The organism is Escherichia sp. MR, from assembly GCF_005280595.1.
GTDB lineage: Bacteria > Pseudomonadota > Gammaproteobacteria > Enterobacterales > Enterobacteriaceae > Escherichia > Escherichia ruysiae.
In genome coordinates this window covers 57672-115342 of sequence record NZ_SZVK01000006.1, presented here as the reverse complement: position 1 = coordinate 115342, position 57671 = coordinate 57672, and the positions used below count along the sequence as shown (strand labels likewise).

General features: G+C 48.8%; 52 protein-coding genes, 1 other RNA gene and 1 other annotated feature (2 of these 54 cut by a window edge). Of the genes, 19 read left to right on the top strand and 34 right to left on the bottom strand.

Going from position 1 to position 57671, the window contains the following annotated elements:
- The 8 genes from hemH to FC814_RS04560 all read right to left on the bottom strand — a co-directional run.
- Window positions 1-670: the 5' portion of a ferrochelatase gene (gene hemH / locus FC814_RS04600; protein ID WP_001250121.1), read on the bottom strand. It extends 293 nt beyond the left edge of the window; 670 of the gene's 963 nt are visible here — the first part of the coding sequence; its start codon is at window positions 668-670; its stop codon lies off the left edge, out of view.
- A gap of 227 nt (window positions 671-897) precedes the next feature.
- A complete protein-coding gene (gene adk / locus FC814_RS04595) occupies window positions 898-1542 on the bottom strand; it encodes an adenylate kinase (RefSeq protein ID WP_001313630.1) in 645 nt (214 codons plus the stop codon).
- A gap of 258 nt (window positions 1543-1800) precedes the next feature.
- Window positions 1801-3675 (bottom strand): molecular chaperone HtpG, encoded by a 1875-nt coding sequence (htpG, locus tag FC814_RS04585; RefSeq protein ID WP_000678208.1) that lies wholly within the window; start codon window positions 3673-3675, stop codon window positions 1801-1803.
- A 109-nt stretch (window positions 3676-3784) separates the two neighbouring features.
- Window positions 3785-4390 (bottom strand): recombination mediator RecR, encoded by a 606-nt coding sequence (gene recR, locus FC814_RS04580; RefSeq protein ID WP_105907832.1) that lies wholly within the window; start codon window positions 4388-4390, stop codon window positions 3785-3787.
- Window positions 4390-4719 carry a YbaB/EbfC family nucleoid-associated protein gene (locus tag FC814_RS04575; protein ID WP_001515903.1) on the bottom strand — a complete coding sequence of 110 codons (330 nt, stop codon included), beginning with the start codon at window positions 4717-4719 and terminating at the stop codon, window positions 4390-4392. The genes recR and FC814_RS04575 overlap by 1 nt, the downstream gene beginning before the upstream one ends.
- A 52-nt stretch (window positions 4720-4771) precedes the next feature.
- Complete coding sequence (gene dnaX, locus FC814_RS04570; protein ID WP_137325575.1) at window positions 4772-6703, bottom strand: DNA polymerase III subunit gamma/tau; 1932 nt, start codon at window positions 6701-6703, stop codon at window positions 4772-4774.
- Window positions 5375-5439 (bottom strand) — a sequence feature (DnaX frameshifting element). Its footprint overlaps the gene before it by 65 nt.
- A 118-nt stretch (window positions 6704-6821) precedes the next feature.
- Window positions 6822-7373 carry an adenine phosphoribosyltransferase gene (gene apt, locus FC814_RS04565; RefSeq protein WP_001515901.1) on the bottom strand — a complete coding sequence of 184 codons (552 nt, stop codon included), beginning with the start codon at window positions 7371-7373 and terminating at the stop codon, window positions 6822-6824.
- A gap of 152 nt (window positions 7374-7525) precedes the next feature.
- The gene (locus tag FC814_RS04560) at window positions 7526-7903 is read right to left on the bottom strand and encodes a DUF454 family protein (protein ID WP_001188910.1); all 378 of its coding nucleotides are present in this window, start codon (window positions 7901-7903) and stop codon (window positions 7526-7528) included.
- Between the two features lie 69 nt (window positions 7904-7972).
- On the opposite strand from FC814_RS04560, the gene priC reads away from it, so the two are divergent.
- Both priC and rsmS read left to right on the top strand, forming a co-directional pair.
- Complete coding sequence (gene priC / locus FC814_RS04555; protein WP_000858965.1) at window positions 7973-8500, top strand: primosomal replication protein N''; 528 nt, start codon at window positions 7973-7975, stop codon at window positions 8498-8500.
- Between the two features lie 13 nt (window positions 8501-8513).
- Window positions 8514-8681: a pleiotropic regulatory protein RsmS gene (rsmS, locus tag FC814_RS04550; protein WP_000051156.1), complete on the top strand. Its 168-nt coding sequence runs from the start codon at window positions 8514-8516 to the stop codon at window positions 8679-8681.
- Between the two features lie 239 nt (window positions 8682-8920).
- On the opposite strand, the gene mscK is transcribed toward rsmS, so the two are convergent.
- Both mscK and acrR read right to left on the bottom strand, forming a co-directional pair.
- Entirely contained in the window at window positions 8921-12283 is a 3363-nt protein-coding gene (gene mscK, locus FC814_RS04545; RefSeq protein ID WP_137325574.1) for a mechanosensitive channel MscK, read from the bottom strand.
- A 121-nt stretch (window positions 12284-12404) separates the two neighbouring features.
- Entirely contained in the window at window positions 12405-13058 is a 654-nt protein-coding gene (gene acrR, locus FC814_RS04540) for a multidrug efflux transporter transcriptional repressor AcrR (RefSeq protein ID WP_032224794.1), read from the bottom strand.
- 141 nt (window positions 13059-13199) lie between these two features.
- Here acrR and acrA point away from each other — a divergent pair, with 141 nt between their 5' ends.
- The 7 genes from acrA to pdeB all read left to right on the top strand — a co-directional run bounded on the left by acrA (window position 13200) and on the right by pdeB (window position 21761).
- On the top strand, window positions 13200-14393 hold the full coding sequence (acrA, locus tag FC814_RS04535; RefSeq protein WP_010347661.1) for a multidrug efflux RND transporter periplasmic adaptor subunit AcrA: 1194 nt from the start codon (window positions 13200-13202) through the stop codon (window positions 14391-14393).
- 22 nt (window positions 14394-14415) lie between these two features.
- Complete coding sequence (acrB, locus tag FC814_RS04530; protein WP_001132459.1) at window positions 14416-17565, top strand: efflux RND transporter permease AcrB; 3150 nt, start codon at window positions 14416-14418, stop codon at window positions 17563-17565.
- A gap of 555 nt (window positions 17566-18120) precedes the next feature.
- Window positions 18121-18516 (top strand): Hha toxicity modulator TomB, encoded by a 396-nt coding sequence (gene tomB, locus FC814_RS04525; protein ID WP_000344801.1) that lies wholly within the window; start codon window positions 18121-18123, stop codon window positions 18514-18516.
- 4 nt (window positions 18517-18520) lie between these two features.
- Window positions 18521-18739, top strand: a complete 219-nt coding sequence (locus tag FC814_RS04520) for an HHA domain-containing protein (protein ID WP_001280991.1) — start codon at window positions 18521-18523, stop codon at window positions 18737-18739.
- Between the two features lie 171 nt (window positions 18740-18910).
- On the top strand, window positions 18911-19462 hold the full coding sequence (gene maa, locus FC814_RS04515; RefSeq protein ID WP_137325573.1) for a maltose O-acetyltransferase: 552 nt from the start codon (window positions 18911-18913) through the stop codon (window positions 19460-19462).
- Between the two features lie 114 nt (window positions 19463-19576).
- Entirely contained in the window at window positions 19577-20047 is a 471-nt protein-coding gene (locus tag FC814_RS04510) for a YlaC family protein (protein ID WP_105289778.1), read from the top strand.
- Between the two features lie 163 nt (window positions 20048-20210).
- Window positions 20211-21761: a cyclic-guanylate-specific phosphodiesterase PdeB gene (pdeB, locus tag FC814_RS04505; protein WP_137325572.1), complete on the top strand. Its 1551-nt coding sequence runs from the start codon at window positions 20211-20213 to the stop codon at window positions 21759-21761.
- 38 nt (window positions 21762-21799) lie between these two features.
- Here pdeB and FC814_RS04500 read toward each other — a convergent pair whose 3' ends face one another.
- The 3 genes from FC814_RS04500 to FC814_RS04490 all read right to left on the bottom strand — a co-directional run bounded on the left by FC814_RS04500 (window position 21800) and on the right by FC814_RS04490 (window position 23561).
- Window positions 21800-22153, bottom strand: a complete 354-nt coding sequence (locus tag FC814_RS04500) for a DUF1428 domain-containing protein (protein WP_000878149.1) — start codon at window positions 22151-22153, stop codon at window positions 21800-21802.
- A 342-nt stretch (window positions 22154-22495) separates the two neighbouring features.
- Window positions 22496-22723, bottom strand: a complete 228-nt coding sequence (locus tag FC814_RS04495) for a DUF2188 domain-containing protein (protein WP_024183738.1) — start codon at window positions 22721-22723, stop codon at window positions 22496-22498.
- A 217-nt stretch (window positions 22724-22940) separates the two neighbouring features.
- Window positions 22941-23561 carry a recombinase family protein gene (locus FC814_RS04490; RefSeq protein WP_001267012.1) on the bottom strand — a complete coding sequence of 207 codons (621 nt, stop codon included), beginning with the start codon at window positions 23559-23561 and terminating at the stop codon, window positions 22941-22943.
- A 385-nt stretch (window positions 23562-23946) separates the two neighbouring features.
- On the opposite strand from FC814_RS04490, the gene FC814_RS04485 reads away from it, so the two are divergent.
- Both FC814_RS04485 and FC814_RS04480 read left to right on the top strand, forming a co-directional pair.
- Window positions 23947-24999: a nucleoid-associated protein gene (locus tag FC814_RS04485; RefSeq protein ID WP_032082908.1), complete on the top strand. Its 1053-nt coding sequence runs from the start codon at window positions 23947-23949 to the stop codon at window positions 24997-24999.
- On the top strand, window positions 24996-26612 hold the full coding sequence (locus FC814_RS04480; RefSeq protein ID WP_108451206.1) for a hypothetical protein: 1617 nt from the start codon (window positions 24996-24998) through the stop codon (window positions 26610-26612). Before FC814_RS04485 ends, FC814_RS04480 begins: the two co-directional genes overlap by 4 nt.
- A 187-nt stretch (window positions 26613-26799) precedes the next feature.
- On the opposite strand, the gene FC814_RS04475 is transcribed toward FC814_RS04480, so the two are convergent.
- Complete coding sequence (locus FC814_RS04475) at window positions 26800-27156, bottom strand: hypothetical protein (RefSeq protein WP_000816832.1); 357 nt, start codon at window positions 27154-27156, stop codon at window positions 26800-26802.
- 22 nt (window positions 27157-27178) lie between these two features.
- Complete coding sequence (locus FC814_RS04470; RefSeq protein ID WP_000559957.1) at window positions 27179-27775, bottom strand: hypothetical protein; 597 nt, start codon at window positions 27773-27775, stop codon at window positions 27179-27181.
- Window positions 27776-28308: 533 nt separating this feature from the next.
- Between FC814_RS04470 and FC814_RS04465 the strand changes: the two genes are divergently transcribed.
- Complete coding sequence (locus FC814_RS04465) at window positions 28309-28992, top strand: hypothetical protein (RefSeq protein WP_000344175.1); 684 nt, start codon at window positions 28309-28311, stop codon at window positions 28990-28992.
- 400 nt (window positions 28993-29392) lie between these two features.
- On the opposite strand, the gene FC814_RS04460 is transcribed toward FC814_RS04465, so the two are convergent.
- The 3 genes from FC814_RS04460 to ffs form a co-directional block, all read right to left on the bottom strand.
- Window positions 29393-29860: a hypothetical protein gene (locus tag FC814_RS04460; protein WP_137325571.1), complete on the bottom strand. Its 468-nt coding sequence runs from the start codon at window positions 29858-29860 to the stop codon at window positions 29393-29395.
- Between the two features lie 1021 nt (window positions 29861-30881).
- A complete protein-coding gene (locus tag FC814_RS04455; protein ID WP_000952466.1) occupies window positions 30882-31943 on the bottom strand; it encodes a site-specific integrase in 1062 nt (353 codons plus the stop codon).
- 118 nt (window positions 31944-32061) lie between these two features.
- An RNA gene (gene ffs / locus FC814_RS04450) (signal recognition particle sRNA small type) lies at window positions 32062-32158 on the bottom strand.
- 162 nt (window positions 32159-32320) lie between these two features.
- On the opposite strand from ffs, the gene FC814_RS04445 reads away from it, so the two are divergent.
- Complete coding sequence (locus FC814_RS04445; RefSeq protein ID WP_000409910.1) at window positions 32321-32632, top strand: MGMT family protein; 312 nt, start codon at window positions 32321-32323, stop codon at window positions 32630-32632.
- 29 nt (window positions 32633-32661) lie between these two features.
- Here FC814_RS04445 and FC814_RS04440 read toward each other — a convergent pair whose 3' ends face one another.
- The gene (locus FC814_RS04440) at window positions 32662-33234 is read right to left on the bottom strand and encodes a YbaY family lipoprotein (protein ID WP_000779815.1); all 573 of its coding nucleotides are present in this window, start codon (window positions 33232-33234) and stop codon (window positions 32662-32664) included.
- Between the two features lie 217 nt (window positions 33235-33451).
- On the opposite strand from FC814_RS04440, the gene tesB reads away from it, so the two are divergent.
- Window positions 33452-34312 carry an acyl-CoA thioesterase II gene (gene tesB / locus FC814_RS04435; RefSeq protein ID WP_010347651.1) on the top strand — a complete coding sequence of 287 codons (861 nt, stop codon included), beginning with the start codon at window positions 33452-33454 and terminating at the stop codon, window positions 34310-34312.
- Window positions 34313-34361: 49 nt separating this feature from the next.
- Here tesB and amtB read toward each other — a convergent pair whose 3' ends face one another.
- From amtB to cof, 6 genes are all read right to left on the bottom strand, one after another.
- Window positions 34362-35648 carry an ammonium transporter AmtB gene (gene amtB / locus FC814_RS04430; RefSeq protein ID WP_000685049.1) on the bottom strand — a complete coding sequence of 429 codons (1287 nt, stop codon included), beginning with the start codon at window positions 35646-35648 and terminating at the stop codon, window positions 34362-34364.
- Window positions 35649-35677: 29 nt separating this feature from the next.
- Window positions 35678-36016 (bottom strand): P-II family nitrogen regulator, encoded by a 339-nt coding sequence (gene glnK / locus FC814_RS04425; RefSeq protein WP_000780338.1) that lies wholly within the window; start codon window positions 36014-36016, stop codon window positions 35678-35680.
- Between the two features lie 180 nt (window positions 36017-36196).
- A complete protein-coding gene (locus tag FC814_RS04420) occupies window positions 36197-37978 on the bottom strand; it encodes a SmdB family multidrug efflux ABC transporter permease/ATP-binding protein (RefSeq protein ID WP_001256189.1) in 1782 nt (593 codons plus the stop codon).
- Window positions 37971-39743 carry a SmdA family multidrug ABC transporter permease/ATP-binding protein gene (locus FC814_RS04415; protein ID WP_032224778.1) on the bottom strand — a complete coding sequence of 591 codons (1773 nt, stop codon included), beginning with the start codon at window positions 39741-39743 and terminating at the stop codon, window positions 37971-37973. Before FC814_RS04415 ends, FC814_RS04420 begins: the two co-directional genes overlap by 8 nt.
- A 29-nt stretch (window positions 39744-39772) precedes the next feature.
- Complete coding sequence (decR, locus tag FC814_RS04410; protein WP_000884589.1) at window positions 39773-40231, bottom strand: DNA-binding transcriptional regulator DecR; 459 nt, start codon at window positions 40229-40231, stop codon at window positions 39773-39775.
- A 152-nt stretch (window positions 40232-40383) separates the two neighbouring features.
- Window positions 40384-41202, bottom strand: a complete 819-nt coding sequence (cof, locus tag FC814_RS04405; protein ID WP_024212548.1) for an HMP-PP phosphatase — start codon at window positions 41200-41202, stop codon at window positions 40384-40386.
- A gap of 99 nt (window positions 41203-41301) precedes the next feature.
- Between cof and FC814_RS04400 the strand changes: the two genes are divergently transcribed.
- Entirely contained in the window at window positions 41302-43002 is a 1701-nt protein-coding gene (locus FC814_RS04400) for an SgrR family transcriptional regulator (protein WP_137325570.1), read from the top strand.
- Between the two features lie 64 nt (window positions 43003-43066).
- The gene (gene queC / locus FC814_RS04395; protein ID WP_137325569.1) at window positions 43067-43762 is read left to right on the top strand and encodes a 7-cyano-7-deazaguanine synthase QueC; all 696 of its coding nucleotides are present in this window, start codon (window positions 43067-43069) and stop codon (window positions 43760-43762) included.
- Window positions 43763-43812: 50 nt separating this feature from the next.
- Here the strand turns inward: queC and fadM are convergent, their stop codons facing one another.
- The 9 genes from fadM to bolA form a co-directional block, all read right to left on the bottom strand.
- Window positions 43813-44211, bottom strand: a complete 399-nt coding sequence (gene fadM, locus FC814_RS04390; protein WP_105289773.1) for a long-chain acyl-CoA thioesterase FadM — start codon at window positions 44209-44211, stop codon at window positions 43813-43815.
- 93 nt (window positions 44212-44304) lie between these two features.
- The gene (locus FC814_RS04385; RefSeq protein WP_137325568.1) at window positions 44305-44676 is read right to left on the bottom strand and encodes a helix-hairpin-helix domain-containing protein; all 372 of its coding nucleotides are present in this window, start codon (window positions 44674-44676) and stop codon (window positions 44305-44307) included.
- A gap of 150 nt (window positions 44677-44826) precedes the next feature.
- Entirely contained in the window at window positions 44827-46698 is a 1872-nt protein-coding gene (ppiD, locus tag FC814_RS04380; protein WP_137325567.1) for a peptidylprolyl isomerase, read from the bottom strand.
- 191 nt (window positions 46699-46889) lie between these two features.
- Window positions 46890-47180 (bottom strand): nucleoid-associated protein HU-beta, encoded by a 291-nt coding sequence (gene hupB, locus FC814_RS04375; RefSeq protein ID WP_254892905.1) that lies wholly within the window; start codon window positions 47178-47180, stop codon window positions 46890-46892.
- 190 nt (window positions 47181-47370) lie between these two features.
- Window positions 47371-49725: an endopeptidase La gene (gene lon, locus FC814_RS04370; RefSeq protein ID WP_001295325.1), complete on the bottom strand. Its 2355-nt coding sequence runs from the start codon at window positions 49723-49725 to the stop codon at window positions 47371-47373.
- Between the two features lie 187 nt (window positions 49726-49912).
- Window positions 49913-51187, bottom strand: a complete 1275-nt coding sequence (gene clpX / locus FC814_RS04365; RefSeq protein ID WP_000130305.1) for an ATP-dependent protease ATP-binding subunit ClpX — start codon at window positions 51185-51187, stop codon at window positions 49913-49915.
- A 125-nt stretch (window positions 51188-51312) separates the two neighbouring features.
- Window positions 51313-51936, bottom strand: a complete 624-nt coding sequence (clpP, locus tag FC814_RS04360) for an ATP-dependent Clp endopeptidase proteolytic subunit ClpP (RefSeq protein ID WP_000122253.1) — start codon at window positions 51934-51936, stop codon at window positions 51313-51315.
- Window positions 51937-52181: 245 nt separating this feature from the next.
- Window positions 52182-53480 (bottom strand): trigger factor, encoded by a 1299-nt coding sequence (gene tig / locus FC814_RS04355; RefSeq protein ID WP_001198383.1) that lies wholly within the window; start codon window positions 53478-53480, stop codon window positions 52182-52184.
- 341 nt (window positions 53481-53821) lie between these two features.
- Window positions 53822-54139, bottom strand: a complete 318-nt coding sequence (bolA, locus tag FC814_RS04350) for a transcriptional regulator BolA (RefSeq protein ID WP_000973458.1) — start codon at window positions 54137-54139, stop codon at window positions 53822-53824.
- Between the two features lie 304 nt (window positions 54140-54443).
- On the opposite strand from bolA, the gene FC814_RS04345 reads away from it, so the two are divergent.
- From FC814_RS04345 to cyoA, 3 genes are all read left to right on the top strand, one after another.
- A complete protein-coding gene (locus FC814_RS04345) occupies window positions 54444-55022 on the top strand; it encodes a lipoprotein (protein WP_000473500.1) in 579 nt (192 codons plus the stop codon).
- A 43-nt stretch (window positions 55023-55065) separates the two neighbouring features.
- Window positions 55066-56541, top strand: coding sequence for a muropeptide MFS transporter AmpG (gene ampG, locus FC814_RS04340; protein ID WP_000098459.1), 1476 nt, complete (start codon window positions 55066-55068; stop codon window positions 56539-56541).
- Between the two features lie 459 nt (window positions 56542-57000).
- Window positions 57001-57671 carry the 5' portion of a cytochrome o ubiquinol oxidase subunit II gene (cyoA, locus tag FC814_RS04335; RefSeq protein WP_137325566.1) on the top strand. The gene runs 277 nt beyond the window's last position, so only the first 671 of its 948 coding nucleotides appear in the window; the start codon lies at window positions 57001-57003; the stop codon falls past the right edge of the window.

Sequence of the window (57671 nt, the reverse complement as noted above, 5' to 3'; positions counted from 1 at the left end):
TCCCCAGTGCGGAAGCCAGTTCACGAGTCGTTGTGCGACAACGTTGCGGATAATCATCGCCTTCATCCGCATAACGTTGCGGAATGCCATGATAAGAAAGCAACAGCAGATCCGGTTCGCCATGTTTGGCAAAAGAAGCGCGAACGCTATTCGCCAGCGCATTAATGTAATCGTGGTTATCGGCGTAATCGCGAATAAACGATATCCCCGGAATGCTACGTTTGCGCGCCAGAATGCGAGCCAGTTCATCCCACACCGCACCGACCGTTGAACAGGAGTATTGCGGGTAGAGCGGCAGTACCACGATATGATCAACATGTTCAGCCAGTAGTTCATCTACGGCGCTTTCCAGCGATGGCGTGCCGTAGCTCATTCCCAGCGCCACGGGCGTCTCCGGTAAACGTTGTGCCAGCGCCTGTTGTTGCTGGCGGCTGTAAACCATCAGCGGCGAGCCACCTTCCATCCAGACAGAGGCATACAGCTTCGCCACACGCGGCGAGCGCAGCGGCAAAATCACGCCGCGCAGCAATGGCCACCACAACAGCCGTGAAGTATCGACTACGCGTCTGTCGCTTAAAAATTGTTTCAGGTAGCGTTTTACCGCTTCAGGTGTGGGGGCATCGGGTGTGCCCAGGTTTGCCAGCAGGATACCGGTTTTTGTCTGACGCATTACCGCCTCTTATCGATTCAACTTGTTGATAATTGTAGCGGAAAAGTGAGGAAGAAGAACTAATTGCTGTGAGAGGTCAAATCAGAAAAAGGAATAACGCAGATTGAGGTTTTTGTAAAAGGCCGAATGAAAATCCGGCCTGAGATTGCTGATAAGTTTGCTTGTGCAAGCCTGTTCCCCTCACCCTCTCCCCGAGGGCAAGGGGACTATCCGTGCGCGCTTTCGAATTAACCGAGGATTTTTTCCAGAGCCGCGCGAACTTCAGCAACCGGTTTGGTGCCGTCGACTTTTGCGTATTTGGTGTTGCCCGCTTCCGCTTCTTTAGAGTAGTAGCCAATCAGCGGCGCAGTCATCTGATGGTATTCAACCAGACGTTTACGCACGGTTTCTTCCTGATCGTCTTTACGAGTAGTCAGTTCTTCACCGGTAACGTCGTCTTTGCCTTCTACTTTCGGCGGATTGAATTTAACGTGATAAACACGACCAGACGGCGCATGAACGCGGCGACCGACAATACGGTCAACGATCAGTTCGTCCGGTACGTCGAATTCCAGAACGTAATCAACATTGATGCCCGCTTCTTTCATCGCGTCTGCCTGCGGAATGGTACGCGGGAAGCCGTCCAACAGGAAACCATTACGGCAGTCTTCCTGAGCAATGCGCTCTTTAACCAGCGCGATCACCAGTTCGTCGGTGACCAGTTTGCCAGCATCCATAATGTCTTTTGCTTGTTTACCCAGCTCGGAGCCAGATTTGACCGCAGCACGCAGCATATCGCCAGTGGAGATTTGCGGAATACCATATTTCTCCATGATGAACTGAGCCTGAGTCCCTTTCCCCGCGCCCGGAGCGCCAAGCAGAATGATACGCATTGCGAAAATCCCCTTAAAATGTGTCGAATTTTTTGAAAAAGCGATAAACGATACCACCAACAGGCAATTGCCTCAAGAAAGGCACATGGGGCTGAAACGGTTAAGGGGAGAAAGTTTGGGGGAAAGTGCGGTTGATGCCCCTCACCCCGGCCCTCTCCCCAAAGGGGCGAGGGTGAAAACCAGCGCAGTTCTTTAATATCTGCACGATCGATCCCCTCTCCCCTTTGAGGAGAGGGTTAGGGTAAGGGGGTAAAAGGCTTACGACACCAGCAGCTGGTTCATACGACGAATAAACAGGTTCGGATCTTCCAGCGTACCGCGTTCTGCCAGCAGCGCCTGATCCAGCAGCAGTTCTACCCACTCGCTGAACTTCGCTTCATCTTCAGTATCTGCCGCACGTTTCACCAGTACGTGATCCGGGTTCAGTTCGAAGATATATTTCACTTCTGGCACTTTCTGGCCCGCCGCAGCGAACAGTTTCGCCATCTGAGTGCTCATTTCGTCCGCGTCAGTAGACACAATCGCTGGCGTATCGGTCAGACGGTGAGTCAGACGGACATCTTTCACACGCTCGCCGAGCAGGGCTTTCACACGGTCGATAAACGGAGTCAGTGCTTTCTCCGCTTCTTTCGCGCTCTCATCAACTTCGTCAGCCAGTTTTTCCAGCGACTCGTCAACTTTGGACACAGACTGGAACGGTTTACCGTCGAACTCAGTCAGATAGTTCATCATCCACTCATCGATGCGGTCAGAAAGGAGCAGAACTTCGATGCCTTTCTTACGCAGCAGTTCCAGGTGCGGGCTGCTCTTCGCTGCCGCATAGCTGTCTGCGGTGATGTAGTAGATTTTCTCCTGCCCTTCTTTCATGCGGGAAACATAGTCTTCCAGAGACACGGTCTGCGCAGAAGAGTCGGTATAAGTAGAAGCAAAACGCAGCAGTTTGGCGATCGCTTCCTGGTTAGCGAAATCTTCCGCCGGCCCCTCTTTCAGTACCAGGCCAAACTGTTGCCAGAAGGTCTGATATTTTTCCGCGTCGTCTTTCGCCAGTTTTTCCAGCATTTGCAGCACACGCTTGGTCAGCGCATTGCGCAGGTTACGCGTTACCGTGCTGTCCTGGAGGATTTCACGGGAAACGTTCAGCGGCAGATCGCTGGAGTCAATCAGACCACGCACGAAGCGCAGATAGTTCGGCATGAACTGTTCTGCGTCGTCCATGATGAACACACGCTGAACATACAGTTTCAGGCCGTGTTTATGATCGCGGTTCCACATATCCCACGGAGCCTGGGACGGGATGTACAGCAGGCTGGTGTACTCCTGCTTACCTTCAACGCGGTTGTGGCTCCAGGTCAGCGGATCGTTAAAGTCGTGGGCGATGTGTTTGTAGAACTCTTTGTACTCTTCATCGGTGATTTCCGACTTGTTACGCGTCCACAGCGCCTGCGCTTTGTTGATTTTCTCCCAGGAAATAACGGTTTCGCCGTCTTTCTCTTCGCGTTTTTCGATCTCTACCGGCAGCGCGATATGGTCGGAGTATTTGCTGATGATGGAGCGAACGCGCCAGTCATCGAGGAATTCATCTTCGCCTTCACGCAGATGCAGGGTGATTTCAGTACCGCGATCTTCTTTGGTGATGTCGGCAACGGTGTATTCACCTTCGCCAGCCGATTCCCAGAAGACGCCGTTTTCTGGTTTTTCGCCTGCCGCGCGAGTACGCACGGTCACTTTATCGGCCACGATAAATGCGGAGTAGAAACCAACACCAAACTGACCGATCAGCTGGCTGTCTTTCGCCTGATCAGACCCCAGAGATTCGAGGAACGATTTGGTGCCGGATTTAGCGATAGTCCCCAGGTGGTCGATCACTTCGTCGCGGGTCATCCCCACGCCGTTGTCGGAAATAGTCAGCGTGCGCTTGTCTTTATCGAAAGAGACACGAACGCGCAGTTCGCCATCACCTTCGTACAGATCCGGATTAGAGAGCGCGCGGAAACGCAGCTTGTCCGCCGCATCGGAGGCGTTAGAGATAAGCTCACGCAGGAAGATTTCTTTATTGGAATAGAGAGAATGGATCATCAGATGCAGAAGCTGCTTCACTTCTGACTGAAAACCACGAGTTTCTTGTCCTTTCATGTAGGTCTACCTCAATGATGCCATTTTAAGGTTAAAAACAGGATGAGGGAGAGATGGGGACAAGGGGGGGTAATTTCAAGCGAGAGCAGGTGATCCTGCTCTCGTTTGCTTAAAAACGAATCTTATGACGCCCGGCGAGTGAGTGCGACAGCGTGGTGCCATCGACCATTTCCAGTTCGCCGCCAACCGGTACGCCGTGGGCAATACGGCTGGCTTCCACGTCATACTGCGCGCAAAGCTCGGCAATGTAGTTAGCGGTGGCTTCACCTTCGACCGTTGGGTTGGTGGCGAGGATCACTTCGGTGATTTTTTCCTCCACCAGACGCTGTTCCAGACGATCAAGTCCGATATCATCCGGGCCAATGCCGTCCAGCGGTGACAGGTGCCCCATCAACACAAAATAACGACCGGAAAACTGCCCCGTCTGCTCAATGGCGTAGATATCCGCAGGACTCTCTACCACGCAAATCTGACCGTTTTCCTGACGACGCGGGTTTGAACAGATGTTACAGACTTCCTGTTCAGTGAAGGTGCGGCAATCGGCGCAGTGACCGATTTCCGACATCGCCCGGGTGAGCGCCTGCGCCAGACGCATCCCGCCGCTACGATCGCGCTGAAGCAGCGTGAACGCCATACGCTGCGCTGACTTCGGGCCAACGCCCGGCAGACAGCGCAGTGCTTCCATAAGCTGTGTTAACAGCGGGCTGGTTTGCATCAGAACGGCATCTTAAAGCCTGGCGGCAACTGCATTCCGGAGGAAACAGAGGCCATTTTTTCTTTCTGAGTTTCTTCGATACGACGCGCCGCATCGTTGAATGCCGCTGCAACCAGATCTTCCAGCATCTCTTTGTCATCTTCCAGCAGGCTTGGGTCGATCTCAACGCGACGGCAGTTGTGTGCGCCGTTGATGGTCACTTTCACCAGACCTGCGCCGGATTCGCCGGTCACTTCCAGCTTCGCGATTTCTTCCTGCATCTGCTGCATTTTTTCTTGCATCTGCTGGGCCTGCTTCATCAGGTTGCCCAGACCGCCTTTACCAAACATAGGTTTCTCTCTCAATCACGTTAAGGATGACGATCGTAAGCTGTGCTTACGATCAAATGGGGCGGATACTTTCTTCATCCAGCTCCGCATCGAAGAATCGACGCAGGGTCTGAATATTATTATCCGCAATAATGGACTCGCGCGCCTGCGCAAGTTTTTCTTCGTATATCGCCTGACGCCACTCCAGCGGCGTACGCACCGCTGGATTATCATCTTCAACGATAGTCAGTTCAACCGTTGAGCCATTTAACGTACTCAACGCTTCAGCCAGTTTTTGTTGTGCACCGCTGTTATTCAAATGACGCTGAGAGGAGCGCAAATGCAGACACACCGTGTTGCCGTTCTCCTCTTTCCAGGCATTTAACGCCACCTGTTCGACCAGTTTTGGTAGCGAAAGTTGGCTCACCTGTGCTGCCCACGGATCGCGCTCAATGGCTTCTGCCGCCAGCTTCGCCGCCAGCTCTGGCGTTTTTTCATGTTCCAGCGCCTTTTTCAGCGCCTTCGGCGTGGCGACGACTTCTTTTTGTTGCATCACTGGGGTGGTTGCCTTCCAGCGATACGCTTCTTTTTTGGCTGGCGCTTTTTCCAGCGCCGATGGTGCCGGACGCGACTGAACGCGATCGGTGACCGAAGCCAGTCTTTCCAGCGCAGCGTTATTCACCGGCCGCGCGCGGGTAGCGGCTGCCGGTTCACTCTTTTTTGCTTTGGTTGCTCCCTGTGCGCGCTGTAGTTGCTGGCGCGCCGCCAGCACCTGGCTGGTGGTTTCTGAGAGCGGTACGGTCGGTGCCTGCTGCGGCGCTGATTGCGGCTGTGGCGGCACCTGCATTGGCGTCATTACCGCCGTCGGCGCGACTGGCGCAAAGGACTGGCGCGGCACTTCCGGTTCGGGTAGAGGCATACGCGGATGGAACGCCAGCGCGCGCAATAGCGTCATTTCAACGCCCATGCGTCTGTCTGGCGCATACGGTAATTCTTTGCGACCAATCAATAGCGTCTGGTAGTAAAGCTGAATATCTGTTGGCGGCACGGTACGTGCCAGTTCACGCATCCGCAGCTCAATGGCAGCCATGTCATTGCCAAGCGCAGCAGGCGAAAGCTGTACCATCGCAATGCGGTGCAGCAGGCCGAGCATTTCCACCAGCAACGCTTCCCACTCAATACCACGAGCAGCGGCTTCGTTAATCAGCGCCATTACGCGCTCGCCGTTGGCTTCGACCATCGCTTCTACCAGCGACAGCGCCTGATCGTCGTCGAGCGTACCGAGCATCGAACTGACCGCCTGGGTCGAAACCTGACCATCACTGCTGGCAATCGCCTGGTCAGTCAGACTTAACGCGTCTCGCAGGCTGCCTTCAGCGGCGCGCGCCAGCAGTTGCAGCGCCCGAGGCTCGTGGGCGATATGTTCTTCGTTGAGAACATGCTCAAGCTGATGACGAATTTGCTCGACATCCAGCGCCTTGAGATGAAATTGCAGACAGCGCGACAAAATCGTCACCGGCAATTTCTGCGGATCGGTGGTTGCCAGCAGGAACTTCACATGCTCTGGTGGCTCTTCAAGGGTTTTTAACAGTGCGTTGAAGCTGTGGCGCGACAGCATATGCACTTCGTCGATCAGATAGACTTTAAAGCGACCGCGCGCTGGCGCGTACTGAACGTTATCCAGCAGGTCGCGGGTATCTTCGACTTTGGTGCGCGAGGCGGCATCGATCTCAATCAGATCAACAAAGCGTCCCTGTTCGATTTCGCGGCAGTTATCGCATACGCCGCACGGCGTCGCGGTAATGCCTGTTTCGCAGTTTAGCCCCTTCGCCAGCAGTCGGGCGATAGAGGTTTTTCCGACGCCACGGGTGCCGGAAAAAAGATAAGCATGATGAATACGCCCTAACGACAAGCCGTTCGCCAGTGCGGTCAGCACATGTTCCTGGCCGACGACGTCAGCAAAGGTTTGTGGGCGCCATTTTCGGGCTAAGACCTGATAACTCATTGGCAGGCTCTGAAACGCTGGAAGGTGGATTCACGAAGGGGTAATGCTAACACAGCCCCGTCAGAACGGCGAGGCTGAATGTACATCTTGTGCTGCCCATGGCGCGGGCTGTCGAAAATTAGTGGCCCGGGAACGGGACAAGGCTATAACAGGTAATGCCTTGATTTTCGAGACGCTGTTCACCGCCGAGGTCGAACAAATTAATGATGAATGCAGCGTCAGTGACTTCACCGCCCAGACGACGGATCAATTTCACTGTCGCCTCAATGGTGCCCCCAGTTGCCAGCAAATCGTCGACTACCAATACTTTGTCACCTGGTTTAATGGCATCAACGTGGATTTCCAGCTTATCGGTGCCGTATTCCAGTTCGTAAGTTTCGCTGATGGTTTCGCGCGGCAGTTTGCCCGGTTTACGTACCGGTACAAAACCTACGCCCAGACCCAATGCTACCGGAGCACCAAACAAGAAGCCACGTGCTTCGGTGCCGACAACTTTGGTAATACCCGCATTTTTGTAACGCTCAACCAGCAGGTCGATGCTGAGAGCGTAAGCTTTCGGGTCTTCCAGTAAGCTGGTGACATCACGGAACAGAATGCCGGGTTTTGGGTAGTCCTGAATGCTTTTGATGCTATTTTTGAGATACTCAAGCTGCTGTGCAGTCGCGGTCATAAGTGTATGCCTGCTTGTTACGGTGGTACTCACGGCGCGTTTTAAACGTATCAAAAGTAACTTTTGTTTAACCTTTGACCGCCTGCGCCTGTGCTCGAAAACGCCAGAATGTACTGGCTGTGCGCGATAATTGCAACAGCGATTGTTGTGCTTCAGTGCTTTTCTTGCTTTTCATCAATCACCGGGATTCGCCACATAAAAATCAGCAAACAAGTGAGGATCACCAGCAACAAAATGCGTACCCACACCATATGCACAAACCATAGTGAAATAGCAAAAGTCACGAGTATCAATAAAATCGCCCGTGGTTTTGCGCCACGCGGCATTGCATGGTATTTCTGCCAGAAACGTAAATAGCTGCCAAACCATGAGCGGTACAACAGCCAGGCGTGAAAACGCGGGGAAGAGCGCGCAAAGCACCAGGCCGCCAACAGGATAAACGGCGTAGTCGGCAATACCGGTAATACCACGCCCAGCGTACCCAACACTACCGCCAGCCAGCCAATGATGATTAAAATGATTCGTTGCATATTGAGTGTTGTCAGCTTACAGAGTGGCTACTTTAGCATAACAATTATCATTTTCATTGAGGTCTTATCGTGAAAACTACCTTGCTGCTGGAAAAACTGGAAAGTCAGCTCGCCACGCTGCGCCAGCGTTGTGTCCCGGTGGCGCAGTTCAGCACGTTAAGCGCCCGTTTCGACAGGCATCTTTTTCAGACTCGCGCGACAACGTTACAGGCTTGTCTTGATGAGGCGGGCGATAACATGGCTGCGCTTCGTCACGCAGTCGAACAGCAGCAGCTGCCGCAAGTAGCCTGGCTGGCAGAACACCTGGTCGCCCAACTGGAAGCGATTGCCCGTGAAGCGGCATCCTGGTCACTGCGCGAGTGGGACAGCGCGCCACCCAAAATTGCCCGCTGGCAACGAAAAAGGATTCAACATCAGGATTTTGAACGGCGATTACGTGAGATGGTAGCGGAACGTAAATCCCGTCTGGCGCAGGCAACCGATCTCGTAGAGCAGCAAACGCTGCATCGTGAAGTAGAAGCCTATGAAGCGCGTCTGGCGCGGTGTCGCCATGCGCTGGAAAAAATCGAAAACAGGTTAGCGCGTTTAACCCGCTAACAATGGAGAGAGTATGTCACTGGAAAATGCCCCTGACGATGTCAAACTGGCCGTCGATTTGATTGTGCTGCTGGAGGAAAATCAGATCCCTGCCAGTACCGTGCTGCGCGCCCTTGATATTGTAAAACGTGATTATGAAAAGAAATTAACGCGCGATGATGAGGCGCAAAGCGAAAAATAAATGGGGTGGCTAGATGCCGTCCCTGCGATTGCTGACAAACTCGCTTACGGGTCAAAACGGGCACGGCTTTCCCCCTCGCCCTTTTAGAGAGAGGGTCGGGGTGAGGGTATTATTCGCACAGGCGCTGGCCTGCCCCCCTCACCCTAGCCCTCTCCCCGATGGGGCGAGGGGATTGTCCGTGCATATGCCGGGCTTTGTCAGCAATCTCGGGGGCGGATAAATGTCGCCCCCTTTCGTTATTACCCTACCGCTGGCGTCGGATCGTCGCCTTTGTAGTCGCGTTTTACTTCCGTCACCTCATCGCCCTTCTCGTTGTGCAGATGCACTTCAAGCTGGTTAAAGGCAATGTTGATGTCGTTTTCACGGCACAGCTGATCAATGGTACGGTTCAGTTCATCGACAGTACGGCTACGGTCGCGCAGTTCACGAACGTACAGGCGCAGCTCGTGATCCAGGGTGCTGGCGCCAAACGCAGTAAAGAAGACTTCCGGCATCGGTTCGTGCATCACCCTTGGATGCTCAGTCGCTGCCTGAAGCAGGACTCTGCGTACTTTTTCCAGATCAGAACCGTAAGCCACACCCAGGCGGATCACCAGACGAGTGGTGGTATCGGTTAACGACCAGTTGATCAGACGCTCGGTTACGAACGCTTTGTTCGGGATGATCACTTCTTTGCGATCGAAGTCCGTAATAGTCGTTGCACGAATACGAATCTTACTGACTGTTCCGGAGAAAGTACCGATGGTTACCGTATCGCCAATGCGCACCGGACGTTCGAACAGGATGATCAAACCAGAAACGAAGTTACCGAAGATCTCTTGTAAACCAAAACCCAGACCTACAGATAATGCCGCTGCCAGCCACTGGAGTTTATCCCACGACACACCAAGCGACCCAAACACTGTCATCGCACCAACGGCAATAATGATGTAGTTAAGGATGGTAGTAATGGCATACGACGCGCCCTGGCGCATATTCAGTCGCGAGAGCACCAGCACTTCCAGCAAACCAGGCAGGTTGCGGATCAGCGCCCAGGCAACCATCGATGCGATAATCGCAAACAACAGACTGCCCATAGTGACGCTTTTCACCACCGCAACCCCGGCTTCAGTGCCGTTGTAATGCCAGAGCGTGATGCTGTCGAGATAGCTGAACACGGTGATCAAATCGGACCAAATTGCCCAGAACATGACACCGAACAGCGCAAACATCAGCAACATGGTAATACGCAGCGTCTGCTGGTTAACCTGCTCCAGTGCAATGGTGGGCTCTTCCGGCGGTTCGGCACCTTCTGCGCCCTCTTTCACCAGATTCTGCCGACGCGCCAGCGCACGACGCCAGGCGATACGCCGCGCCGCTACGCTTAAGCCGCGCAATACCGTCTGGTACAGCAGGTTCCAGATGATCACCAAATAAACAGTTTCAATCCAACGCCCGGAGAGGCGCAGCGTGGTGTAGAAATAACCTGTGGCGGTCAGCACCATCAACGCAATCGGGATAATCGACAGCACGGTAATGGTGACCAGTCGCATGGTGTGCGACTCTTTATCGCGCCAGCTTTCGCGGCACATCGGCCATACTAGGAAGGCAATCAGCAGCAGGTTGAAGAAAATCATCGCCTGCCCCAGCACATCATCCATCAGATGCAGCGGGGAAAGTTCTGCCACCACAGACCAGAAATGGATTGGCAGCAACGCGAGACTGATGCGGACAATTTGCCGACGCCAGTGGCTGGTCTGCTGTTCCGGCATACCAAAGTGACGCACGGCAACGCCGTTTTTCTCCAGTACCTTCCAGCACAGGCCAAACACCAGCCAGAAAATCGCCAGTTTTTTGCTGAACGACCACAGTAATTCACTGATGTTGAGCTGCATGGTGAGCAGAATCAAACCGACGGCGAGAATAATCAGACACACCGGCAGCGCGCGGATCAGATCGATAAGGATCGCTTTTGGTGTGTTGAGCTGGCTGTCGTTACGCAGGGAACCTACGGCGGAAGCCAGTTTTTGTTGATACGCTTTCAGCCATCCCAGACGCCAGTGAATCAACCCGGCGATGAGCAGCAGCGGCAAACCTGCGAGGAAAGCGATAAAGACGGCAGGCCAGGCTTTTTCCCAGTTCACCGTAATTTTCATCGACTTGAATTCATCCTGCAGCGTTTGTGGGAACGCTTTAATCCAGTCCCAGTCCATCGGGCGGTTACTGTTCACCCAGAAAATCTGCTGGGTCAGGATGGATTTCAGGTTTTTCGATACGCTCATTAACTGTTGCTGGTTGATTTGCAGGTTAATGGCCATCATGAGTTGGTTGCCCAACTGTTTGTTAAGCTGATCCAGCAATTCGCGACGCATATCAACTACTTGCAACAATGCGTCACGGACTTCGTCGTTGACTTCATTCGCATGACCCTCTTCCAGTTTGGCGACATAAGCATCACTCTGGAAGAGTGCGTCACGCTGCTGGTTCACTTCGAACTGTTCGAGACGCAAATCCGCAATGCGGTTGGTCATATTTTCCAGTTCGTCCGCCGAGGGCAGCGTTTGTTGTTGCTGATAAAGAATACGTGACAGCAGCAGACTGCCCTTCAGGACAGAAATCTGCTCTTTGATATTGCGTTCCGATTGCAGCGCCCGCTCCAGCCAGTTTTTGACTTTTATGTTTTGCTGCATCAGCAAATTGCCGTTTTCAGTGGCGCTAATCAGACGCTGACTTAACTGCTGGTTAATTTCCAGCTCTTGTTTCACCAGCGGATTAGCCTGAATACGCGCAGCTTCGTCCGGCGTTACCGCTTCCTGCGCCGTTTTTTCAGTTAATGTCAGACGCTTGCTGTTAACCGCCTCCTGCAATAGTTGCAGCTCATGTTCCAGACGAGTGCTGTTCGCCGTCACATAATCGCGTTGCTTTTGCAGGGTATCCTGTAAGACGGTGTTCCCTTCCAGGCTTTTACGTTGCTGGTCAATCTCGGCATTCAACAAAGCCTGCTGCGCCTGCATCAGCACTTTCTGGCTGGGACGTAAGGCTGTCTCACCGACTTCCGTGCCATCCAGGCGGCTGCGAATTTGTTGCAGCTGCTGTGAGGCGGTATACATCGCATTTTGCACGCGTTCAGGCTGCGTCTGTAAAGAAACTAACTGGCTGTTATAAGACGCCAGATCGTTTTGTGCGTTTTGCAAATCGTCCAGCGCCTGGGCAACGCGAGTTTCCAGTTGGCGCAACGAAAGCGTGCTCAGAATTTTGCGCGTTTCGTCGTCGTTGTCCACATCGCTAAGTGCGGTTAACGCTACGGTCGCCTGGCGCATTTTTTCTGGCGCTTCAGCCACTTTTTGTCGTAACTGAACCGTCTCTTCTTTTACGCGATCGATTTTATCGAGAGTGGCTAATGTGTCTGTCAGATCCTGCTGAACCAGTTTGTCCTGAGCAGAAAGATCTTTTTGTTTATTAAGCGAGTCAAGCTGTGCCTGTAGATCCGCTTTCGTCGGTAAGTCACCATTTGATGACGCCCGCGCAAAGGCCGTGTTCTGGCATAACAAGACCAAAACGAAAGCAATAAATGCTGAAAAAACAAAATGCCGTGATCGTTTGTAATACTGGAACATAGTCATGATGAATGAAGGTTTCTGAACCTGAAGGACGACCTGAAATAGTCAAGCGGCTAGAATAGCACGCCGTAGAGAGCCAGAATAGCAACAGAGAAAATGTCCAGGAAAAATCCTGGAGTCTGATTCAGGATTTTTCGTTGGTGACAGGTGTACGAAGCGTAGGGCAAAGAAGATACATTTCCAACAATATGGCAACGTAATCGCGGGCTTCTTTTTTGAGGTCAAAAGATTGCGGGGCAAAGAGCCAATTTTCCATTAAGCCGGAAATATAGCCGCGCATAATAATGGCTGCGCGACGCGTCATTAAATCTGCGGGCAGCATTTTCGCTTCAATACAATGTCTTAACGTTTGTTCTATACGGTCATAACTTTCCAGACAGAGATTACGTTGTGCCTGTTGAACAACAGCCATTTCTCCGACAAATTCGCATTTGTGGAAAATAATCTCCATCAATAATCGCCGCCGCTCTTCAGTCACCGTCGATTCAAGAACATGAATTAGTATTTCTCTTAATACTGAGAGTGGATCGTCAGGGAATTTTGCCTGATACTCAAGCTCTAGTTCACCAATATTGGATTCTGACAGCTCCCAGATCTCACTGAACAAATCCGACTTATCTTTAAAATGCCAGTAGATTGCACCACGCGTAACGCCTGCTGCTTTTGCAATCTCTCCCAGTGAGGTGGATGATACCCCCTGCTGTGAGAAAAGACGTAAAGCCACATCGAGGATGTGTTGACGCGTTTCTTGCGCTTCTTGTTTGGTTTTTCGTGCCATATGTTCGTGAATTTACAGGCGTTAGATTTACATACATTTATGAATGTATGTACCATAGCACGACGATAATATAAACGCAGCAATGGGTTTATCGACTTTTGACCATTGACCAATTTGAAATCGGACACTCGAGGTTTACATATGAACAAAAACAGAGGGTTTACGCCTCTGGCGATCGTTCTGATGCTCTCAGGCAGCTTAGCGCTTACAGGATGTGACGACAAACAGGCCCAACAAGGTGGCCAGCAGATGCCCGCTGTTGGGGTAGTAACAGTCAAAACTGAACCTCTGCAGATCACAACCGAGCTTCCGGGTCGCACCAGTGCCTACCGGATCGCAGAAGTTCGTCCTCAAGTTAGCGGGATTATCCTGAAGCGTAATTTCAAAGAAGGTAGCGACATCGAAGCAGGTGTCTCTCTCTATCAGATTGATCCTGCGACCTATCAGGCAGCGTACGACAGTGCAAAAGGCGATCTGGCTAAAGCGCAGGCAGCAGCCAATATCGCGCAGTTGACTGTTAATCGTTACCAGAAGCTGCTGGGTACTCAGTACATCAGTAAGCAAGAGTACGATCAGGCGCTGGCTGATGCGCAACAGGCAAATGCGGCTGTTACTGCGGCGAAAGCGGCTGTTGAAACCGCGCGCATCAATCTGGCTTACACCAAAGTCACCTCTCCGATTACCGGCCGTATTGGTAAATCGAACGTGACGGAAGGCGCATTGGTGCAAAACGGCCAGGCGACTGCGCTGGCGACCGTGCAGCAACTTGATCCGATCTACGTTGATGTTACTCAGTCCAGTAACGATTTCCTGCGTCTGAAACAAGAACTCGCCAACGGCACACTGAAGCAAGAGAACGGTAAAGCCAAAGTCTCGCTAATCACCAGTGACGGTATTAAGTTCCCGCAGGACGGTACGCTGGAGTTCTCTGACGTTACCGTTGATCAGACCACCGGTTCTATCACTTTACGCGCTATCTTCCCGAACCCGGATCACACCCTGCTGCCGGGTATGTTCGTGCGCGCACGTCTGGAAGAAGGGCTTAATCCAACCGCCATTTTAGTTCCGCAACAAGGTGTAACTCGTACACCACGCGGCGAAGCTACCGTTCTGGTAGTTGGCGCGGATGACAAAGTGGAAACTCGTCCGATCGTCGCAAGCCAGGCCATTGGCGATAAGTGGCTGGTGACTGAGGGTCTGAAAGCAGGCGAACGAGTAGTAGTAAGTGGGCTGCAGAAAGTGCGTCCTGGTGTCCAGGTGAAAGCACAAGAGATAACCGCTGATAACAACCAGCAAGACGCAAGCGGTGCTCAGCCTGAACAGTCCAAGTCTTAACTTAAACAGGAGCCGTTAAGACATGCCTAATTTCTTTATTGATCGCCCGATTTTTGCGTGGGTGATCGCCATCATCATCATGTTGGCAGGGGGGCTGGCGATCCTCAAACTGCCGGTGGCGCAATATCCTACGATTGCACCGCCGGCAGTAACGATCTCCGCTTCCTATCCTGGCGCTGATGCAAAAACGGTGCAGGACACTGTTACACAGGTTATCGAACAGAATATGAACGGTATTGATAACCTGATGTACATGTCCTCCAACAGTGACTCCACGGGTACTGTGCAGATCACCCTGACCTTTGAGTCTGGTACTGATGCGGATATTGCGCAGGTTCAGGTGCAGAACAAACTGCAACTGGCGATGCCATTACTGCCGCAGGAAGTACAGCAGCAAGGGGTGAGCGTTGAGAAATCCTCCAGTAGCTTCCTGATGGTTGTCGGCGTTATCAACACCGATGGCTCCATGACGCAGGAGGATATATCCGACTATGTAGCGGCGAATATGAAAGATGCCATCAGCCGTACATCAGGCGTCGGTGACGTTCAGCTGTTCGGTTCACAGTATGCGATGCGTATCTGGATGAACCCGAATGAGCTGAACAAATACCAGTTAACGCCGGTTGATGTCATTACCGCTATCAAAGCACAAAACGCCCAGGTCGCGGCCGGTCAGCTCGGTGGTACGCCGCCGGTGAAAGGCCAGCAGCTTAACGCCTCTATTATTGCTCAGACGCGTCTGACCTCCACTGAAGAGTTCGGCAAAATTCTGCTGAAAGTGAATCAGGATGGTTCCCGCGTACTGCTGCGTGATGTGGCGAAAATTGAGCTGGGTGGTGAGAACTACGACATCATCGCAGAGTTTAACGGACAACCCGCTTCTGGTCTGGGTATCAAACTGGCGACCGGTGCGAACGCGCTGGATACGGCTGCGGCAATCCGTGCTGAACTGGCGAAGATGGAGCCGTTCTTCCCATCGGGTCTGAAAATCGTTTATCCATACGACACTACGCCGTTCGTGAAAATCTCCATTCACGAAGTGGTTAAAACGCTGGTTGAAGCGATCATCCTCGTGTTCCTGGTCATGTATCTGTTCTTGCAGAACTTCCGCGCGACGTTGATTCCGACCATTGCCGTACCGGTGGTATTGCTGGGAACCTTTGCGGTTCTTGCTGCCTTTGGCTTCTCGATAAACACGCTAACGATGTTCGGGATGGTGCTCGCTATCGGCCTGTTGGTGGATGACGCCATCGTTGTAGTAGAAAACGTGGAACGTGTGATGGCGGAAGAAGGTTTGCCGCCGAAAGAAGCTACACGTAAATCGATGGGGCAGATTCAGGGCGCACTGGTGGGTATCGCGATGGTGCTGTCTGCGGTATTCGTACCAATGGCCTTCTTCGGCGGTTCGACTGGTGCAATCTATCGTCAGTTCTCCATTACCATTGTTTCGGCAATGGCACTGTCGGTACTGGTGGCATTGATCCTGACTCCGGCGCTTTGTGCGACCATGCTGAAACCGATTGCCAAAGGCGATCACGGGGAAGGCAAGAAAGGCTTCTTCGGCTGGTTTAACCGCATGTTCGAGAAGAGCACGCACCACTACACCGACAGCGTAGGCGGAATTCTGCGCAGTACGGGGCGTTATCTGGTGCTGTATCTGATCATCGTGGTCGGCATGGCCTATCTGTTCGTGCGTCTGCCAAGCTCCTTCTTGCCAGATGAAGACCAGGGCGTATTTATGACCATGGTTCAGCTGCCTGCAGGTGCAACGCAGGAACGCACGCAGAAAGTGCTCAACGAAGTGACGAATTACTATCTGACCAAAGAAAAGAACAACGTTGAATCGGTGTTCGCCGTTAACGGCTTCGGTTTTGCAGGACGTGGTCAGAACACGGGTATTGCGTTCGTTTCGTTGAAGGACTGGGCTGACCGTCCGGGTGATGAAAACAAAGTTGAAGCAATTACCACGCGTGCAACGCGCGCTTTCTCGCAGATTAAAGATGCGATGGTGTTCGCCTTTAACCTGCCAGCGATTGTAGAACTGGGTACGGCAACCGGTTTTGACTTTGAGTTGATTGACCAGGCCGGCCTCGGTCACGAAAAACTGACTCAGGCACGTAACCAGTTGCTGGGCGAAGCGGCGAAGCATCCTGATATGCTGACCAGCGTGCGTCCGAACGGTCTGGAAGACACGCCGCAGTTTAAAATTGATATCGACCAGGAAAAAGCTCAGGCGCTGGGTGTTTCTATCAACGACATTAACACCACTCTGGGTGCTGCATGGGGCGGCAGCTACGTGAACGACTTTATCGACCGTGGTCGCGTGAAGAAAGTTTATGTGATGTCAGAAGCGAAATACCGCATGTTGCCAGAAGATATCGGTAACTGGTATGTCCGCGCGGCTAATGGTCAGATGGTGCCATTCTCGGCGTTCTCCTCTTCCCGTTGGGAATACGGTTCGCCGCGTCTGGAACGTTACAACGGTCTGCCATCCATGGAGATCTTAGGCCAGGCAGCACCAGGCAAGAGTACCGGTGAAGCGATGGCGTTGATGGAGCAACTGGCGAGCAAACTGCCTACGGGGGTTGGCTACGACTGGACGGGGATGTCCTATCAGGAACGTCTCTCCGGCAACCAGGCGCCTTCGCTGTACGCAATTTCGTTGATTGTGGTGTTCCTGTGTCTGGCGGCGCTGTATGAGAGCTGGTCGATTCCGTTCTCCGTTATGCTGGTTGTTCCGCTAGGGGTTATCGGTGCGTTGCTGGCAGCCACCTTCCGTGGCTTAACCAATGACGTATACTTCCAGGTGGGCCTGCTTACAACCATTGGGTTGTCGGCGAAGAACGCGATACTTATCGTCGAATTCGCCAAAGACTTGATGGATAAAGAAGGTAAAGGTCTGATTGAAGCAACTCTGGACGCGGTGCGTATGCGTTTACGCCCAATCCTGATGACCTCACTAGCGTTTATCCTCGGTGTTATGCCGTTGGTTATCAGCACTGGTGCTGGCTCTGGCGCACAAAATGCGGTAGGTACTGGCGTAATGGGCGGGATGGTGACGGCAACAGTACTGGCAATCTTCTTCGTTCCGGTGTTCTTTGTGGTGGTTCGCCGCCGCTTTAGTCGCAAGAATGAAGATATCGAACATAACCATACTGTCGATCATCATTGATAGATCTCGTAATCACTAAGGCCGCGCAAGCGGCCTTTTTAATACGTATAATCTTAAAATAACAATGTTTACAGCTAAGCTCGCAAACGGAAGTTAGTTTTAACGCTACATAAAATTCATAAAAAATGCTTATTGTTAGTTAATTTATATTAAGTGGTAGTAATAGGTATAATAACCCATAGACATCTAGAGGCTATTCTTAATTATTTGCGGCAATCCTTTATTTATTCATATCAATTACATCATAATCAGAGTAATCCTGGGTATTAGTGTGACAAATTCCCGTCTCATTTTATCACCCTCGACGCAAGGATCCTGATTACGTTATGAATAGCATCAAACAAACTGCTTTAGCCTATACGTGGTTGATGTAGGGTGAAAAAGTAAGCCTTTTCCCTCTCCTCCCCCTAATTGTAATTTTTCGTAATAATGCGATGAAAACCTTCAAAGAGTGGATTATAGTTAATCTAACAACTGTGAGGGCAAGTCCAGGTCAGTAAGTTTTCCCACCCCGAAAGGTGTCCGTTAGTTCAACCACTAAGAAGGGGACGCGTTATGGATGAATACTCACCAAAAAGACATGATATTGCACAGCTTAAATTTCTCTGCGAAACCCTGTATCATGACTGTCTTGCAAACCTTGAAGAAAGCAATCATGGTTGGGTTAACGACCCTACCTCGGCTATCAATCTGCAGCTTAATGAACTCATTGAGCATATTGCGACCTTCGCACTTAATTACAAAATTAAGTATAATGAAGACAATAAGCTCATTGAGCAGATAGATGAATATCTGGACGACACCTTTATGTTGTTCAGTAGTTATGGTATTAATATGCAGGATCTCCAGAAATGGCGGAAGTCAGGTAACCGACTGTTCCGTTGTTTTGTGAACGCCACTAAAGAGAATCCTGCGAGTTTATCTTGTTCTAATTATTACAACCATGGGTAGAAGTATGTCCGATAAGCCTTTAACGAAAACCGATTATTTGATGCGTTTGCGTCGTTGTCAGACAATTGACACGCTGGAACGTGTTATCGAGAAAAATAAATACGAATTATCAGATAATGAACTGGCGGTATTTTACTCAGCCGCAGATCACCGTCTTGCAGAATTGACCATGAATAAGCTTTACGACAAGATCCCTTCCTCGGTGTGGAAATTTATTCGATAATTAAACAGTATAAGCACTGGACTATAACCATCTGTTTATTAGATATATTTTATTTTTACTCTGACGACATGCCGCGTGTGACTTCTGTCACACAGAGGTGACGGGAACGTTCTCATCACTGACATTTCGTATTACTGTGTTGCCCCATTTCCAGCAACCGGGTCGTCAGTAATGAGCACAGAAAAAGAAAAGATGATTGCTGGTGAGTTGTATCGATCGGCAGATGAGACTTTATCTCGCGATCGCCTGCGCGCTCGTCAGCTTATTCACCAATACAATCCTTCCTCGCCGGAAGATCAATCCTTACGCCAAAAAATCCTCGCCGATTTACTCGGTCAGGTTGCGGATGCGTATATTGAGCCCTCCTTTCGCTGCGACTATGGCTATAACATTTTTCTCGGTAAAGGGTTTTACGCGAACTTCGATTGCGTGATGCTTGATGTCTGCCCTATTCATATCGGCGATAATTGTATGCTGGCGCCTGGTGTCCATATCTACACGGCAACACATCCCATCGACCCTGTAGCACGTAATAGCGGTGTTGAACTGGGGAAACCGGTGACTATCGGTAACAACGTCTGGATTGGTGGTCGTGCCATCATTAACCCGGGCGTTACCATTGGCGATAACGTCGTAGTGGCATCAGGTGCCGTCGTCACCAAAGATGTCCCTGATAATGTTGTCGTAGGCGGTAACCCAGCCAGAGTCATTAAAAAACTGTAACTACAAATTGCAACTGTTATGCAAAATTGTAGTTAATCTGTTACTTTTCTCATGTCATTCCCACGTTAAAATAAGGTGTTCCCTGGAGAGTTGCAGATACCACGAAGGCAAAAGATGACCGAAATACAACGCCTGCTGACCGAAACAATTGAATCTCTGAATACGCGCGAAAAACGCGACAACAAGCCCCGCTTTAGTATCAGTTTTATCCGCAAACATCCGGGGCTGTTTATTGGCATGTATGTTGCCTTTTTTGCTACGCTGGCAGTGATGTTGCAGTCCGAAACGCTATCAGGTTCAGTCTGGCTCCTTGTCGTGCTATTCATCCTGCTCAACGGTTTCTTCTTTTTCGATGTCTACCCACGCTACCGCTACGAAGACATCGACGTGCTGGATTTTCGAGTTTGCTATAACGGCGAATGGTATAACACGCGCTTTGTCCCTGCCGCGCTGGTTGAAACCATACTGAACTCGCCGCGTGTCGCAGATGTTCATAAAGAACAACTGCAAAAAATGATCACCCGTAAAGGCGAGCTGTCTTTTTACGATATTTTCACTCTCGCTCGCGCCGAATCAACAACTTAAGTCAGACTTTCACACCAGGCGTAAGCTCTGCGCCTGGTCAATTGACAATGATCGTTGCCCCCCCATCATTTCATGAAATACTGACCTTACCCACTTATCTCCTGCCAGCCTTTTTCCACAATCAGATATACTTTCCCTACATTGTGTTGATAAGGACATGTTGGTGAGAACACGACATCTGGTCGGCCTGATTTCGGGAGTGCTTATACTTTCAGTACTACTGCCTGTCGGCTTAAGCATCTGGCTGGCTCATCAGCAGGTAGAAGCGTCGTTTGTTGAAGAGCTGAATACCTATTCCTCCCGCGTCGCTATTCGAGCCAATAAAGTGGCGACGCAAGGGAAAGATGCACTACAAGAGCTGGAAAGATGGCAAGGCGGAGCCTGTAGTGAAGAGCATCTCATGGAAATGCGGCGGGTTTCATACAGCTATCGCTATATTCAGGAAGTGGTTTATATCGATAACAACGTTCCCCAATGCTCTTCTCTGGAACACGAAAGCCCACCGGATACCTTTCCGGAGCCGGGGAAGATTTCAAAAGATGGTTATCGGGTCTGGTTAACCTCACACAATGACTTAGGTATTACCCGTTACATGGTTGCTATGGGAACCGCACATTACGTAGTGATGATCGACCCCGCCTCCTTTATCGACGTGATTCCTTATAGCTCATGGCAAATTGATGCCGCTATTATTGGCAATGCCCGTAATATAGTCATAACCAGCAGCGACGAAATTGCCCGGGGTATTATTACCCAATTGCAAAAAACACCCGGTGAGCACATCGAAAATAATGGGATCATTTACGACATTCTGCCCTTACCAGAGATGAATATTTCCATCATCACCTGGGCTTCAACGAAAACGTTGCAAAAAGGCTGGCATCGGCAGGTCTTTATCTGGTTACCTGTAGGGTTGTTAATTGGCCTGCTGGCAGCCATGTTTGTGCTGCGTATTTTGCGTCGTATCCAGTCTCCGCATCATCGCTTGCAGGATGCCATCGAAAATCGTGATATTTGTGTGCACTATCAGCCGATTATCTCCTTAGCCAATGGCAAAATTGTCGGTGCTGAAGCACTGGCGCGCTGGCCGCAGACAGACGGTAGTTGGTTGTCGCCAGATAGTTTTATTCCGCTGGCACAGCAAACGGGTCTTTCTGAGCCTCTGACGCTGCTGATTATAAGAAACGTGTTTGAAGATATGGGCGACTGGCTGCGACAACACCCGGAACAACATATTTCCATCAATCTTGAATCCACCGTGCTCGCCTCGGAAAAAATTCCGCAACTGCTGCGAGACATGATCAATCACTACCAGGTTAACCCCAAACAGATCGCTCTTGAACTTACAGAGCGCGAATTTGCCGATCCGAAAACCAGCGCCCCGATAATTTCGCGCTACCGGGAAGCGGGTCATGATATTTACCTGGATGATTTTGGTACGGGGTATTCAAGTTTAAGTTATTTACAGGATCTGGATGTCGACATTCTGAAGATCGATAAATCCTTCGTTGATGCGTTGGAATATAAAAATGTCACACCGCATATCATCGAAATGGCAAAAACGTTGAAACTGAAAATGGTGGCGGAAGGGATCGAAACGGGTAAACAGGAAGAGTGGCTACGTCAGCATGGCGTGCATTACGGTCAGGGCTGGCTGTACAGCAAAGCGTTGCCAAAAGAAGATTTCATACGCTGGGCAGAATACCATCTGTAAATTTTGGGGGCTGGCGGCACGCCGCACAGCCCGTCACGCTACTCGTCGATGATTGACTCAAACCCGCCGTAAATCATCCGTTTGCCATCAAACGGCATTGATTCGCCGAACTCTTTCATTCGTGGGTCAGACATCATTTTTTGATTGGCAGCGTCGCGGACCTCTTTTGAAGGGTATTCAATCCAGCTAAACACCACTTCCTCATTCTCTTCCGCTTTCACTGCCATGCGAAAATCGGTCACTTTGCCGTTTGGCACATCGCTGGCCCAACATTCAACAATACGAAGCGCGCCGAACTCTTTAAACAATGGCGCGGCCTTTGCGGCCATTTCTCGATAGGCATCTTTATTTTCGGCAGGAACAGCAACCACAAAACCATCAACATACTTCATCAGAAATACCTCCGAAGCGTACTGCGCAGCCAGACAATTCTTGCGGCGTCAGTCGTGGTTAAAGTTTAGCCACATTGGGATTTTTTGACGAAACGGCAGGAGCAGAAATGGGTGGGGGCCCTGCCATCAGCCATTAGTACTAAATTGTGTTGGTTAATCAATTGGTTATAGTGGTAGTACTACAACAGTACTGTACCACTCTAGATAGTACCGTCCAGCACAAAATCTTGCAAGGTAACGTGCCGTCATGGTTGGGGACATGACATGCACTTTTCGAAATTTATAGTGTCGGAAGTGCCTACCCGATGTACATAAAAAAGGGGCGACAAGCCCCTTATTCAATTACTTCTTATCCTTTGGTGGACAAGGATCGTTACCATGCGAATCTTTTTTTGCGATCCTGCCATCCTTGTTATGGATCACAAGCTCACTTTTTTGGTTTGTAGCAATCCCTCTTGCAGCGTCCACCGCAGATTGCTTTGTTGAGTGAACGGAGGTCGCTTTACTGTTTCCTGCCCCCTTAACGGCCCAACCTCCATCATGAGGAACAACATGCTGATCTTTACCCATTATCGAACCCTCTATTTCCATGGAAACATCAGCATATAGCGACAAAACCAACCACTCAATACCACATATTGTGTTTAAATTGATTTTAATCACAAAACGTGGATAGATATCGAAAGGATTCTTTCACTACGAAACTGTAAGTACCCTTCCTTAACCCTATACCGCTATATTCGTTAACAATCTGGCAGTGCTGGCCTACTCTGCCCTTTGTTACCCACTATTCTGCTGTAAGAGATGAGTTTTTAGCCACCTTTGCGATAGTAGCCCTTGAACAACCGATCAAAGCCTGAATTTTGCTCCAGCTTTTACCGTCAGACAGTAATTCTTGTACTTTATGATGCAGGCTCTCATCAACTGGGCGACCACGATATTTTTTCTCTCTCTTGGCCTTTTCAATACCCTGCTTTTGTCGTCTGCGGCGATCTTCGTAGTCCTTGCGACTGATTGCCGCCAGCATATCGAGCATCATAGAATTCATTGCTTCAAACATACGAACGGTGAACTCATCCTGAACATGTAAAAGCTGATGGCTCGTAGGCAAATCTAACGATACAACCCTGATCCCTTTAGATTCGATGAGTCCTCGTAAGGTTTTCCAGTCCTCTGCGGTAAGTCGGCTTATACGATCTATTTGCTCACAGAGCAGAATATCGCCACGTTCCGCGATATCTAAGAGTAAAAATAATTGAGGCCGCTGTAGGCTTGCACCTGATTCATTTTCTTTAAAGTACTTTGATATTTTCAGATCATGCGAATGAGCAAATGCCTCCAACTCTTTCAATGCCCTATCCGCATCTTGCTCTTTCGTCGAAGCTCTTAGATATGCCCATACACGCATGATAGTCACCATCAGTCTGTTTTATGTGGTTCATTATATATGGTCTGTTTTAGGTTGTAAAATCCATTTAATGAACCATTTTGAATTAGATATGTGTAGGTCTGCTAGAGGTATACATATGATGCACTAGGAATACTGCACATCAATAACAATAAGTTACTATTTCCAATGAAATAATATCCATTTACGCATAGACAAATCGAGCTAACTGTCTGGCTTATAGAGAATTTTTCATGTTTAATTAGATGTATCGCAGTCGGCAGTGTTTATGTTAGTGACAACCTCTTCTAATTTTTTGTAAAGGTGCTGGTAGATAGATTCATTCGGAATATACTGTATGAATAACCAGTGCTGTGATTTGATTTCTTATAAGGACTTATCAGCAATGAGTGAACTTAAAGTTATATCACACGCAATGTTTAACATATCCGTAGAACAGGCAGAAGCAAGTAGGGTAGACCTTGAACACGGTGAGGGCGATTTTCAGAAGTATTGCGGCCAATTGTTAGATGAGTTACTGGAAAATACTCGCAGCAAATCCTTTAAATTCAGAGCAATAGAAGAATTTGTCCCTGCTCATCTTAACGTGCTTGTTAATGATCAAAACGAGTGGGACAAGAGAACACTTGGAATTGCTGAAAAACTTTTGTCCGTGGAAATAGATGCTCAAGATAAAATTAAGGCTATGAAGAAAAAAATTAAAAAAGGAGCCTTATTAATTTTACTACTTTCTCGTGACAATAATTTCAATTTCGTAATACTTAAAATTGAACATAGCGATTTTTTTGATGAGATAGAGTCAAAAATCAAAAAAGGACTTCCTCTTAATCGTCAAAGGCTCCAAAAATCATGTTTAGTTAGCTTCAGCAACACATATGATGTTGAAGAGATTCTTATATCGGATAGCGGAGCTTCAATTAGTGAATATTGGTGGAAAAACTTCCTCAGTACTGTAGAACTTCAAAGTTCTGAACTTAATACAAAAAATGCGTTTGGTTCAATTGAAAACTTTCTTAAAAGGGAAGTAGAAAAGCACTCTTCCGTGGATTATTGGTATATGCGTAATGACATTATTGCTTACTTTAGAAACAATGAGCAATTTGCATACGATGAATTAGTAGAGAAAGTACGTTCACATAAGCCAGAAAGCCCAGCTATTGATGAACGTTTCGACCAAATAATCGAGAAATTTAAAGCATTACCAGATCATAAAAACTCGAAATTTGATAGGCAATTTCAATTAGAACCAAATGTAATTCGTGCTAGAATAAAGAAAACAATAGCTTTGTCAGACAACATTGAATTAAGAATCAACGGGGAAGTTGCTGATTTCCGTAAAAAAATAGTTCCCGAATCAGATGCGTTAGGTAAATATCTGAAAATCTACTCAGATACTGGTTACGAAGAATTTAGTGCAGGAAAAGAAGATAACGTATGAATATAGTATCTAAAATAGCCGATTTATTCATGCCATCGCAAGAAGTTTCTTCTTGCGACAACTTTCATTTATTTAAGGCTGAATATCGTATTTTAGAAACTACTATCCATCAAGATTATTCTCAACGGGTGGAAGAATTAACAAATGAAGTCATAGCTAACAATCTAGATATTGAAATTGACTTTAAGTTTGAGACTTGTGATTCATTCACCCTTCTTATTTCCCCAGAATATTGTAGTGATCTTCAACAAGTTAAAGATAAAATTGACAATGCTATTCAATTTTCAGAAACTGATGATACCATTATTATTTGCATTTCTATTGATAAAAAAATCGCCTTAGATAAAGACAATAAAATACATATATTTAACTTTGATAATTTCATCAAAAATGTCTTTGGGGCGAATGTATCCAGTATTCTGACATATCTTAACTGCTTTGATCTACATAAGGAGTTGCTTTTTAATGTCTGGGACGACATTAACTCCTTTGGTAGTGAAACAATCAAATTTGTTAGCCAAAAAGATTTGGTTGGTTCTAATACTCTCAGCATAGCCCGGGATTCCATCATCTCAAAAAGAAATAAAAGCTGCCATTTCATAAATGATTCACAATATAAATTCATTCCCGATGATTTTTTCCTGTCCCCTTCAGGGTCTTGTCATTCTGATATAAAAAACACATTTGATTCTCTATTAACAACTTTTCTCATTGTTTATCTCGCTGATACATCTGAAATTTCAGTTGAGAGTGATAGTAATGATTTATATATTGATTATAAATTCAAAGGTTATAGACTAATCAGTGAAGTTATTGCAATAAAAGACATGAGCAATAACAGTACAAGTGAGCTTTTCGATATTTACAAGTGGGTCTATAATAGCGGCAACTTCATAGATAAAATTGGTCTTGCTCGAAATATAATATCCATTCATATGGTGGATAAGAGTATGACATCGATAAATCATGGCACATTAAAGTCCATAGAATCGGGCTATGACATTTACCTTAAGGATAATGTAAAGCAATACATTGAAATAAAAAATAAAATTTCTGAGTTTCTCGTTGGGCAATCAGACAAAGCATCTGACATTACTAAAAACATGTTTTCCACCTTCAAAACTAGTTTTTGGAGTATTATAACATTCTTTATTTCGGTATTTCTCATTAAGATAATCACATCCAATAGTTATAGAGGAACTGTAACCTTAGAAACTCTAGTTGTAACTCTGGTGTTTATTTTATTCTCTGTTGTCTATTGGTATTTTACAAATAAAGAAGTATTGGAAGAAAAAGATAGATTACTCAGCCGTTATGACACAATCAAAAACAGATATAAAGATCTTCTTAATGAAGACGATTTAAATAACATAATTAATACAGAAAAATTAAAAGCAGATGACACTGCATATATAGAGTCCCGACGGAAAAGATTTTCAATTATTTGGAATAGTTTTAATGCTGTTATTGCAATAGTGGTATTGGGGTTGTTTTGCTTAGATAATAATATGTCACCGAGTAATAAATTAGAAGAAGAGGTAAAAGCACAGCCACAGCCACAGCCACAAAATACAAAGCAGAAATTGCAAAATCAAGATCTAAATACAAATTAAGTGATATTTTAATTCGTGTAGAAAAAAATAGCCTTTATTTTTATTTGCGTAAATGATTCCTTTACTTTTAGCACTAAAAGCAAGAAAACTATAATTTTATAATTTTCTTTGTTTAAGGCCAGTAATGTTTTCGGCGTTTCAATTGTCCTCGACGAAGGCCGCTTCCGCGACCTTATCTAGCCCGTGCTCATTGAGAACGATCAACTACCATGTATGTTGGTTGACACAGGCTGCCGCGTTCCTGTAACCAGTAGTAATCAAGATCCGCAACACGCATATCCAACCCCGAATCCACACGATTGATCTGTAACCGCAGCCCTACAGTATCTTTGTACGATAAACCAGATTTAACATTGTACTTGTACTTAACCCCGCTTTCTTCTTCAAAAGATTTGAGATAAGGGGGGATTTGCTTCTGAATTTCTTTCAAACAAATAACTTCCCCATCAATTACGAACGGCTTTTCAGTTTTACCGTCAGGAATAGTAGCCGCAATTGTGGTTAATGGAACTATCGACAACAGTACTGATAATGCTCTTTTCATCTGTTCTTCCCCTTGAATATAATCATTGTTTAGAACAAATTTGTGTAATGGTTGCATTATGGTTAAATTCAACATCAATTACTTTTATAGTATTATCATTAAGTACAGATACAAAATAATTACTTGACGAATTTCCGTACTTCCTTGAACCATCTGCTGCAATCTTGTTGAATTTAGCAGTATACACACTATCTTTATCGCCGGGAATTGGCATTCGACTGATTAATTCATTATCGGAAATAGTATAATAAATTAAAATTCCTTTATCTGAATAGTAACCTGAATCGCTTTTTGTTCCCTGTCGAGTTTGTATTATTGCATCGAACTTATCGCATTTATAAACATTGGTTTTGGCCTTTTCAGTACTGGTAGACGTTGAAGCCTTTACATCAGTACTTTTATCTTGTGAAACAACCCCGGAACCGATACCTACCGAAACGACAAAGACAATAAAACTCATGCCTAACGACGTAATCAAAGTACGGAACTTTCCCCGACCTTTATTTCTGGAATAGTTTGAAACTTTCCTGAAAGTAAGTACTGCAAGGATCACACAAATGATGAAAACGACAAGCCCGGCCATAAAATCCCTCAAACGTTGTGTATCAAAGGCAATCATAGTATCACTTCGCAATACACTGATCGATTAAAGCGATCAATTTTTGATTTTCGATCGGTTAAATCTATCAATATCTATTAATTGAAGACAAATCAATAGGTAAAAACGATCAGACGTTGGTCAGTACTTCGGAAACACCAGAAGTATGGTTTGGGTCTGCCGTTTAAACGCCCTCAGAAAACCGCTAAGGTCTCTTTATCGCATATGGCTTGAGATTTCAGCCTTTGGCTAAAATCGCTTTCAGGGGGGCTTCTTGTGCGTTTTGTCGGGAACACCATCATGGAGGGGGATAAATCGGATCGAAGTCGCTTCGCTCTGGTCAGTACTGGAAGGGTTAGCTTATCTGGCGAGGGAAGATGAATTGCCAGGCTTCATGAAGATGGTTGGTTTTGTGGACAAGAAGAACTGCCGTTTTGAGTATTCCCCCTCACACCCAACAAACCTACCCATTAGCAAGGGGGAGTACTTTCTCGTAGTATACAGAACGAATAAATTCTTTGTATACTTCCGTTTTATCCTAAAGCGATTTGATTATGGACGAGAATAATAAAGAAGTTATTGAAATAAGACCAGAAGATAAGGACTTTTTCGCAGAATTTATTGATTGTGAAGGTCCAATTATCCAAGATTCAATTGATCATAAAAAAATCACCCTCGCACTTGATAAAGCCCACGACATAAGAAAGTTTGAAATAGATCTCTATTGGAAGCGTGCTACATACTTCTTCGCATTCTTCACTGTAATAACAGCTGCATTTGGTTATTTGTTCACCCATGACAACTATACTTTCTTAGCCCCTGCACTTGCGATCATTGGTTCTGTTTTTGCTTTATGTTTTTGTTATGTGAATATCGGTAGTAAGTATTGGCAAGAAAACTGGGAGTTTATAATTGATAAAATTGAATATTATGTCACAGGAAACCTTTATAAACTTTTCTTCTTCGAAAACCATAGAACCAAACGCCCATCAGTCACTAAGATTAATATATTTCTAAGCAAGCTAATTATAGCTACATGGTACGCTTGCTTTATACTTTCCATGCACCAGATATGGAATCAAAGCATGGTATTAAATGTCTCTTATATTATCCTTATCATATATAGCACTGGAACGACATTATATTACTGCGATAAAACTGTTGCAGACATATCGAACAATGATAAAGAATCACCACGATTCTTTAGATTCAGAAATCCTAATTACATAAAATCATAAACATGGGGGCATTTGATGCCCCTTGTAAATTGATAATCCGACCTAAAAACACTTTGAGTACTTCATTTGTCAGTACTGTTATCTGTTTGAGCGAAAGCGAGTAACGGCTTTGGCGTGCTTTCGAGTACTGCGAGAAAAACGCAAAGTTACGATCTGATATTTGGTTTTTATAGAGACTAACAAGCAAAGCGAAGTTAGGCTCTTTAGATACTGAATATCAGTAAGGCTAATACATTCAAAATATCAGGTGAAAGGCAATATTATATTAAGTTACGGTTATTCACCCCACTGCATAAAACAAGAATAACCTACTGATTTTACGGACTTTTATTTGAAAAATAATTCACTAATAATCATGATAACCGTATTTCTTAGTTTTAAGTTACGGTTATAGGTACGATTAAACAATGGTTCGTAGATATGCAATCAGATCTTTCGCTGAGGCATTACTGTTCAATAGTTCCTGTACTGCGTTCTTCTGTTCGTCGGTTAATGGCTTACCAGGAAATGCTTTCTTTAGTCCACATAGCGTACCACCTTCTTCTACAAACTTATCCAATGCTTTAGCAACTGCGGTACAGGCTAATTTGTACTTCTCGATAGATGATTCACTTGCTGCAAATTTCTTCATCTGATCTGAACGGGTTAAGGTAAGATAATACTTAACCTGTACTTTTGAAAGCTCTGTAGCGTGTTTGACGATGTAGAAGACATCTTTAACAGGTAACTTGTACTTTCCCAATGATTTACACTCTTGAATCGTCTGGTTAATTATTAGAGTTGCTTCTGATGTTAGGCCACTGTAAGTAACACGTTTTAGTGCTTCTTCTAACTTTTTATTGTTATAAATCCTTTCTTTTTTTGCCATGATAAATACCCCTATGGAAGATGTTAATTAATATTGGCCTGATGTATTCCTAATACTCAGGCTTTTTATTTAAGAAGAAAATGGGTGGGGTTATACTCCACGTACCTTCTTGAACCATTCACGATACTCTGGCACTTTATTTTTGCGTAAATTGCTAATGAAATCTTGATCGCAATTAACTTTAAGTAAATTACAAATCCTAGCACTTGTCATATCACTTAGTAGGATATTCTCGTACTGAGAGAATGTTAGTTGAATGAAATTAACCTTTTCTTTCTTTCGAACTGATTTGTTCAATGACTTCCTATTAGTCCTGATTTTATTTTTTGTTTTTATTTTACCGTTTTTCTTTGACATTTTGTCACTCCTCTAAATTAAAATTCATCTCATGGTTAACCTCCTACGGCTGTTGTTTATGTTCGATTGGCTATATGTTAACGGGCAAAATTGCCCCAATCAAGGAATAGTTGCAACTTTTTCTTGACAATATCATTACTATTCAAGTCAAAGAATCATATATCATTTAGGCACTATCTTTGTACTTTTTAACTGGTACATTATTAGATGATTTAGCGAGTATCTTTGTACTTTCTTACTGATACATTCGTAAATTGTTTTAGAAGTATTCATGTACTTTCTAAGTGGTGCATAAATTTATGCGACCTTGCGGTCAGGCAGGATATAAAAAAGAAAAATCAATAAACATAATAACAAATCTATTGAAACACGTTACCTTGCAAGATTTTGTGCTGGACGGTACTATCTAGAGTGGTACAGTACTGTTGTAGTACTACCACTATAACCAATTGATTAACCAACACAATTTAGTACTAATGGCTGATGGCAGGGCCCCCACCCATTTCAGGGTAAGTACTTGATAGATAATGTCTAAAGTACTGAAATCTCTCCCCCATAGCCTTAGTGGTACAAAAACTGTGTATCACCAGTAGGCTGCACGATGTCCCTTATGCTCTCCCGTCTCACTAAGCAGGCTCTCAGCGAAGAGGCTGCTTAGTACGAATCAAATATGTTCTAATAGATCATATAGTTGAGATACCGCGACTGACTTACCATATCTTCTGTATGTAATTGAATTATCTGCATGTCCTAAGAATGCAGCAGCATAATGCTCCACTACACCAGCATTTTTTAACTTAGTGGCAATGTAATGTCGCAGTGAATGAAACTCTGGAACCCCTAATTTTTTGCGGTAACCGCTGAACCAGCGGGTGAAGTAGTGGCTGTATGACCCTTTATAAAAAGTTAACTGCGGAAACAGTCTGCCTTTCTGTTTCTGTACATAGTCCAAAAATCCAATATCTATCAATTTATTATGAATTGGTATTGTACGTTTACTGTTCTCCGTTTTGACCACCTGTCCATCATGACGATCATCAATCCTGATGCACCATCTTCCCTCATTTTTTAATATATCACCATGATATAGTTGACAAATTTCATTAGCCCTCATCCCCGTAAATCGACCAAGCAAAATAATCCATATCTTCCAGTCAGGTAATGTACTGATTCCATTCTCTAGGCATCTGATCTGAGCAGAGGTATATGCCTCTCGCTTTTGGGAAACTGGCTCGCGATCCTTTTGGAGCAATCCCTCAAAGGGATTTTGAAAATCATAGTCAGTACGGTGTTTCAGCCATCGAAAAAACCCACTGATTTTCTTAACATATTTGTTCTTTGTAGGAATCGCGACATCCAGCCCGCTAATGAATTCAGCAGCCCTACTACGCTTAAACACCTGCTCAGTGAAGCTAAAGTACTTATCAATACAGCGTTTGATAGAAGAAACTTCCCTTTCACAAACTTCACGGCTTTTAAACTCAACGTACTGCTCAGCATGTAGTTTTAGCTCGCTAAGCGACAAGTCTGAATTAGGGGATTGGATCAAATCGATTGTAGTCGTGGACGTCTCAGTAATCAGCCAAGGGCGATCTGCAAAGCGTAAAGATCGCTTTGTCGCTTCAGTCTTTGAACGAGTACCTAACGAACGACGAAACTCACGGCGTTTACCACAGGGTAAGACGTTAACTTTCCGGTAGTACCAGATCCCATGACGGGAGAGCATAAGGGACATCGTGCAGCCTACTGGTGATACACAGTTTTTGTACCACTAAGGCTATGGGGGAGAGATTTCAGTACTTTAGACATTATCTATCAAGTACTTACCCTGAAATGGGTGGGGGCCCTGCCAGCTACATCCCGGCACACGCGTCATCTGCCTTGGCTGCTTCCTTCCGGACCTGACCTGGTAAACAGAGTAGCGTTGCGGGAGAACCAACAGAGCCCCCATTGAGAGCGTTGAGAACCAACGCGCAGGCGCATTATCACTGCTGCCCCGGCTAATTGCAACCCATTGCGTGCCGGATGCTGGTTTCTTGCGCAATGCGGCTTCACTCAGAGGTGTTTCCAGATTATGCTGAAAAATTACCTCAGGAAGAAAAGATGGAAAAAGAAGATTCATTTCCCCAACGCGTCTGGCAAATCGTAGCCGCTATTCCCGAAGGCTACGTCACCACTTACGGCGACGTCGCAAAACTGGCAGGATCACCCCGTGCTGCGCGCCAGGTGGGCGGTGTGTTAAAGCGTCTACCCGAAGGCAGCACCCTCCCCTGGCATCGGGTGGTTAATCGCCACGGCACAATCTCGTTAACCGGCCCGGATTTGCAGCGTCAACGGCAGGCATTACTGGCAGAAGGAGTGATGGTGTCGGGAAGCGGGCAAATCGACTTACAGCGTTATCGCTGGATTTACTAACCCTCTCCAGCGGAGAGGGTTAGTGGCGCTTAGTATTGCGTAGGGGCTGGAACTGCCGAAGACGGATTCACCTGGGTTGGTGAAGTCGAAGGTACGGTGGTCGTTGCGCCACCGCTGGCCTGAACCGGTACAGCGGTTTGCTGAACCGGCACTAATGTCAGGTCAGCTTTGGTTCCGCCCTGATTGATCACCGGTTGAACGGTATCGGTGATAAACACCAATTTGTCGTTCACGGTAACCGCCGCACTCAACAGGATACGTGCGTTCGGCTGAACGTCTGCCGGGTTAAATGGCAGAACAAAACTGAACGGTGACTGTTTACCTTCGGTACGTACTGCTTTCTGCGCCAGAACTTTAGAAGGCGCATCGGCTAACGACGCGTCAGAAAGTGTCACGGTCAGCACAGCATCAGGCGGCAGTGCGACTTTCTGACGGATCCAGACCGTACCGGAAACATTCGGTTGTTGTATAGCAGGTTGCTGTGTCGCTGCAATAGACGTATTTGCAGCCGGTGCTGGCGTCTGGATATCCGCGCTTTTATCCGCGCAAGCTGCCAACGCAATTGCAACCGCTAAACCACTGGCCATGTGCACGAGTTTCATTCACTTCTCCTTATTATCAATGCACCAGCGGGCTAACTTTCCTCGCCGGAAGAGTGGTTAACAAAATAGTAACGTCAATAAGTGTGGCACATGTCACGTATTAACGCCTGCATTTGGCCCGTAATTCAGACCATTGCACCCATCGGACCAGTACCAAAATTGCGTTATACTCAACTCACTTTGGCTTGCTGCGGCAGCTTTGTTACTGGAGAGTTATATGAGTCAGGCGCTAAAAAATTTACTGACATTGTTAAATCTGGAAAAAATTGAGGAAGGACTCTTTCGCGGCCAGAGTGAGGATTTAGGTTTACGCCAGGTCTTTGGCGGCCAGGTTGTTGGTCAGGCGCTATATGCAGCAAAAGAGACGGTCCCGGAAGAGCGTCTGGTGCATTCGTTTCATAGCTACTTTCTTCGCCCTGGCGATAGCAAAAAACCCATTATTTATGATGTAGAAACGCTACGCGACGGCAACAGCTTCAGCGCCCGCCGGGTTGCTGCTATTCAAAACGGTAAACCGATTTTCTATATGACGGCCTCTTTCCAGGCGCCAGAGGCTGGATTCGAGCACCAAAAAGAGATGCCGCCCGCGCCAGCGCCTGATGGCCTGCCTTCGGAAACGCAAATCGCCCAATCGCTGGCGCACCTGCTGCCGCCGGTGCTAAAAGATAAATTCATCTGCGATCGTCCGCTGGAGGTTCGTCCGGTAGAGTTTCATAACCCGCTGAAAGGGCACGTTGCAGAACCGCATCGTCAGGTATGGATCCGCGCAAATGGTAGCGTGCCGGATGATCTGCGCGTTCATCAGTATCTGCTCGGTTACGCTTCTGACCTTAACTTCCTGCCGGTTGCTTTACAGCCGCACGGCATCGGTTTTCTTGAACCGGGGATTCAGATTGCCACCATTGACCATTCCATGTGGTTCCATCGCCCGTTTAATTTGAACGAATGGCTGTTGTATAGCGTGGAGAGCACCTCGGCGTCCAGCGCACGCGGCTTTGTGCGCGGGGAGTTTTATACCCAGGACGGCGTGCTGGTTGCCTCGACCGTTCAGGAAGGGGTAATGCGTAATCACAATTAAAAAAACAGCCGGAGGTGAAAACCGTCCGGCTATTTTTTTGCAGTGCTTGTTACGCGTTATAAGCATTTTCACCGTGGCTGTTGACGTCCAGTCCTTCGCGCTCCTGCTCTTCCGGCACGCGCAGGCCAACTGTCAAATCCGCCAGTTTGTAGCCAATAAATGCCACCACACCAGACCAGACAATCGTAATGGCGATGCTTTCCAGCTGTACCAACAGCTGATGTCCCATCGTCACACCTTCGGCGAAGCCCACCCCCCCCAGCGAACTGGCGGCAAAAATCCCGGTCATGATACAGCCGACAATGCCACAAACACCGTGTACCCCGAAGACATCGCAGGGATCATCCACCCGCAGCAGGCGTTTCAACATGGTAACGCCCCACAAGCCCGCCAGACCAGCTACCCCGCCGATAATCAACGCACCGCCAACCCCAATATAGCCACAGGCTGGCGTCACGCCGACCAGACCGGCAATCGCGCCAGAACACGCTCCCAGCAGTGAAGGCTTACCACGCAGCGCCCATTCACCGAAGATCCAGCCAAGAATTGCCGCTGCCGTTGCGACCACAGTATTCACAAATGCCAGTGCCGCGATTTCATTCGCCGTGCCCGCTGACCCGGCGTTAAAGCCAAACCAACCGATATAGAGAATGGCAGTCCCGGTAAAGACCATCGGCAGGTTGTGCGGTTTAAACGCCTCTTTGCCGAAGCCCACGCGTTTGCCTATCAGATATGCGCCCACCAGACCGGCAATTGCGGCGTTAATGTGCACCACCGTGCCGCCCGCGAAATCCAGCGCACCGTGAGAAGCCAGCAAACCGCCGCCCCAGACCATATGCGCAATCGGAATGTAAGAGAGCGTCAGCCACACTACCACGAAGATCAACACAGCTGAGAAGCGGATTCGTTCCGCCAGCGCCCCAACGATCAAGCCTACGGTAATGCAGGCAAACGATCCCTGAAACGCTACGTGGATATACTGATAAATGCTGCCCATCACCGCCGTCAGTTCGATGTTTTTCAGCATTAACCAGTTAATGTTGCCAAAGAAATTGTTGCCTTCACCAAACGCCAGCGAGTAGCCGTAAACCACCCAGAGAATACAGACCAGTGCAAACGTCACGGTCACCTGCGTCAGCATCGACAGCACGTTTTTGCCGCGAATCAACCCACCGTAAAACAGGGCAATTCCCGGAATAGTCATAAACAGCACCAGCGCAGTACAAATCATCATAAACGCATTGTCGGCTTTATCGGCCACCGCAGGTGCAGCCGTTACCAGTCCCGGCAGCATCGCCAGTGAAGCAAGCCCAGTTTTTATCGTCGCTATCTTCATTTTTCGTTCCTGTTGCTGTGTGCCAGAGATTACAGCGCCGCTTCGTCGGCTTCGCCGGTACGAATTCGAATGACGCGTTGCAATTCAGCGACGAAGATTTTGCCGTCGCCAATTTTTCCGGTGTAAGCCGCCTTGCTGACGATATCGATCACTTCATCGAGTTGGTCATCAGCAATCGCCACATCAATTTTTACTTTTGGCAGGAAGTTGACGCTGTATTCCGCCCCCCGGTACAGCTCAGCATGTCCTTTCTGACGCCCGAAACCTTTCACTTCGGTGACGGTCAGCCCCTGAATACCAATGGAAGATAACGCTTCACGAACGTCTTCCAGCTTGAATGGTTTGATTATCACGGTCACCAGCTTCATAGATCCCCTCCGGTCAGAATTCGGTAATGGTTCTGCTACACGAAGAAGGTATTGCAAGCGGTGTGCCAGAAATGAAAAACGAGAAAGAGAGCAGGAAGTTAAGAAGATTGAAAATGAAAACGCACTATGACAGTGCACAGTGCGTTACATTTTTGCACCAACGATGAAATTTTGCGCTATTCAGGCGCTCAATGATTCCTCTTCACGCACGCTGGCTGCCAGCTCTTCGCCCGCAAGTTGCAGTTGATACATCTGCCAGTAACGCCCCTGGGCCGCCAGCAGTTGCTGGTGCGTGCCCTGCTCCACGGCTTGCCCACGATGAAGCACCAGAATGGTGTCGGCATCGACAATGGTTGATAAGCGGTGAGCTATCACCACCAGCGTGGTATGTTCACGCACCGCCGCCAGTGCGTGTTGGATCGCCTGTTCAGTACCGGAATCAATGCTGGCGGTTGCCTCATCAAGGATCAGGATTTGCGGCGTCTCCACCAGCACGCGCGCCAGCGCCAGCAGTTGCTTTTGCCCGACCGAAAGATTATTCCCCTGCTCGCCCAGCGGCGTATAAATACCGTCGCTCATGCTGCGCGCCAGCTCCGCCAGTTGCACGGTTTCCAGTGCCTGCCAGACACGCTCTTCGGATATATCACGCCCCAGCGTCACGTTGGCGAGGAAAGTATCCGCCAGCACCACCGGATCTTGCTGCACCATCGCCACGCCCTGACGTAATGCGCTGTGACTTAGCGAATTTAATGGACGACCGTCGAGATGAATCTCACCTTCCGTTAGCGGGTAATACCCCATCAATAAACTTGCAAGGGTGCTTTTGCCACTGCCGGTATGCCCGACCAGCGCCACAAAGTTACGCGAAGGCACAGAGAGATTAATGTTCTTCAGTACCAGATTGTTGTCGCGATAAGCAAACGACACATTATCGACTTCGATGGTGCCGCTCTGTAACGGGCGATCATCATTGCCATATTGCTGGCGCGGTCCGTCCATCAGCTCAAACACGCGCTCACCAGCAACAACAGCCTGTTGCAGCATCGCCTGTTGCGTGGTCAGTTCGATTAATGGTTCGTTAAGCCGCCCAAGATAGCTGATAAACGCATACAGCACGCCCACTTCAATGGTGCCGCTGGCGGAGAAGCCAAACAGCATCAACAAGCCACAAAGGATGAGCGACGAAAAAAGGCTCAGTAATGGCCGCAGTAAAAAACCGTCGAGGCGCAGGGTTTGCATCCTCGCCATATAGTGCGACCGACTGGCCTCACCCATGCGTTCACCAAATCGTGCCTGCTGACGGAACTGCTGGATGACGCTCATACCGTTGATGATTTCGTTAAAGCCGTCGTTGATATCCGCCAGATAGGCGCGCACACGGCGGACAATCGGCGTACTGTAACGCTGGTATATCACCATCACCACCAGCACGACCGGAAAAATCATTATCGCCACCAGCGCCATCCGCCAGTCGAGGCTGAACATCGCTACCAGCATCGCGCCCACCAGTGCGGCGCTACGCAGAACGGTTGCCACTACGGTAACGTAGAGGTCGCGGATCACTTCAGTATCATTAGTGACGCGGGAAATCACCTGCCCGACAGGCTGGATATCAAACTCGCTTAATGGCTGGCGTAGCGCAGCATCCATTACATCGGTACGCAACTGTTGTACAACGCCAACTGCCGCCCGATTAAACAGCAGCGACTGTGCGTAGTGCAGTCCAGCGGCAAACAGTTGCAGCCCAACATACGCCGCCGCCAGACCGGCAACCACTTTCAACGGCAGATTATTTTTCGCCACCATATTATCGATGAAATAGCTGATGAGTAGCGGTCCACTGACTTCTGCCGCTGCCGCAACCCACATCATCAGAACCGCAATCCCCAGTGGTTTGCGCCACGGCGAACCATACGCTAACAGGCGTTTGAGAGTCGGCCAGAGTTGGCTAAAACTACGCATCGACGGCCTCCTCACGAATTTCCGGAGCATCGTCAAGCGCCGCCTCCAGTTGTTGATAGCGATACATATCGCGATACCAGCCGCTTTGTTGCGCCAGCGCATCATGATTGCCACGCTGGGCGATATGTCCGTGCTGCATCACAATAATCTCACTGGCCTCCGTCAGCGCAGAAAGGCGATGGGCACTGATGATTACTGTTCTTCCCTGCCCCCACTGGCGCAGGTTATGCAGGATCTGATGCTCTGTGCGTCCGTCCACCGCCGAAAGCGCATCATCAAGGATAAGGATTTCTGCGTTGACTAATAACGCACGAGCAATGGATATGCGCTGCTTTTGTCCACCGGAAAGCATCACGCCGCGCTCGCCCACTTCTGTGTCGTAACCTTGCGGTAGACGCAAAATATCGTCATGTACGCTGGCTAACCGCGCTACGTGTTCAATCTCTTGCTGGGTGGCATTCGGGCAACCCAGCGCGATGTTGTTCGCCACAGTGTCGGAAAAAAGGAATGGCGTCTGGCTGACTACCGCCAGGCGGCTACGCCAGCTATCGAGTTGTAACTTCGTCAGAGGAATATCATGAAAGCGGATATCCCCCTCACTGACGTCGAAATGACGCTGAATGAGTGACAGCAGAGTACTTTTGCCAGAACCGGTCGCTCCGCAAATACCCAGCATCTGACCGGGTTTGAGTGCGAAACTGACATTCTCCAGCGCAGGATGATCAGTTTGTGGATAAGTAAACTGGCGAATATTTACATCCAGTTCGCCACGCCCTTGCGGCACTGGTTCGCTACCATCATTCACCACCGGCGCTTCAGCCAGCATCGTCCGAATACGGCTATATGCCGCGCTGCCGCGTTCCACAATGTTAAACATCCAGGCCAGCGCCAGCATCGGCCAAATCATTAACCCCAGATACATCATAAAACTGGTGAGCTGCCCCAGCGTTAAGCTGCCCTGCACCACCATCCAGCTTCCCCCACCAATCGCCAGCAAATTCGCCATGCCAATCGCGATATAGATAGTCGGATCAAAACGGGCATCAATACGCGCCACCCGCATGTTTTTCTTGCCGGTGTCTTCAGCATCTGCGGCAAATAGCGCCGACTGGCGATCTTCCAGACCAAAGGCTTTGATCATGCGGATACTGGTGAGGCTCTCCTGGGTGCGATCGTTGAGACTGGAAAACGCCGCCTGCGCCAGCTTAAAGCGTTCATGCAAAGCATCGCCGTTGCGCTTAATCATGATTGCCATCACTGGCATCGGCAATAGTGCAAATAAGGTCAACTGCCAGCTAATTTGCGTTGACATCATAATCAACACTGCGCAGCCCATCACCAGTGAATCCACTAGCGTCAGCACCCCTTCTCCGGCGGCAAACACGACCCGATCGACGTCATTGGTCGCACGAGCCATGAGGTCGCCCGTACGATGACGCAGGTAAAACTCTGGATGCTGGCGGCTTAGCTGGCGGTAATAATCTTCACGCAGTTCAACAGCCAGTTGATAAGACGCGCCAAACAGCAGTACGCGCCAGACATAACGCAGGAGATAAACCACGACTGCAATCAGCACCATGGTGGCGATCCACATCAGGATCTGCCCGGTAGTAAAGTGTTGTTCCGTCACGCCATCGACAACAATACCGACCACTTTCGGCGGAACCAGTTGCAGCATCGCGATAATAACAAGCAAGGCCACAGCCCCGAGATAGCGACGCCATTCCCGACGGAAATACCAGCTTAGTTGAGCAAATAATCGCACGCGTTGTGTCCTGACCTGATTCTGGATATTTATTCGATGGGTAAAGAAGTGGTGTATTTAATCTGTTCCATCGCGAAGCTGGAAGTAACGTCCGACAGACCTGGAACGCTGTTTACCAGACGCTTATAAAATTCGTCATAGCGTTTCATATCGGCAACCTGAACACGCATCAGATAATCATATTCACCGGCCATGCGCCAGAACCCCAGCACTTCTGGCATTTCCGTTACCACCGTGACAAAGCGGCAATACCATTCGCTGCTGTGATGTTGCGTTTTAATCAACACAAAAGCAGTCAGCCCGAGGCCAATTTTTTCCGGGTCCAGCAGGGCGACTTTGCCGATAAGGATACCGTCATCCTCCAGCCGTTTCAGACGCTTCCAGCAAGGCGTGGTTGTCAGATTAACGGCTTCTGCCAGTGCCTGCAAAGAGAGGGTGCAATCCTGCTGTAGTAAGGCCAGCAGCTTACGGTCAATTTTATCTAACATAGCCAATCCGCAGAGAATTTTTTTCTCTTTTAATTCTATTTTAAAGACGAAATACCGACAATTTATTCTGTGCGGTTTAAACGCCACTGCACAAAATGACAAATTCAAAGTAAAAAAAACCGGGCGATTGCCCGGCGCTGGAAGAGATCTCGTTATTCGGGGGAATAAGGTAGATGTGGATTGTCCAGCCAGTGCGTCAAATAGTGAGAGACCGCCTGATTTCGGCAATGTCCAATCACCGGTAAATGAGGGAGTTCCGCGCGCAGTTGCGGCATCGCATTGCCCATGATAAAACCGCTACCGACGCTGCCTAACATTTCGCGATCGTTCATCGCATCACCAAAGGCCATGCAGTCGTGCAGTGAAAAACCTAAATGTTGGGTCAGCACCGCCAACGCCGCGCCTTTATTACACCCCACTGGCAGCACTTCCAGGCAATTAATCGCAGAAAAACACAAATGTGCGCGCTCGCCTAATGCTTCGTTTAGTTGGATATGCAAGCGCATAAGATCGTCGTGATCGCCACAGAAACAGATCTTGGTGACGCTGCCGAGTGGCATTTTTTTGACATCGATAATCTGATAACGGAAACCGCTATACACAAATGCCTGCAACAATGCTGGGATCTCTTGCCCGGTAAACCAGCCATTGTCATTGAAGATATGCATACTGGCCTGGGTATCCCATTTCTGGTACAGCACTAATTCCGCCACGTCCGCAGGCAAATCATCACGATGTAAAAGTTCGCCTTCCAGAGAGTGCACGCGCGTACCGTTGCCGGTAATTAAATACGCATCCAGCGATAGCACCCCGATAATATGCTGCATCTCCAGCGCATGACGCCCCGTAGCAAAAGTGAGGGTAATATCGCGTTCACGCAGACGCGCCAGAGTCGAGAGGGTTTTCTCACCTAAATGGTGATCAGGCATCAATAAAGTGCCGTCCATATCAAATGCTGCCAGACGAGCCATTTCTTTCTCCACTCTGTGACACGGTTAATGGTGATTGAGTATCACCTGATATATACGGAAGTAATAGTGAATAGTTAAATAATATTGTTCCGGGTTTATATGCGACTGCTAAACCGTCTTAACCAGTATCAACGTCTGTGGCAACCTTCTGCCGGAGAGCCGCAATCCGTCACCGTCAGCGAACTGGTCGAACGCTGTTTTTGCAGCGAACGCCACGTGCGCACCCTGTTACGTCAGGCTCAGGAGTCGGGATGGCTGGAGTGGCAGGCGCAATCAGGACGCGGAAAACGCGGGCACCTGCGTTTTCTGGTGACACCGGGATCCCTGCGCAACGCGATGATGGAACAGGCACTGGAAACCGGAAAGCAGCAAGATGTGCTGGAGCTGGCGCAACTGGCTCCTGGTGAACTGCGCACTCTGTTACAACCGTTTATGGGCGGGCAATGGCAAAACGATACGCCAACGTTACGTATTCCCTATTATCGCCCGCTCGAACCGCTACAACCGGGCTTTTTACCCGGTCGTGCCGAGCAGCATCTCGCCGGGCAGATATTTTCCGGTCTGACCCGCTTCGACAATAATACCCAACGCCCGATTGGCGATTTAGCACATCACTGGGAAATCTCTGCTGACGGGCTACGCTGGGATTTTTATCTTCGTTCAACGCTGCACTGGCATAACGGCGATGTGGTAAAAGCAACGCAACTACACCAGCGATTATTGATGCTGCTACAACTGCCAGCGTTGGGGAAATTATTGATTAGCGTGAAGCGTATTGAGGTCACCCATCCACAGTGTCTGACCTTCTTTTTACATCGCCCTGATTATTGGCTGGCACACAGGCTGGCAAGCTATTGTAGTCATCTGGCGCATCCGCAATTATCGCTGGTGGGAACCGGTCCTTTTCGCTTAACAAAATTCACAACAGAACTGGTGCGACTCGAAAGCCATGATTATTACCATTTACGTCACCCACTGCTAAAAGCGGTTGAGTACTGGATAACCCCACCACTTTTTGAAAAAGATTTGGGAACCAGTTGTCAGCATCCAGTACAAATCACCATCGGTAAACCTGAAGAGTTGCCACGGGTCAGCCAGGTCAGTAACGGCATCAGTTTAGGTTTTTGCTATTTAACGTTGCGCAAAAGCCCCCGCCTTTCCCTCTGGCAGGCGCGAAAAGTGATTTCCATTATCCATCAATCCGGTTTACTACAAACGTTAGAAGTCGGAGAAAACCTGATCACTGCCAGTAATGCATTGCTGCCTGGCTGGGCTATTCCACAATGGGATGTACCGGATGAGGTCAAATTACCGGAAACCCTGACGTTGGTTTATCACCTGCCAGTGGAACTTCATGCAATGGCAGAACAATTACGAACGACGCTGGCAGCAGAAGGTTGCGAATTAACGATTGTTTTTCATAACGCGAAAAACTGGGACGACACGACCCCGCTGGCACAGGCAGATTTGATGATGGGCGACAGGCTAATTGGCGAAGCGCCGGAATATACTCTGGAGCAATGGCTGCGTTGCGATCCACTCTGGTCATATGTTTTCGACGCTTCAGCATATGCACATCTGCAATCGACACTGGATACCGTGCAGTTGATGGCTGATGAGGAAAAGCGGAATAACGCGCTGAAAACTGTGTTTAGCCAGTTAATGGAAGATGCAACGCTGACGCCGCTGTTCAATTATCACTATCGCATTAGCGCCCCGCCCGGAGTGAACGGTGTGCGGCTAACACCGCGCGGCTGGTTTGAATTTACCGAAGCCTGGCTTCCCGCGCCATCGCAATGAAGCACTGGTCGGGGTTAACCGCAGGCGTTACCATAATGCTTTTATCGATTTAGCAGGATTACCTATGAGACGTGCCGTCGTTGTGTTTAGTGGAGGTCAGGATTCCACCACCTGTCTGGTACAGGCATTGCAGCAATATGATGAAGTCCATTGCGTGACGTTCGATTACGGTCAGCGCCATCGCGCAGAGATTGACGTGGCACGCGAACTGGCATTGAAACTGGGTGCACGCGCGCATAAGGTGCTGGATGTGACGCTACTCAACGAGCTGGCGGTCAGCAGCCTGACGCGTGACAGCATTCCGGTGCCTGATTATGAACCTGAAGCCGATGGTATCCCGAATACGTTTGTCCCAGGGCGTAATATTCTGTTCCTGACGCTGGCAGCGATATATGCGTATCAGGTAAAAGCCGAAGCAGTGATCACCGGCGTCTGCGAAACGGATTTCTCCGGCTACCCGGATTGCCGCGATGAGTTTGTGAAAGCACTGAACCATGCCGTCAGTCTGGGCATGGCGAAAGATATTCGTTTTGAAACGCCGCTAATGTGGATTGATAAAGCGGAAACCTGGGCGCTCGCGGATTATTACGGCAAACTGGATTTAGTGCGTAACGAAACGCTGACCTGTTATAACGGCATTAAAGGCGATGGTTGTGGTCATTGTGCTGCATGTAATCTGCGCGCTAACGGATTGAATCATTATCTGGCCGACAAACCGACGGTGATGGCAGCGATGAAGCAGAAAACCGGATTGAAGTAATTATTCGTGGTGTCGCCGGATGCGGCTTGAGCATCCGGCCAACAAAACGTTTACTGAACCATCAGATCCAGTTTTTCGCGCAGTTCCCCTTCCAGAGCTAATGCTTTCTGCGTTTTGAGATCGATACAAACAAACGTGATAAGTGCATCCGCCACCACCTGCCCTTCCGGCTCCAGAGTAATGACCTGACTTAAGATGCCGCTTTTACCGTTTAATTGCTGCAACTGACTGGTAATGGTTAACAGGTCGTTTAATACCGCCGGGCGACGATAGTTAATATTGATATTGACCACGACGAAGGCGATGTTATGGGCGGTCATCCATTGAAAGCTGTCGCTATTTTCCAGCCCATCCCAGCGGGCTTCTTCGAGAAACTCAAGGTAACGGGCGTTGTTGACGTGCTGGTAGACGTCGAGATGATATCCACGAACTTTGATTTGTGTTTGCATAGCGCAATAACCTTACGTTGTTGTTATAAGTACAGAGGTCATAACTGGTATGACCTCTTCAGTCTGGCAAAAAATTGCCACTATGCAAATTAATTACAGGGTTAATACCGCCAGATTACGTTCCACCAGCGAATTGCCCATTCCCGGCACCTGTTTTAAATCCTCCACCGTTTTAAACGGGCCGTACTCTTCGCGATAACTGACAATTGCCTGCGCTTTCTTCAGACCAACGCCATTCATCGCGCGGGCTAGCTCTTCCGCGCTGGCATTATTAATGCTGACCCTGGTGCCTTCTTCGTCACTGGCTTTCGCCGGTACTGCCGCTTTACTTTGTGCTGCAGGAGCTTCCGCTTTGGTTTCTACCGCTGCCGGTTTCACCGCAGGAGCTGCCGCCAGCGCGCTATGAGACATTCCGACACAGGCCAGAGACAGGGTGATGAGCAGTGCTTTAATTCCGTGTTTCATACTGTTTTCTCCTTGTTTGTTAACAGTGGAATCACCTTAACGGCAGCGAAAACAGTAAACAAATGGCAATGTTCAGAAATGGAAAAGGCCGCGAAAGCGACCTTTTCTTGTTACAGCTGCAAAGCATTTTTTTGCGAGGCGGCTTCCGGATTATTGCTGTTCCAGCGCATCGCCAATTTTGATTTTCGCCTCTTTACGCAGATTACTCATCAGAGCTTCAAAGACGATTTGTGCGTTGTTCTGGGTGATGCCCTGCACCATCGCTTTTTTCTGATCTTCCGGCATAGAACCTTGTTTCACTTCGTCCAGCGCCAGCAGAACCACATTACCTTGCATATCGGTCGCCATACCGTAGCTTGGTTTGTCTTTCGCTGGCAGTGGCAGTGCAAACGCCGCCTGGCTAATCGGGTCACGACCGGAACGGCTTAAGGTTTTCGGCTCGCCAAATTTCAGACCGGCAGCCTGCATAGCCTCCGCACCTTTGCCCGCTTTCAGCTCAACCAGCAGTTTTTCAGCATCCACTTTCGCCTGTTGCTCAGCTTTGTTGTGCTGAACCAGTGCCTTAACTTGTTCCTGAACATCTGCCAACGGTTTCACCGCTTCCGGTTTGTGCTCGCTGATACGCAACACGAATGCGCGATCGCCGTCTACGGTGATAATGTCAGAGTTGATGCCCGGCGCGCCGTTTTCACCTACCAGACCGCCGTTAAAGATAGCATCTGCAACCGGCTTGAAGTTCAACTCTTCCGGCAGGTTATCTTTGTTGAACCAGCCAGTCTGGGTAGCTTTAACGCCCGCAGCCTGCTCTGCGCCAGCCAGAGATTCGGTGTCATTGCTTGCCGCATCGCTCACTTTCTGCTGCAGCGCGTAATACGCATCGAGGGCTTTTTCGTGTTTCACTTTCGCCGCGATATCGTCACGCACTTCGTCTAATGACTTCACTTTCGCCGGCTGAATATCATCCAGACGCACAATCAGGAAACCGACCGAAGATTTGATGACGCCAGACAGTTGGCCTTTTTCTTTCAGACCGGCATTTTTCAGTTCATCCGGGATAGTGGCATCTTCTAACCACCCCATATCGCCGCCGTTACGGGCAGAGATAATATCGGCAGATTTTTCTTTTGCTAATGCAGCAAAATCACCACCTTTATTCAGCTCCTCAAGTACTGCTTTCGCTTCATCTTCAGTTTTAGTCTGGATGATGCTGTAGCGGGTACGCTGTGGCTGGGTGAATTGATCCTGATGCTGATCGTAGTAGCTCTGGATATCCGCATCGCTAACCGGTTGCTGCATCGTTGCGGCATCCAGCTTGATGTAGCTCACGCGGAATTGTTCCGGAGTCATGAAATTGTTTTTGTTTTGCTCGTAGTAGCTGGCGATTTCTGGTTCGGTCACAGCTTGTTTAGCCGCCAGCGCGTTAACGTCGATAGTCGCTTCACGCACCACGCGTTGTTGAGCGACCAGCGCAGCCAGTTCGTCGGTTTCACCTTTCAGCATAAAATCGGTGCCCGCAACGCCGTTAATCAGCTGCTGGGTAGTGAGCTGATTACGCAGTGCCTGCGCGTACTGATCGGCACTCATCCCCATCTGGTTGAGGATACCGTTATAGCGGCTGTTATCGAACTTGCCGTCAACCTGAAACGCTGGGGTTGCGAAAATCGCCTGTTTAACCTGCTCATCGCTGATACTCAGTTTTAGTTCGCGAGCGTACTGATCCAGCAGCGCCTCGTCGATCAGACGATTCAGCACCTGTTGACGCAGGGTTTTCATATAGCCTTCGTTCGCCGCCAGCTCGGAGTATTGATCGCCCAACTGTTGCTGCATGCGATTACGCTCGCTGTTGAAGGCGTTCTCGAACTGCCCACGGCTGATTTCCTGGTCATTCACTTTTGCGGCGTAGTTATTGCCTGCGCCAATCAGGTAACCACTCACGCCGGTCAATATGAACGACACGATAATGATACCGAAAATAATCTTGAGCACGAGACTGTTTGCAGCCGTGCGTAAGCTGTCCATCATGGTGTAACAACACTCCGCTGTAGATGACTGTGTACCTCACGCAACATATCGCTGCGCGCAAAGGCCTATTGTGACAAGAAACGGGGGCAATTGTCAGCCCACAACTCGCAGAAAGTCACGCAATACAAATAAAAAAGGCACATCAGTAGATGCGCCCTTGAACTTCGTCACATCCCCAATGGGGATAATCCTTAGTTTACCGCGTCTTTCAGTGCTTTACCTGCACGGAAGCTCGGTACTTTAGCTGCAGCGATGGTGATCTCTTTACCGGTCTGCGGGTTGCGACCAGTACGGGCGGCACGCTCTTTAACGGCAAAAGTACCAAAACCTACCAGTGCTACATCATCCCCTTCTTTCAGGGATTCAGTTACGGAAGCAATAATAGCATCTAACGCACGGCCAGCCGCAGCTTTAGAGATATCAGCCCCTGCAGCAATCTTGTCAATCAATTGAGATTTATTCACTCTTCTCTTCCTCTTTATAATTTATCCCGCACTTGAATCCTTCAACGTGCGAACGCGCAGCAGTTATATCAGGCCAGCCATCCCCTTACAACACCCCTTAATAAGGGCAAGCCTAATCCGCCCTCTAACTTAACGAGACAAAAAAAGGCTGGCAAGTCCGAATTGGCTCGCCAGCCCTCTTTTTATTAGTGCAATTTGCGCAAGGTCACTATTTTGCAGTCACAACCTGCATACCAGACGGTTCATTTTGCAGCGCCAGAGTCAGAACTTCCTCAATGCGCTTCACAGGATGAATGTCCAGATCGGCAATCACGTTGTCCGGAATCTCTTCCAGATCGCGTTTATTTTCGAACGGAATTAACACTGTTTTAATCCCGCCGCGATGTGCCGCCAGCAGTTTTTCTTTCAAACCACCGATTGGCAACACCTGACCACGCAGAGTAATCTCGCCAGTCATCGCCACATCGGCACGAACCGGGTTACCGGTCAGGCAAGAAACCAGCGCGGTGCACATGGCAATACCGGCACTCGGACCATCTTTTGGCGTCGCACCTTCCGGTACGTGCACGTGGATGTCGCGTTTTTCGTAAAAATCAGGGTTGATCCCCAGTTTTTCCGCACGCGCACGAACCACCGTTAACGCCGCCTGAATGGACTCCTGCATGACTTCACCCAGCGAACCGGTATAGGTCAGTTTACCTTTGCCCGGTACACACGCGGTTTCGATGGTCAGCAAGTCACCGCCCACTTCCGTCCACGCCAGACCCGTTACCTGACCGACACGGTTTTCGTTATCCGCGCGACCATAGTCGAAACGCTGAACACCGAGGTAGTCATGCAGGTTATCGCCGTTAATTTCGATATGTTTTAGAGACTTATCGAGCAGTAACTGCTTAACCGCTTTACGGCACAGTTTGGAGATTTCACGCTCCAGACCACGCACGCCCGCCTCACGGGTGTAGTAACGAATAATGCCGATAATGGCGCTATCGTCGACGGTCAACTCACCTTTTTTCAGCGCATTACGTTCAATCTGCTTCGGCAGCAGGTGACGTTTGGCGATGTTCAGTTTTTCATCTTCGGTATAACCGGAGAGGCGAATCACTTCCATACGATCCAACAGCGGTGCCGGAATGTTCATGGAGTTCGACGTCGCGACAAACATCACGTCGCTAAGGTCGTAATCCACTTCCAGGTAGTGGTCGCTGAACGCCACGTTCTGCTCTGGATCCAGCACTTCAAGCAGTGCGGAGGCAGGATCGCCACGCATGTCAGAAGACATTTTGTCGATCTCATCGAGCAGGAACAGCGGGTTTTTAACGCCCACTTTCGCCATTTTCTGGATCAATTTACCCGGCATAGAACCGATGTAAGTACGGCGGTGACCACGGATTTCCGCTTCATCACGCACGCCGCCCAGCGCCATACGGACATATTTACGTCCGGTAGCTTTGGCGATGGACTGCCCCAGAGAAGTTTTACCTACCCCCGGCGGCCCAACCAGGCAGAGGATCGGTCCCTTGATTTTGTTGACACGGCTTTGAACCGCAAGATACTCAAGGATACGATCTTTCACGCGCTCCAGACCATAATGGTCGGTATCAAGGATTTCTTGCGCCTGACGCAGGTCTTTTTTGACCTTGCTACGCGCATTCCACGGCACCTGCACCATCCAGTCGATATAGCCACGCACCACGGTCGCTTCTGCCGACATCGGAGACATCATTTTCAGCTTCTGCAACTCTGCTTCCGCTTTCTCTTTTGCCTCTTTCGGCATCTTCGCCGCGTCGATTTTGCGCTTCAGGGCTTCGTTTTCGTCCGGTGCGTCGTCCATTTCACCGAGTTCTTTCTGAATAGCTTTCATTTGCTCGTTCAGATAGTACTCACGCTGGGATTTCTCCATCTGCTTTTTAACGCGGTTGCGAATGCGTTTCTCAACCTGCAGCAGATCGATTTCCGATTCCATCATTGCCATCAGATATTCCAGACGTTCGTTAACGTCGGACATCTCAAGAACGGACTGTTTGTCAGCCAGTTTCAGCGGCATATGCGCGGCAATGGTATCCGCCAGCCGCGCCGGATCGTCGATGCTGTTCAGCGACGTCAGCACTTCTGGTGGGATTTTTTTGTTCAGCTTGATGTAGCCTTCGAACTGGCTGATTGCGGTACGCACCAGCACTTCCTGTTCCCGCTCATCAATGGTCGGCGACTCCAGATACTCCGCCTTCGCAGAAAAGTGTTCGCCATTGTCAGAGAGCGCAGAAATACGCGCGCGCTGTAACCCCTCAACCAGCACTTTGACGGTGCCGTCAGGCAGTTTCAGCATCTGCAATATAGAGGCCACGGTCCCGACAGTGAAAAGATCGTTTACACCCGGCTCATCCGTTGAAGCTTCTTTCTGCGCGACCAGCATAATTTTTTTATCATGGTCCATCGCCGCTTCCAGACAACGGATAGACTTTTCCCGCCCAACAAATAAGGGGATGACCATGTGCGGATAAACCACCACATCGCGCAGCGGCAATACGGGGATTTCAATGCGTTCAGAACGCTCAGGATTCATAGAGCTCTCTCTTAGTTTAATTTCCGCCAGGTAATCAGATGACACGACTGTGCTTCACGCCATCTATTAACATGTACGTCAGTATATGGGGATGTTTCCCCCACATTCAACGCCGAGAATAGAGGAAAAATTAAAGGGGAGATAAAATCCCCCCTTTTTGGTTAACTAATTGTATGGGAATGGTTAATTATTCACCAGATGCCTGCTGAGCTTCCGGCTTGCCATAAATCAGCAACGGTTTGCTTTGCCCATCAATTACCGACTCGTCGATAACCACTTTTTCGACATCTTCCATGGACGGCAGATCGTACATGGTATCGAGCAGCGCAGCTTCTACGATGGAGCGCAGACCACGAGCACCGGTTTTACGCGCCATCGCTTTCTTAGCGATAGCATCCAGCGCCTCGTCACGGAATTCCAGATCCACGCCCTCAAGATTAAACAGCGCCTGATACTGCTTGGTCAGGGCGTTTTTCGGCTCTTTGAGGATCTGAATCAGGGCTTCTTCGCTCAGTTCATTCAGCGTTGCGACAACTGGCAGACGACCGATGAACTCAGGGATCAGACCAAACTTAATCAGATCTTCTGGTTCAACCTGCGCCAGCAGTTCACCTTCGCTTGCTTTGTCAGATTTCGCTTTTACCGTCGCGCCAAAACCAATGCCGGAACCGGTTTCTACACGATGGGAAATGACTTTATCCAGACCAGCGAACGCACCACCACAGATAAACAGGATCTTAGAGGTATCTACCTGCAAGAATTCCTGCTGCGGATGCTTACGTCCCCCCTGCGGTGGGACGGCGGCAACCGTACCTTCGATCAGTTTCAACAGTGCCTGCTGTACGCCTTCACCGGAAACGTCTCGGGTAATAGAAGGATTGTCCGACTTACGAGAAATCTTGTCGATTTCATCGATGTAGACAATCCCACGCTGTGCTTTCTGTACGTCGTAATCGCACTTTTGCAACAGCTTCTGAATGATGTTTTCAACGTCTTCGCCCACATAACCGGCTTCGGTCAGCGTGGTCGCGTCGGCCATGGTGAATGGGACGTCCAGCAGACGCGCCAGAGTTTCGGCCAGCAGCGTTTTACCGGAACCCGTCGGACCGATCAGCAGAATGTTACTTTTGCCCAACTCGACGCCATTGCTGGTATCGCCGTTGCGCAGACGTTTGTAGTGGTTGTATACCGCGACCGCCAGCACTTTTTTCGCCTGTTCCTGACCGATAACGTAATCGTCCAGGTGGTTGCGAATTTCATGCGGCGTCGGTAGCGCACTGCGTTCACGATGCGGTGCAACTTCTTTAATCTCTTCGCGAATGATGTCATTACATAAATCAACACATTCGTCGCAGATATACACGGATGGACCGGCAATCAGCTTGCGCACTTCATGCTGGCTTTTGCCGCAAAAAGAGCAATACAGCAATTTGCCTGAGCCATCTTTGCGTTTATCTGTCATGGGTCAAAACCTCTTCTTTGTTCTTTGTGCCGCACACGACGACGCAAATGCCATTCTCAGGCGCAAGCCGCTTACAGCGTTGTGCCGCCCTGGATAAGTATAGCGGCACAGTTGCGCCTCTGGCATCAATTACGATGGGTCAGAATCGAATCGACCAGACCGTATTCCACCGCTTCAGGGGCGGAAAGGAAGCGATCGCGCTCGGTATCACGTTCAATCTGTTCTAATGATTGACCCGTATGAAGCGCCATAAGTTCATTCATGCGCCCTTTAACTTTCAGAATTTCACGGGCATGAATTTCGATATCGGTCGCCTGGCCCTGATAGCCGCCCAACGGCTGGTGAATCATCACGCGCGAATTCGGCAGGCAGAAACGTTTACCTTTTGCCCCTGCGGTCAGCAAGAAAGCGCCCATCGAGGCCGCCTGGCCCATACAAATGGTGCTGACATCAGGCTTGATAAACTGCATGGTGTCATAGATAGACATCCCGGCAGTGATCACCCCGCCTGGGGAGTTAATGTACAGATAGATATCTTTTTCTGGATTTTCTGCTTCCAGGAACAGCATCTGCGCCACAATCAGGTTAGCCATGTGGTCTTCAACCTGGCCAGTCAGAAAAATGACGCGTTCCTTAAGTAGACGAGAATAGATATCAAAAGAGCGCTCACCGCGTGAGGTCTGTTCAATGACCATCGGCACCAGCGCCATATGGGGTGCAAAGTTATCTCGTTCGCCGCTGTATGACATTTCCGTCTCCTGGATAAAATTGAAAAAACCTGCTGTACCGATTGTAACCTTATGGACGGATTATCAGCTAGTCCCTGTGTTATGGGTTCGGCATCATCCTATTTCAAGCATAACAATCTTTTGTTGTTACGCTAACACCGAAAGAGGGTTTTCGCACGGTTCCATGCAAAATTCATGACAAAAAAAAGCCCACCACCTGGCGGTGACGGGCCTTTGTGCGAATTTAGCGCGTTATGCTGCTTAAATTACGCCTGCTGGTTCATCAGCTCGTTGAAAGTGGTTTCTTTTTCAGTCACTTTCGCTTTCGCCAGTACAGCTTCAACAGCCTGTTCTTCCAGAGCAACATTGCGCATGTTGTCCATCAGTTCTTTGTTTTTGCTGTAGAATTCGATAACTTCTTTCGGATCTTCGTATGCAGAAGCCATCTCTTCGATCAGGCCTTTCACGCGCTCTTCGTCAGCTTTCAGCTCGTTGGCGCGAATAACTTCGCCCAGCAGCAGACCAACAACTACGCGGCGTTTAGCCTGTTCTTCGAACAGTTCGCGCGGCAGTTCCAGAGCTTGTTTTTCGTTGCCACCGAAACGCTGTGCAGCCTGACGACGAAGAACGTCGATTTCGCTGTCGATCAGCGCAGCCGGTACGTCGATGTCGTTAGCTTTTACCAGACCTTCGATCGCCTGAGACTTAACGCGGTTACGGATGGCGCTCTTCAGCTCGCGCTCCATGTTTTTACGCACTTCAGCGCGCAGACCTTCTACGGAACCATCTTCAACGCCGAAACGTTTGATGAATTCAGCAGTCAGTTCCGGCAGTTCACGCTCTTCAACTTTCTTCAGGTTGATAGCGAATTTCGCTGCTTTACCTTTCAGGTTTTCTGCGTGGTACTCTTCCGGGAAGGTCACGTCGATGGTGAACTCTTCGCCCGCTTTGTGGCCTTTGATACCGTCTTCAAAGCCCGGAATCATACGACCCTGGCCCATCGCCAATACGAAATCAGACGCTTTACCGCCTTCGAACTCTTCGCCGTCTACAGAACCAGTGAAGTCGATGGTCACACGGTCTTCTGCTTCAACAGCGCCGTCTTTTTCTTTCCAGGTCGCCTGCTGTTTACGCAGAGTATCTAACATACCGTCAACGTCAGCGTCGGTCACTTCAACGATCGGTTTTTCAACTTCAATCGCTTCCAGACCCTGCAGTTCAACTTCCGGATAAACTTCAAACTCTACAGAGTAGGTGAAGTCTTCACCCAGCTTGTATTCGCCCGGAACGTAAGTCGGCGCGCCAGCCGGATTGATTTTTTCTTTAATGATGGCGTCAATGAAGTTACGGCTCATCAGGTCGCCCAGAACGTCCTGGCGTACAGACGCGCCATAACGCTGAGCAACGATATTCATTGGCACTTTGCCTTTGCGGAAGCCGTCAATACGTACTTTTTTCGCAACGTTGACCAGCTCGCTTTTAACAGCGGTCTCGATGCTGTCAGCAGCGATAGTAATCGTTACACGGCGGCCAAGGCCTTGAGTGGTTTCAACTGAAACTTGCATCTTGTTACCTCAAAAAATCACAGTGCTCGGTCAACTCTTACCCCGCAAGCACAGGTTGTTGGCTTCGCGGAACCGGGATGTTCTTATAATCAATCACATTCCCTGTTACCAGAATCATCCCGAAAGCATTCAAATAGGACGCGGCATTATAGCGGCATCACTTTTATGAGTCGAGAACGGTTATTGCGCGCTGCCGCGTATTTTTTCACAATTCTCAGGTAATTTTCGTCTGAATGCTGGGCAAAAAGCGCAAAATCCAGACAAAACAAAACGGCCCGCAGGCCGTTTTTCATAAAATCTTTAACAACATACTGGAAAAACGCTAACTGTTGCAAATGCGTTTAGGCAATGCTTCCAGCTCCACGACAGGGAGGAGAAGCAAAGATGGTATCCTGCAATCCTTCCCACTCTTTAATGGTATAAGTATGCAGAGCCAGCGCATGAACGGTAGTAGAGAGTTCCTCCGCTAAAGTACTGTAAATCATTCGATGACGATTCAGAAAACGTTCACCCATAAAACGATCGCTGACCAGCACAACTTTAAAATGGCTTTCAGAGCCGGCTGGGACATTGTGACGATAGCTTTCATCCACAACTTCGAGGAATACGGGTTGGAACGCCGTCCTTAATTTTTCTTCTATCCGCTCACGTATCATCATGAAATATCTCCTCCGACAACGCTGAGATGTCACCCATCCCTTTAAATACTAGCCGCTTTAACCGTTTCCATTACAGCTTAACAACAAATAATTAGCTTTCATCCTATTTTTTCTGTCAAGCGTATGAAGTTTACTGATTTAAAGATTGATTCACCGGCTTCACATCGGTGTTTCTTTTACCCAAGGCGATTATTTCGTCAACATAATGAATTTACATGTCTTACCCACTTCCCCTCGTCGTTGGCGATGTTATGATGGCGGGAATCTTTACCAAACACGCTAAAAAGTCTCTGAGAGCCAGAACATGTTCAAAAAAATCCTCTTCCCGTTAGTTGCTCTGTTTATGCTTGCAGGATGTGCAAAACCGCCAACAACCATTGAAGTTTCTCCGACGATGACGCTGCCACAGCAAGATCCAAGTCTGATGGGCATCACCGTTAGCATTAATGGTGCCGATCAGCGTACCGATCAGGCGCTGGCAAAAGTCACCCGCGATAATCAAATCGTTACCCTGACCGCTTCCCGCGATCTGCGTTTCCTGCTGCAAGAAGTGCTGGAAAAACAGATGACCGCTCGCGGTTATATGGTTGGCCCGAATGGCCCGGTTAATCTGCAAATCATCGTTAGCCAACTGTATGCCGACGTGTCCCAGGGCAACGTGCGCTACAACATTGCTACTAAAGCAGATATCGCCATCATTGCCACCGCGCAGAATGGCAACAAAATGACTAAAAACTATCGTGCCAGCTACAACGTTGAAGGTGCATTCCAGGCCTCCAACAAAAACATCGCCGATGCGGTTAACAGTGTGCTGACCGACACCATTGCTGATATGTCTCAGGACACCAGCATCCACGAATTTATCAAGCAGAACGCACGTTAATTTCTGCCCTCTGGCCCGGTGTAAATCGGGCCTGTAGACGCCCATGTCCAGTCAATATTTACGTATTTTCCAACAGCCACGTTCAGCTATTTTGCTGATCCTGGGTTTTGCTTCCGGGCTGCCGCTCGCCCTGACATCCGGCACCTTACAGGCGTGGATGACCGTCGAGAATATCGATCTTAAAACCATTGGTTTCTTCTCTCTGGTGGGTCAGGCATACGTCTTTAAATTCCTCTGGTCGCCGCTGATGGACCGCTATACCCCGCCGTTCCTCGGACGTCGACGCGGCTGGCTGCTCGCTACGCAAGCGTTGCTGTTACTGGCGATTGCGGCGATGGGGTTTCTCGAACCGGGTACTCAACTTCGTTGGATGGCGGCACTGGCGGTGGTTATCGCTTTTTGCTCCGCTTCTCAGGATATCGTCTTTGATGCATGGAAAACGGATGTGCTTCCTGCGGAAGAACGTGGCGCAGGTGCAGCAATCAGCGTGCTGGGTTACCGTTTAGGGATGCTGGTTTCTGGTGGTTTAGCCTTATGGCTGGCAGATAAATGGCTGGGCTGGCAAGGCATGTACTGGTTGATGGCGGCTCTGCTGATCCCCTGTATTATCGCAACGTTGCTTGCGCCAGAACCAACCGACACTATTCCTGTTCCCAAAACACTAGAACAAGCCGTTGTAGCACCGTTACGTGATTTCTTCGGTCGCAATAACGCATGGCTGATTCTGCTTTTAATCGTGCTGTATAAGCTGGGCGATGCTTTCGCCATGAGTCTGACTACCACCTTTTTGATTCGCGGCGTCGGGTTTGATGCCGGTGAAGTGGGCGTGGTTAACAAAACGCTCGGTCTGCTGGCGACCATCGTCGGCGCGTTGTACGGTGGTATTCTGATGCAGCGTCTTTCGCTGTTCCGTGCATTACTGATTTTCGGCCTTTTACAAGGTGCGTCCAACGCCGGTTACTGGCTGCTTTCGGTGACTGATAAGCATCTCTACAGCATGGGCGCAGCCGTCTTTTTCGAAAACCTGTGTGGCGGGATGGGCACATCGGCATTTGTGGCGCTGTTAATGACGCTGTGTAATAAGTCATTCTCCGCTACTCAGTTTGCCCTGCTCTCGGCGCTTTCCGCTGTCGGACGGGTATATGTCGGCCCCGTGGCGGGCTGGTTTGTTGAATCACACGGCTGGCCGACGTTTTATCTGTTCTCTGTTGCGGCCGCTGTACCAGGGCTTATTTTGCTGCTGGTTTGTCGCCAGACGCTTGAATATACACGGGTCAACGACAACTTTATCCCACGAACCGAATATCCGTCAGGTTATGCTTTTGCCATGTGGACACTGGCGGCGGGCGTCGGTCTGTTAGCCGTGTGGTTACTGCTGTTGACAATGGACGCGCTGGATTTGACCCACTTCTCTTTCCTGCCTGCGCTGTTGGAAGTCGGCGTTTTAGTCGCCCTGGGCGGCGTCGTGCTTGGTGGTTTTCTGGATTATCTGGCGCTACGAAAAACGCATCTGACGTAATCTGTGAATATAATTTAGCTGTAGTAATCACCCGGCGTAATTATTACGACTAAATAAACATCAGCATCGCTTAATAATATTTGTTCTTTTGTGCGGCTTAGATTTCTGAAATTATTGACTGAATCTATATGTTTTATTTTTTTACACGATTCAGCTAATGACTCTTTATTTCCCTACGCCTGATTTGTCACCTCAATGATGATTATTTGTTAAATAATTGTTTTATTTTGATATTGGTTATACCAATTGCCATCCCCACCCCCTTCTGTAGTCCCCTTTCGTTATAACGCCCTTTTGTAACAGCTTCTTAAAATCAACCTGATATGTTTTGCAACATATGTGACCTGACAGCCAAATCCAAGTAACAGGAATTTAATCATGTTTACAGTAATGTAACCTTCCCGTAAAATGCCCACACACTTTAAACGCCACCAGATCCCGTGGAATTGAGGTCGTTAAATGAGACTCAGGAAATACAATAAAAGTTTGGGATGGTTGTCATTATTTGCAGGCACTGTATTGCTCAGTGGTTGTAATTCTGCGCTGTTAGATCCCAAAGGACAGATTGGTCTGGAGCAACGTTCACTGATACTGACGGCATTTGGCCTGATGTTGATTGTCGTTATTCCCGCAATCTTGATGGCTGTTGGTTTCGCCTGGAAGTACCGTGCGAGCAATAAAGATGCTAAGTACAGCCCGAACTGGTCACACTCCAATAAAGTGGAAGCTGTGGTCTGGACGGTGCCTATCTTAATCATCATCTTCCTTGCGGTACTAACCTGGAAAACCACTCACGCTCTTGAGCCTAGCAAGCCGCTGGCACACGACGAGAAGCCCATTACCATCGAAGTGGTTTCCATGGACTGGAAATGGTTCTTCATCTACCCGGAACAGGGCATTGCAACCGTGAATGAAATCGCTTTCCCGGCGAACACTCCGGTGTACTTCAAAGTGACCTCCAACTCCGTGATGAACTCCTTCTTTATTCCGCGTCTGGGTAGCCAGATTTATGCCATGGCCGGTATGCAGACTCGCCTGCATCTGATCGCCAACGAACCCGGTACTTATGACGGTATCTCCGCCAGCTACAGCGGCCCGGGCTTCTCAGGCATGAAGTTCAAAGCTATCGC

Bases quoted from the DNA above. Each gene is read 5' to 3' on its own strand.
- FC814_RS04400 (WP_137325570.1), top strand. From the start codon at position 41,302: ATGCGACTGCTAAACCGTCTTAACCAGTATCAACGTCTGTGGCAACCT.
- htpG (WP_000678208.1), bottom strand. From the start codon at position 3,675: ATGAAAGGACAAGAAACTCGTGGTTTTCAGTCAGAAGTGAAGCAGCTT.
- maa (WP_137325573.1), top strand. From the start codon at position 18,911: ATGAGCACAGAAAAAGAAAAGATGATTGCTGGTGAGTTGTATCGATCG.
- decR (WP_000884589.1), bottom strand. From the start codon at position 40,231: ATGTTAGATAAAATTGACCGTAAGCTGCTGGCCTTACTACAGCAGGAT.
- rsmS (WP_000051156.1), top strand. From the start codon at position 8,514: ATGTCACTGGAAAATGCCCCTGACGATGTCAAACTGGCCGTCGATTTG.
- FC814_RS04480 (WP_108451206.1), top strand. From the start codon at position 24,996: ATGAATATAGTATCTAAAATAGCCGATTTATTCATGCCATCGCAAGAA.
- queC (WP_137325569.1), top strand. From the start codon at position 43,067: ATGAGACGTGCCGTCGTTGTGTTTAGTGGAGGTCAGGATTCCACCACC.
- FC814_RS04445 (WP_000409910.1), top strand. From the start codon at position 32,321: ATGGAAAAAGAAGATTCATTTCCCCAACGCGTCTGGCAAATCGTAGCC.
- apt (WP_001515901.1), bottom strand. From the start codon at position 7,373: ATGACCGCGACTGCACAGCAGCTTGAGTATCTCAAAAATAGCATCAAA.
- FC814_RS04500 (WP_000878149.1), bottom strand. From the start codon at position 22,153: ATGAAGTATGTTGATGGTTTTGTGGTTGCTGTTCCTGCCGAAAATAAA.
- acrA (WP_010347661.1), top strand. From the start codon at position 13,200: ATGAACAAAAACAGAGGGTTTACGCCTCTGGCGATCGTTCTGATGCTC.
- clpP (WP_000122253.1), bottom strand. From the start codon at position 51,936: ATGTCATACAGCGGCGAACGAGATAACTTTGCACCCCATATGGCGCTG.
- tomB (WP_000344801.1), top strand. From the start codon at position 18,121: ATGGATGAATACTCACCAAAAAGACATGATATTGCACAGCTTAAATTT.
- FC814_RS04485 (WP_032082908.1), top strand. From the start codon at position 23,947: ATGAGTGAACTTAAAGTTATATCACACGCAATGTTTAACATATCCGTA.
- bolA (WP_000973458.1), bottom strand. From the start codon at position 54,139: ATGATGATACGTGAGCGGATAGAAGAAAAATTAAGGACGGCGTTCCAA.
- ampG (WP_000098459.1), top strand. From the start codon at position 55,066: ATGTCCAGTCAATATTTACGTATTTTCCAACAGCCACGTTCAGCTATT.
- acrB (WP_001132459.1), top strand. From the start codon at position 14,416: ATGCCTAATTTCTTTATTGATCGCCCGATTTTTGCGTGGGTGATCGCC.
- FC814_RS04470 (WP_000559957.1), bottom strand. From the start codon at position 27,775: ATGATTGCCTTTGATACACAACGTTTGAGGGATTTTATGGCCGGGCTT.
- FC814_RS04440 (WP_000779815.1), bottom strand. From the start codon at position 33,234: ATGAAACTCGTGCACATGGCCAGTGGTTTAGCGGTTGCAATTGCGTTG.
- FC814_RS04345 (WP_000473500.1), top strand. From the start codon at position 54,444: ATGTTCAAAAAAATCCTCTTCCCGTTAGTTGCTCTGTTTATGCTTGCA.
- FC814_RS04385 (WP_137325568.1), bottom strand. From the start codon at position 44,676: ATGAAACACGGAATTAAAGCACTGCTCATCACCCTGTCTCTGGCCTGT.
- dnaX (WP_137325575.1), bottom strand. From the start codon at position 6,703: ATGAGTTATCAGGTCTTAGCCCGAAAATGGCGCCCACAAACCTTTGCT.
- FC814_RS04560 (WP_001188910.1), bottom strand. From the start codon at position 7,903: ATGCAACGAATCATTTTAATCATCATTGGCTGGCTGGCGGTAGTGTTG.
- tesB (WP_010347651.1), top strand. From the start codon at position 33,452: ATGAGTCAGGCGCTAAAAAATTTACTGACATTGTTAAATCTGGAAAAA.
- FC814_RS04510 (WP_105289778.1), top strand. From the start codon at position 19,577: ATGACCGAAATACAACGCCTGCTGACCGAAACAATTGAATCTCTGAAT.
- recR (WP_105907832.1), bottom strand. From the start codon at position 4,390: ATGCAAACCAGCCCGCTGTTAACACAGCTTATGGAAGCACTGCGCTGT.
- mscK (WP_137325574.1), bottom strand. From the start codon at position 12,283: ATGACTATGTTCCAGTATTACAAACGATCACGGCATTTTGTTTTTTCA.
- ppiD (WP_137325567.1), bottom strand. From the start codon at position 46,698: ATGATGGACAGCTTACGCACGGCTGCAAACAGTCTCGTGCTCAAGATT.
- acrR (WP_032224794.1), bottom strand. From the start codon at position 13,058: ATGGCACGAAAAACCAAACAAGAAGCGCAAGAAACGCGTCAACACATC.
- FC814_RS04520 (WP_001280991.1), top strand. From the start codon at position 18,521: ATGTCCGATAAGCCTTTAACGAAAACCGATTATTTGATGCGTTTGCGT.
- FC814_RS04475 (WP_000816832.1), bottom strand. From the start codon at position 27,156: ATGAAAAGAGCATTATCAGTACTGTTGTCGATAGTTCCATTAACCACA.
- clpX (WP_000130305.1), bottom strand. From the start codon at position 51,187: ATGACAGATAAACGCAAAGATGGCTCAGGCAAATTGCTGTATTGCTCT.
- FC814_RS04420 (WP_001256189.1), bottom strand. From the start codon at position 37,978: ATGCGTAGTTTTAGCCAACTCTGGCCGACTCTCAAACGCCTGTTAGCG.
- FC814_RS04490 (WP_001267012.1), bottom strand. From the start codon at position 23,561: ATGCGTGTATGGGCATATCTAAGAGCTTCGACGAAAGAGCAAGATGCG.
- FC814_RS04460 (WP_137325571.1), bottom strand. From the start codon at position 29,860: ATGGCAAAAAAAGAAAGGATTTATAACAATAAAAAGTTAGAAGAAGCA.
- FC814_RS04575 (WP_001515903.1), bottom strand. From the start codon at position 4,719: ATGTTTGGTAAAGGCGGTCTGGGCAACCTGATGAAGCAGGCCCAGCAG.
- lon (WP_001295325.1), bottom strand. From the start codon at position 49,725: ATGAATCCTGAGCGTTCTGAACGCATTGAAATCCCCGTATTGCCGCTG.
- cof (WP_024212548.1), bottom strand. From the start codon at position 41,202: ATGGCTCGTCTGGCAGCATTTGATATGGACGGCACTTTATTGATGCCT.
- fadM (WP_105289773.1), bottom strand. From the start codon at position 44,211: ATGCAAACACAAATCAAAGTTCGTGGATATCATCTCGACGTCTACCAG.
- adk (WP_001313630.1), bottom strand. From the start codon at position 1,542: ATGCGTATCATTCTGCTTGGCGCTCCGGGCGCGGGGAAAGGGACTCAG.
- glnK (WP_000780338.1), bottom strand. From the start codon at position 36,016: ATGAAGCTGGTGACCGTGATAATCAAACCATTCAAGCTGGAAGACGTT.
- FC814_RS04455 (WP_000952466.1), bottom strand. From the start codon at position 31,943: ATGCTCTCCCGTCATGGGATCTGGTACTACCGGAAAGTTAACGTCTTA.
- tig (WP_001198383.1), bottom strand. From the start codon at position 53,480: ATGCAAGTTTCAGTTGAAACCACTCAAGGCCTTGGCCGCCGTGTAACG.
- FC814_RS04465 (WP_000344175.1), top strand. From the start codon at position 28,309: ATGGACGAGAATAATAAAGAAGTTATTGAAATAAGACCAGAAGATAAG.
- amtB (WP_000685049.1), bottom strand. From the start codon at position 35,648: ATGAAGATAGCGACGATAAAAACTGGGCTTGCTTCACTGGCGATGCTG.
- FC814_RS04495 (WP_024183738.1), bottom strand. From the start codon at position 22,723: ATGGGTAAAGATCAGCATGTTGTTCCTCATGATGGAGGTTGGGCCGTT.